The organism is Candidatus Methylomirabilota bacterium (genome assembly GCA_035315345.1).
Classification (GTDB): Bacteria; Methylomirabilota; Methylomirabilia; order Rokubacteriales; family CSP1-6; genus CAMLFJ01.
On sequence record DATFYA010000085.1, the window covers coordinates 1 to 57,671 of the forward strand.

Consider the following 57,671-nt stretch of genomic DNA (forward strand, 5'->3'; position numbering starts at 1 on the left):
GCCCCACCGCGGCGGTCATGCTGGGGGGCCTCATCATCTGGGGCCTGCAGCCGGGACCGATGTTGTTTCGGGAGAAGCCCGACTTCGTGTGGGGCCTGATCGCCAGCATGTACACCGGCAATGTCATCGGCGTCGCGATGGTCCTGGCGTTCGTGCCGTTCTTCGCGGCGATCCTGCGCATCCCGTTCCCGATCCTCACCCCGCTGATCGTGGCGGTCTGCGCGGTGGGATCCTATGCGGTGCACGACAGCATGATCGACATCTGGTATATGCTGCTGTTCGGCGTGATCGGCTACGTGTTCAAGAAGCTCGACTATCCCCTGGCCCCCCTCGTGCTGGCCCTCGTCCTCGGCGACCTCGCGGAGAACGCCCTGCGGCAGAGCCTCATCATGTCCCAGGGGTCGCTGCTCATTCTGTTCGAGCGGCCGATCTCGGGGGCGATCAGCGCCGTCGCGGTCCTCTTCTTCGCCCTGCCGCTGCTCCAGCGCTATCTCCGCCGCGCGCGGAAGCCGGAGATCGCGGCGGTCCACTCCCACGATGGATGAGGGTGGCGTGCGGTCGGTGACGTGCTGCTGATCCTGGACGCGCCCGGGTTCTGGGCCCGTCTCGCCGAGATCAGCTTCTTGAACATGCTGCTGTCGGGCGACAACGCGGTGGTGATCGCGCTCGCGGTCCGCGCGCTGCCCGGCCGTCAGCGCCTTCTCGGCCAGCTCGGCGGGACGGTCGGCGCGGTGGCGCTGCGGCTGGCTTTCGTGGGCGTCGTCAGCGTGCTGCTGCGGGTGCCGCTCCTGCGGCTTTGCGGCGGCCTGCTCCTGATCTGGATCGCGTTCAAGCTGGTCCGTCCGGTGGACGAGACCGCGGGCGGTACCCGGCACGGAGCCTCGTTCTGGGAGTCGATCTGGATCATCGTGGTCGCCGACATCACCATGAGCCTCGACAACGTCCTGGCGGTGGCCGCGGCGGCCCACGGCGACATGCTCCTGGTGGGGCTGGGCATCGGGATGTCGGTGCCGATCGTGGTGTGGGGCAGCGGGCTCCTGGCCGGCTTGATGAATCGTCGTCCGTGGATCATCTGGCTGGGCGGCGGCCTGCTGGGCTACGTGGCCGGCGACATGATCCTGGAGGACCCGCTGGTGATCGGCTGGCTCGGGGCATGGGCCGCGTCGCTGGAGTATGCTGTGCCGATGACGCTCGCGGCGGCCTTGACCGGCATCGGCCGGGGGCTGGCGCGGCGCGCGTCGTAGAATCTCGTCCACGGAGATCGCACCCGGCATGGCGTTCCTGATCGACCCGGAGTTCTGGGCACGGCTGCTGAGCATCGTGCTGATCGACCTCTCCCTCGCGGGCGACAACGCGCTGGTCATCGCGCTCGCGGTGCGCTCGCTGCCGGCCCGCGAGCAGTGGCTGGGGCGGATGTGGGGCACCGCGGCGGCGGTGGCGCTGCGGCTGACCTTCATCGCGATCGTGAGCGTGCTGCTGACGATCCCGCTGCTCCGCGTCGCCGGCGGACTCTTGCTGCTCTGGATCGCGGTGAAGCTGGTGAAGCCGGGCGGACGCGAGGAGGGCCAGGTGCGCCACGGCACTTCGCTCCGCCAGGCGATCTGGATCATCGTGGTGGCCGACGTGACCATGAGCCTCGACAACGTGCTGGCGGTGGCGGCCGCGGCCCACGGCGACCTGCTGCTGGTGGCCTTCGGCATCGCGCTGTCGCTGCCGATCGTGGTCTGGGGCAGCGGCTTCCTCGCGCGGCTCATGACGCATCAGCCCTGGATCATCTGGATCGGGGGCGGGGTGCTGGGCTACGTGGCGGGAGAGATGATCACCGACGACCCGCTCGTCCGGAGGTGGCTCGGCGACCACGCCGACCTCATCGACGATCCGCTCTCGGTGGCGCTGGCGATCGGCCTGAGCCTGCTGGGCTGGTGGCTGGCCCGCAGCACGTCGGGCCGTCCGGCCGCGCGAGAGGGGGCGTAGGGCGGTGAGCGACCCCGTTCGCGGCGGCGCGGTCGGCGGGCCGGCCCAGGCGCGCATGGACCTGGAGCCGGTCAAGTCCACCCGGATCTACGAGGAGATCGTCCGGCAGGTCAAGCAGCTCATCGGCGAAGGACGTCTCAAGTCGGGCGATCGGCTGCCCCCCGAGCGCGATCTGGCCGAGAAGTTCATGGTGAGCCGGACCTCCGTGCGCGAGGCCCTGCGCGCCCTGCAGAGCCGGGGGCTCATCGAGATCCGGGCCGGCGAGGGCGCGTTCGTGCGCGACGTCTCGGTCGAGACGCTGATCGAGCCCCTCGCGCTGGTCATCCTGCCCCACCGCGAGGCGGTGGGGGAGCTGTTCGAGGCCCGACGCCTGCTCGAGCCCGCTATCGCGGCCCTCGCCGCCCGCCGGGCGACCCGCGAGGAGATCTCCGAGATGGAGCGGATCCTCGAGGATCAGGCCAAGGAGGTGGCGGGCGGCCGGACCGGCATGCTGCAGGACACCGCGCTCCACGCGGCCATCGCCAACAGCGCCCACAACCGCGCCATCACCCGGATCGTCAACGCGCTGATGGATCTGCTCACCCAGAGCCGGGAGGAGTCACTGCACACGCCGGGCCGCCCGACGCGGTCGCACGAAGACCATCGGCGCATCCTGGCCGCCGTGCAGCAGCGGGACGAGGTGGCGGCCCACCGGGCGATGCTGGATCATCTGATCGCGGTCGAGACGCTGGTGACCGGGGCCAAGAGCGACGACCGCGACGCCGGGGCGGGGCGGAGACGGAAGGCGCGATCCTGACGCAGCGCTGAGAAATCCCGTGCGGTGGCCGTTCGTAAGTGCCCGTTGCAGCACGATTAAATCGTTGACATCCTCGCCTGAGCGCCCTACCATCACGTATTGACGCAGGCCCTTGAACGGGCCTGTGTCCTTTTTCTCTGCGACAGGCAGTGTCGCCCAGGGGGTCCTTGGATGCCGCGGACGAGCAGTCGAAAGAGCACAGGCCGCGCATCCCGCCCGCCCGCTCGCACCCCGAAGTACGTCTACGCGTTCGCCAACGGCCGGGCCGAGGGCTCGAGCGCCATGCGCGACCTGCTGGGCGGCAAGGGCTGCGAGCTGGCCGAGATGACGAACATGGGCGTGCCGGTGCCACCCGGCTTCACCATCAGCACCGAGGCGTGGGCGGACTACAACGCGGCCGGCAAGAAACATCCTGCCGGGCTGTGGGATCAGGTCATGGTCCACCTGTCCCGCCTGCAGACGGCGGCCGGCAACCGCCTCGGCGACCCCACGCGTCCGCTGCTGGTCTCGGTCCGATCCGGGGCGCGCGTCTCGATGCCCGGGATGATGGATACGGTCCTCAACCTCGGCCTCAACGACCAGACCGTGCTCGGGCTGGCCCAGCGCACCCGGAACGAGCGCTTCGCCTGGGACTGCTACCGGCGCTTCATCACGCTGTTCGGCGACGTGGTCCTGTCCATCGACCGTCGCGCCTTCGACACGCTGCTCGACGCGGCCAAGCAGCGCGCGGGGGCGAAGACCGACGCCGATCTGCCACCCGACGCGCTGAAGAGCCTCGTCGCCGAGTTCAAGAGCGTCGTCCAGCACAAGACCGGGCGCGCCTTCCCACAGGATCCCCTGGAGCAGCTGCGTCTGGCCATCAACGCGGTGTTCGATTCGTGGTGGGCCAAGAAGGCGGTCGACTACCGGCGCATCCACCGGCTGGCGGACGACTGGGGCACCGCGGTGACGGTGATGGCCATGGTCTTCGGCAATCTCGGGCCGACCTCCGGCACCGGGGTGTGCTTCTCGCGCGATCCGTCGAGCGGGGAGCGCCGGTTCTTCGGCGAGTTCCTGGTCAACGCCCAGGGCGAGGACGTGGTGGCCGGCATCCGCACCCCTGAGCCGCTCGACGCGCTCAAGACGCGCATGCCCGCGGTGTATCGCAAGCTCACCGCGATCAAGGACCGGCTCGAGGCCCACTACCGCAACATGCAGGACATCGAGTTCACGGTGCAGGAGGGTCGGCTCTACATCCTGCAGACGCGCTCGGGCAAGCGCACCGCCGCCGCCGCGGTGCGCATCGCGGTGGAGATGTTCCGGGAGAAGCGCATCGATCGCGACACCGCGCTCCTGCGGGTGGAGCCGGCCTCGCTGCACCAGCTGCTCGTGAAGACGGTGGATCCCCAGGCCCGGTACACCGCCATCGCGAGCGGGCTGCCCGCCACGCCCGCGGCCGCCGTCGGCAAGGTCGTCTTCGACCCCGAGACGGCGGTGGAGATGGCGCTGCGCGAAGAAGCGGTCATCCTGGTGCGCTCGGAGACCTCGCCCGAGGACGTGGCCGGCATGCACGCCGCCCAGGGCGTCCTCACTTCTCGCGGCGGTCTCACCTCGCACGCGGCGGTGGTGGCGCGGGGCTGGGGCAAGTGCTGTGTGGTCGGCGCCGGCGACGTGGTGGTGGACGAGGAGAACCACCTCTTCCGGGCCGGGCGCGCGGTCGTCCGGGAGGGGCAGGTCGTCACCCTCAACGGGGCCACCGGCGAGGTGATCGTGGGGGCGCAGCCCCTGGTCGATCCCAAGCTCTCCGACGAGTTCCGGGAGCTGCTCGGCTGGGCGCACGAGCGGGCGACGACCAGCGTGCGCGCGAACGCCGATACCCCGGCCGACGCGGCCAAGGCGCGTGAGTTCGGCGCGGTCGGCATCGGCCTCGTGCGCACCGAGCACATGTTCTTCGGCGACGAGCGCATTCCGATCGTGCGCGAGATGATCATGGCCGGCGACGTCCAGTCGCGGAAGAAGGCGGTGGACAAGCTCCTACCCTTCCAGCGCGAGGACTTCATCGGCATCCTCCGGGCGATGGCTCCGCATCCGGTGACGATCCGGCTGCTGGATCCCCCGTTGCACGAGTTCCTGCCCAAGTACAAAGAAGTGCTCGAAGAGTACACGCGACTGGACGCGCGCGGCTTCAATCCCGAGCGGCACGCCGAGCTCGGGGCCGTGAAGGCGCGCCTGGAAGCGCTGCTCGAGGCGAACCCGATGCTCGGCCATCGCGGATGCCGGCTCGGCATCACGTTCCCCGAGATCTACGACATGCAGGTACGGGCGATCATGGAGGCGGCCTGCGAGGTGGTCGGGGCCGGCCACCGGGTGGAGCCCGAGATCATGATTCCGCTCACCGGCACCGTGGCCGAGATGAAGCTGACTCGCGAGATGACCGATCGAGTGGCGCAGCAGGTCATCGCGGAGACCGGCAAGCGCGTGCCCTACTCGGTCGGCACCATGATCGAGGTGCCGCGGGCGGCCCTGATCGCCGACCGCATCGCGGAGTACGCCGAGTTCTTCTCGTTCGGCACCAACGACCTGACCCAGATGACGTTCGGGTACAGCCGGGACGACATCGGCAAGTTCCTGCCGTACTACCTCGAGAAGAAGCTGCTGCCGAGCGACCCCTTCGCGGTCCTGGACCAGGAGGGCGTCGGCGAGCTGGTTCGCATCGGCATCGAGCGAGGCCGGAAAGCGGTGCCGGGCCTGAAGGTCGGCATTTGCGGCGAGCACGGCGGGGAGCCCTCGTCGGTGGAGTTCTGCCACCGCGTCGGGATGACCTACGTCTCGTGCTCGCCCTACATGGTGCCGGTGGCGTGGCTCGCGGCGGCCCAGGCCGAGATCAAGTGGCCGGGCGAGGGGCCGCCGAAGGCGAGCCGTCCGAGTTCGGCGAGGCGCAGCCGCAGGCGAGCCGAGCGGATATGAGAAGAAGTCACGCTTGCAGCACCCAAAGGAGACAGAAGCGGTGAAGCTTTCAGGCGCTCAGATCGTGCTCGAGTGCATCAAGCGAGAGGGCGTGGATCTCATCTTCGGTCTGCCGGGCGGCGCGGTCCTGCCGATCTACGACGCCCTGTACGACTTCGAAGGACTGCGCCACGTCCTGGTACGCCAGGAAGCCGCGGCCGGGCACGCCGCGGAAGGCTACGCGCGGACGTCGGGCAAGGTGGGAGTCTGTCTGGTCACCTCCGGACCGGCCGCGACGAACCTCGTGACCGCCCTGCAGGACGCGCTGATGGACTCGATTCCGATCGTGGCCTTCACCGGCCAGGTGCCGACGCATCTCATCGGCAACGACGCCTTCCAGGAGGCCGACAACGTCGGCATCACCCGCTCGGCCACCAAGCACAACTTCCTGGTGAAGGACGGCAAGGATCTGGCGCCGATCATCAAGGAGGCCTTCTATCTGGCCTCCACCGGCCGGCCGGGTCCGGTCCACGTGGATCTGCCCAAGGACATCCTGGTCAAGGAGTGGACCTTCGAGTACCCGGAGCGCGTGCACCTGCGCTCCTACAACCCGACCTACGAGGGCCATCCCGGGCAGATCAAGAAGGCGGCCCGCTCGATGGTGCGGGCGAAGCGCCCGGTGCTCTACGTGGGCGGCGGGGCCATCTCCTCGGACGCCGCGCCCGAGCTGCGCGAGCTGGCCGACCTGACCCAGATCCCGGTGACCCAGACCCTGATGGGGCTGGGAGCGTTCCCGATGGCGGACCCGCTGTCGCTCGACATGCTGGGCATGCACGGGACCTATTACGCGAACATGGCGGTGCACCACGCGGATTGCCTGGTCGCGGTGGCCGCGCGCTTCGACGACCGGGTGACCGGGAAGGTCGACGCGTTCTCGCCGAACGCGGAGATCATCCACATCGACATCGATCCCTCGTCGATCTCCAAGAACATCAAGGTCGACATCCCGATCGTGGGCGACTGCAAGCGGGTCCTGCGCCGGCTGGTGGAGGCGGTGCGCGAGGAGATGAAGGACGGCGTGCCCGCCGCGGTGGCGGAGGGCCGGCGGCAGTGGGCGACCCAGATCGCGGAGTGGAAGCGCGACTTTCCCCTGCGCTACGACTGGGACGACGACGTCATCAAGCCCCAGTACGTGATCCAGGAGCTGTCGAACCTCACCAACGGCGAGGCGCACGTGGTCACCGGGGTCGGCCAGCACCAGATGTGGGCCGCCCAGTACTACCGCTTCAAGCACCCGCGGCGCTGGTGCACCTCGGGCGGGCTCGGCACCATGGGCTACGGGCTGCCCACCGCGATGGGCGTGCAGGCCGCGCATCCCGGCAAGCTGGTGGTGAACATCGACGGCGACGGCTCGTTCTCCATGAACAGCCAGGAGCTGGCCACCTGCTTCACCGAGAACCTGCCGGTCAAGACCGTCATCATCAACAACAGCGGGCACGGCATGGTGCGCCAGTGGCAGCGCATCATCTACAAGGAGCGCTTCTTCGCCATCGACCTGCCCGGCATTCCGGACTGGGTGAAGCTCGCGGAGGCCTACGGGTGCGTGGGTATCCGGGTGACCAAGCCGAGCGAGGTGGTGCCCGCGCTGGAGAAGATGCTGAGCACGCCGGCCCCGGTGGTGATGGACGTGTGCGTGGACAAGGACGAGTGCGTGTTCCCCATGGTGCCTGCCGGCGGCGCCAACAAGGACATGATCCTCGCCCTCCCCACTCGCGAAGTGAAGGAGAAAGCCGCCAAGTCCCAAACCGGATTTTGAGTCGGAGGAGGCCTCGACGACTCCGACGAGCGTCCGCCGCCTGGGGGAGTGCGGGGGCCATGTCGGGGCCCCCGCATAAGAAAGAGGGGCGGGTCCGGACGTCCGCCCCCAGCGGGCAGCCCGGCGCGAATGCAGATCGGGCGTGATCTGGCCGGAAAGGACGGGTTGAAGTGGCCGAAGCAGGGAACATCGAAAAGCATACGATTGCGGTTCTGGTCGAGAACAAGTTCGGGGTGCTCTCGCGCGTGGCGGGGCTGTTCTCGGCGCGCGGGTACAACATCGAGAGCTTGTCGGTGGGGGAGACGCTGGATCCCTCGGTCTCCCGCATGACCCTCGTGGTGCGCGGCGACGCCTTCATCATCGAGCAGGTCATCAAGCAGCTGCACAAGCTGATCGACGTCATCAAGGTCACCGATCTGAGCGAGGAGAATCACGTCGAGCGCGAGATGCTCCTGCTGAAGGTCAACGCGGAGCCGGCCAACCGGGCGGAGATCCTCCGCCTGGGCGACATCTTCCGGGCCAAGGTGGTGGACGTGACCCCCACGACGTACACGCTGGAGGTCACCGGCGAGGAGTCGAAGATCGAGGGCATCATCGAGCTGCTGCGGCCTTTCGGTATCCAGGAGATCGTCCGGACCGGGAAGGTCGCCATCGCCCGCGGCCCCAAGACCCGCCTGCGCAAGATCGAGGAGCGGCTGGGCAAGTCGCGCGAATCGCGGCCGGCCAGCGACGATCCCCGAGTGGTCGGATTCGCGGACTGATTCTCCGTCACTGATCTCAACGCAGCCAAGAAAGGCAAGAGGACCATGCCGGCCAAGATCTTCTACGACCAGGACGCAGACCTCGGTCTGCTGCGCGGCAAGACCGTCGCGATCATCGGCTATGGCAGCCAGGGCCACGCCCACGCGCTCAACCTCAAGGACTCCGGCCAGAACGTGGTGGTCGGGCTCTACAAGGGCTCGAAGAGCTGGACGCGCGCCGAGAAGGACGGCCTCCGGGTGACCACCGTCAACGACGCGGCGGCCGCCGGGGACATCGTGATGATCCTGCTGCCGGATCAGACCCAGCGGCAGGTGTTCGAGGAGTCGATCAAGGGCGTGCTCACCAAGGGCAAGATGCTGATGTTCGCCCACGGCTTCAACATCCACTTCAACCAGGTGGTGCCGCCGGCGGACGTGGACGTGTCGATGATCGCCCCCAAGGCGCCCGGCCACGTGATGCGCGATCTGTTCACCCAGGGCCCGGGGGTGCCGGGGCTGGTGGCGGTGAACCAGGACGTGTCCGGCAAGGCGCGTGATCTGGCGCTGGCCTACGGCAAGGGCGTCGGCTGCACCCGCGCCGGGGTCATCGAGACCACGTTCAAGGAGGAGACCGAGACCGACCTGTTCGGCGAGCAGACGACGCTGTGTGGCGGCGTCTCGCACCTGATCAAGGCGGCCTACGAGACCCTCGTCGAGGCCGGCTATCAGCCCGAGGTCGCCTACTTCGAGTGCATGCACGAGATGAAGCTGATCGTGGACCTCTTCTACCAGGGCGGGCTCGCCTACATGCGCTATTCGGTGTCGGACACCGCGGAGTACGGCGACTACACCCGTGGCCCGCGCATCATCGACGACCGCGCGAAGGCCGAGATGAAGAAGATCCTCGCCGAGATCCAGTCCGGCCAGTTCGCCCGCGAGTGGGTGCTCGAGAACCAGGCCCATCGCGCCGGTTTCCTCGCCATGCGCAAGCGCGACGCGGATCATCCCATCGAGGAAGTGGGCGGCCGCCTCCGCAAGATGATGGCCTGGATCAAGCCGCCGCGGGAGTGATTCCGCTCGGCGCGGAGTCGCGGTTGCGGATCCCGGTAGCCTCCGAGGGCTGGCCCTTCATCCTGCCGCTCGCGATGGCGGCGTGTATCATGGGTTGGATGGGCTGGTGGGCGGCCGCCGCGGTCTTCGGGGTGGCCGCCCTGGCCTGTCTGGGATTCTTCCGCGATCCCGATCGCACTCCGCCCGAGGTGCCGGGAGCCGTGCTGGCCCCCGCCGATGGCCGGGTGATGGCGGTGGTCGAGGCCACGGATCCGTGGGTCGGTCAGGCGGTGCGCGTCTCGATCTTCCTGTCGCCGCTCGACGTGCACGTCAACCGCTCGCCGATCGCGGGCCTGGTGAAGAACGTGGAGTACGCGCCCGGCCGCTTCGTGGCCGCGTACCGGCCGGAAGCATCCGAGGAGAACGAGCGGTGCACCGTCAGCCTCGAGGGAGAGACGCGGGTCGCGGTGAAGCAGATCGCGGGGGTGGTGGCGCGCCGGATCGTGTGCCGGGTGCAGCCCGGTGATCCGCTGAGAGCCGGCGAACGGTTCGGCTTGATCCGGTTCGGCTCGCGCACCGATCTGATCGTGCCGCGCGGCACGACCGTGAAGGTCGCGGTCGGAGATCGGGTGCGGGGAGGAGAGTCCGTGATGGGAGTGCTCGGATGAGACGCCGACATGGTAGCGACCCCTCCGGCCGCGGTCCGCGGCGACGGAAGTGGCACGAGCTGCGCGCGCAGCCCCGGCGCGGTATCTTCCTGCTGCCGAGCCTGCTGACCACCGGCAACCTGTTCTGCGGGTTCCTCGCCCTCGTCCTGGCCTCCCAGTCGCGCTTCGTCGAGGCGGCGATCTCGCTGTTCGTGGCGATGGTGCTGGACACGCTGGACGGCAAGGTGGCGCGCCTCACCAACACCACCAGCCAGTTCGGCGTGGAGTTCGACTCGCTCGCCGACGTGGTGTCGTTCGGCGTCGCGCCCGCGTTCATGCTGTACGTCTTCGCGCTGGCCCCGCTCGGCCGCGCCGCGTGGCTCGCCGCGTTCCTGTTCGCGATCTGCGGCGCTCTGCGTCTGGCCCGCTTCAACGTGCACTCCGGCGTGACCGACCGCCGCTACTTCGTCGGGCTGCCGATCCCGGCCGCCGCCGGCATGGTGGCCTCGGTGGTGCTGCTGCTGGGCGACGACGAGATCCCGCGCTGGCTCGGGGCGGCCATCGCGGTTGGCACCTACGCGGTCTCGATCCTGATGGTGACCACGTTCCGGTACTACTCCTTCAAGGAGATCGACTTCGCCCGGCGGCGGCCCGCGAGCGTCCTGGTGCTGGTGGTGCTGGGCGTCCTGATCGTGGCCACGCATCCGCAGTGGTTCCTGTTCCTGCTCTTCTCCACGTACGTGCTGAGCGGCCCCACGCGGCCCCTGTGGGCCCGGCGCCGCGAGGTGCTGGGCCTCGCCGCCGACCGCGAGACGGGCGAGGGGCACGAGCGCGAGCGGAGAGCCTGAGGAGACGTCATGGCGACGTACAAGATCGCGGTGCTGCCCGGCGACGGGATCGGGCAAGAGGTCACCCCCGAGGCCCAGAAGGTCCTGCAGGTCGTCGCGAAGGCCACCGGCATCGGCTTCGAGTTCGAGACCGCGTTGATCGGCGGCTCGGCGATCGACGCCACCGGCCACCCGTTGCCGCCGGCCACGCTGAGCCTCTGCCAGAGCGCGCAGGCGATCCTGTTCGGCGCGGTGGGCGGCCCCAAGTGGGACGGCCTGCCGCAGGAGCACCGCCCGGAGCGCGGGCTGCTCGGCATTCGCAAGGAGCTGGACCTCTTCGCCAACCTGCGCCCGGCCACGTGCTTCCCGATGCTGGTGGATGCCTCGCCGCTCAAGCGCTCGGTGGTCGAGGGCACCGACCTCATGGTGATTCGCGAGCTCACCGGCGGCCTCTACTTCGGCGAGCCGCGCGGCCGCGAGGACTTCGCGGACGGCGGGGCCCGGGCGGTGAACACCATGGCCTACACCACCCGGGAGATCGAGCGGGTGGCCCGCGCCGCCTTCGACGTGGCCATGAAGCGCAAGAAGCGCCTGGCCTCGGTGGACAAGGCCAACGTGCTGGTGGTCTCGCAGCTCTGGCGGGAGGTGGTGACGCGGGTGGCGAAGGACTATCCCCAGGTGGCGCTCGAGCACGTGCTCGTCGACAACTGCGCGATGGCGCTCGTCCACAAGCCCACCCACTTCGACACCATCGTCACCGAGAACACGTTCGGTGACATCCTGTCCGACGAGGCGGCCATCCTGGCCGGCTCCATGGGCATGCTGCCTTCGGCCAGCCTCGGCGGCAAGGGGGGGCGCATGGGCCTCTACGAGCCCGTCCACGGCACTGCGCCGGACATCGCCGGGCAAGGGGTGGCCAACCCGATCGCGGCCATCCTGTCGGCCTCCATGCTGTTGCGCTATTCGCTCGAGCGCGGAGCCGACGCGGACCGGGTGGACGCCGCGGTGCTGGCCGTGCTGGAGCAGGGCCACCGGACGCGTGACATCCACTCCGCGGGCACCAAGCTGGTGGGCACGGCAGAGATGGGCGACCTCATGGCACGACAGGTCGAGAAGTCATACTGATCGATCAGCTATTCGGGGGACACTGAGAGATGGCTTCAGGGCTGGTGGTAGGGGTGGTGGGTGTGACCGGCGCGGTCGGGCAGACCACGGTGAAGCTCCTCGAGGAGCGCAAGTTCCCGGTGCGCGAGCTGCGCGCCTTCGCCTCGGCCCGGTCGGTCGGCAAGACGGTCACCTTCAAGGGCGAGTCGATTCGCGTCGAGGCGGCGGGCCCGGACTCGTTCAAGGGCGTGGAGCTGGCGCTCTTCTCCGCCGGGTCCCAGCAGTCGAAGGAGCTGGCCCCGCACGCGGTGCGGGCGGGGGCGATCGTGATCGACAAGTCGAACGCGTTCCGCATGGATCCCCAGGTTCCCCTGGTGGTGCCCGAGATCAACCCCCACGCGGTCCGGGGCCATCGCGGCATCCTCGCGTGCCCGAACTGCACGACCATCGTCACCGTGATGCCGCTGAAGCCGCTGCACGACGCCGGCCGCCTGCGCCGGGTGGTGGCCACCAGCTATCAGGCGGTCTCCGGCGCGGGTGTGAACGGGGTCGAGGAGCTGCGGAGCCAGACCCTGGCCTGGGCCCGCGGCGAGGGGATCACGCCGCGATACTTCCAGCACCAGATCGCGTTCAACGTCATCCCGCACATCGACAAGTTCGCGGACAACGGCTACACCGGCGAGGAGATCAAGCTGGTGAACGAGGTGCGGAAGATCCTCGAGCTGCCGGACCTGCCGATCTCCCCCACCACGGTGCGGGTGCCCGTGTTCACCGCGCACTCGGTCGCGGTCAACGCCGAGACCGAGGCGCGGCTCGGTCGGGAGCGCGCCCGCGAGGTGCTCGCCGGCTTCCCCGGGCTCAAGCTGTGGGACGAGCCCGCCGACAACCGGTACCCGATGCCGGTCCTCGTCGAGGGGCAAGACGACTGCTACGTCGGACGGATCCGCGAGGACCTGTCCATGCCCAATGCGCTGAACTTCTGGGTGGTCGGCGATCAGCTCCGGAAGGGCGCCGCGCTCAACGGCATCCAGATCGCCGAGCTGCTGATCCGCTGATCGCCCGATGGGCGAGCCCGGGCGCGCCGTCCGGCTCACGCTCGCCTACGAGGGCACGGACCTCCACGGCTGGCAGATCCAGCCGGGGCGCGACACGGTCCAGGGGCTCGTCATGGGCGCGGCCGCGCGGGTGCTGGGCGAGCCGGTTCGGGTGACCGGCGCGAGCCGCACCGACGCCGGGGTGCACGCCCTCCGGCAGGTGGCCAGCCTTGCCACGTCGTCTCCGATGGCGCCGGCGGCCCTGCAGCGGGCGCTCAACGCCCTGCTGCCGCCGGCGGTGCGCGTGGTCGAGGCGGCCGAGGCGCCCGCGGGCTTCGATGCGCGGCGCTGGGCGCGGGGCAAGCGCTACGCCTATCTCATCGACCGCAGCGCGCCGGCCGACCCGTTCCGGCGACGCTACGCGTGGCACGTCCCGTTCCCGCTGGACGCGGGGGCGATGGCGGCCGCGGCGCGCGCCCTCCGGGGCAAGCACGACTTCTCCGCCTTCTGCGCGGCGGCGGGCCGCGATCGGACGCCGGTCTGCACGATCCGGTCGGTGCGCGTGGTGACGCGGCGTCGGCTGCTCGCGGTGTGCGTCGCCGGCGACAGCTTCCTTCACCACATGGTGCGCAACATCGTCGGCAGCCTGGTCGAGATCGGCCGGGGCGCGCAGGGTCCCGGCTGGATCGCGGAGCTGCTGCACGGGCGCGACCGCACCCGCGCGGGTCGCACCGCGCCCGCGCACGGCCTCGTGCTCGTGCGCGTGCTCTACGGCCCCGTGGACAGAGAGCCGCGCCCGAAGCCCCTTCCTTTATACTGAGGCCGCGCAGCCAGCGACATGCGGACCTACTTTCACGTCAAGGCCGGCCGGCTCCACGAAGTCAAGGAGGCGCTCCTCGTCGACGGGGCGAGGCCGTCGCGCGGGCGCCTGCTGCCCCGCGAAGACGGAGCACCTCGGTGAACGAGGTGCTGTTCGACGTCGCGCTCACCGCCTACATCCTGGCCGCGGCGGCCTCCATCGGCTCGCTGCTGGGCCGGCGCGATCAGCTCGGGTGGATCGCCCTGCTACTGATCCAGGCGGGCTGGGTGTGCCACACGGTGGCGGTGATCCTCCGCGGCGTCGAGCTGCGGCGGCTGCCGTTCATGACCATCCCCGAGGTGATCTCGCTCGTGATCTGGGCAGTGGTGCTCTTCGATCTCTGGGCGGAGCGGCGCGGGCGCGTCCGCGCGCTGTCCGCCTTCGTGCTGCCGGTGGTCCTGGTGCTGGGGCTCGGCCTGCCGTCCGGGCTTCGCGCGATCGCGTTCGACGCGCCGGTTCGGAGCGGGTGGATCGCGGTCCACGTGGCGCTGATCCTGATCGGCCTGGCCGCGCTGGTGCTCAACTTCGGCGGCGCGATCATGTACCTGCTCCAGGAGCGGCAGCTCAAGGCCAAGCGGGCCGGCACCGTCTATCGCCGACTGCCCGCGCTCGAGACGCTCGATCGACTCACGGTGGCCACCCTGACCGCGGGCTTCCCGTTCCTCACGGTGGGCCTCCTGCTGGGCGTGCTCTCGGCGCGCCGCGCGTGGGGCAGCGTGATCGCCTTCGATCCGCTCGCCCTGTTCTCGCTCTTCATGTGGATGGTCTACGCGGTGATCCTGGTCGGCCGCGGGTTGGGGCACTGGCGCGGGCGGCGCGCCGCCTACTTCTCGATCGCCGGCTTCTGCGTGCTGCTCGCCACCCTCGGTGCCGGCGCCTTCCTCACCGGCCGCCACGGATCCTGACCCCATGAGCGCTCCCGGCATCCTGTTCGTGGCGGGCATGAATCACCGGACCGCGCCGGTGGCCACGCGGGAGCAGCTCGCCCTCGAGGAAGAGAAGATCCGCGAGATCCTCTCCGACCTCACCGGCCGCGGGCTCCTCGACGAGGTGATGATCCTCTCCACCTGCAACCGGGTGGAGGTCTACGGCGTCGCCGCGGTGCCGGGTGAGGCGCGCTCGGCTGCGTTCGGGCGCCTCGGGACCCACCGCGGCGTGTCGTGGCGGGATCTGGAGCCGCTGCTCTACACGGTGACCGGCGACGAGGCCGCGCTCCACGCGTTCCGCGTCGCGGCCAGCCTCGATTCGATGGTGCTGGGCGAGCCCCAGATCCTCGGCCAGGTGAAGGACGCCTTCGCGCTGGCCCAGTCCGCCGGCACCGCGGGCCCGGTGCTCCACGCGCTCATGAGCCAGGCGTTCAGCGCGGCCAAACGGGTGCGGTCGGAGACGGAGGTCGGCCGGCTCGCCGTCTCGATCTCCTACGCGGCGGTGGAGCTGGCTCGCAAGATCTTCGAGGGCCTCGCGGGCAAGGCGGTCCTGCTGGTGGGCGCGGGCGAGATGAGCGAGCTGGCGGCCCGGCATCTCGTGGAGCACGGCGCGCTGCCGCTCTACGTGACCAACCGGACGTGGAGCCGGGCTCAGGAGCTGGCCCGCGGCCTCGGCGGCATCGCGGTGCCGTTCGATCAGCTGGAGGCCACGCTCGGCGTGGTGGACATCGTCGTCACGTCCACCGCGGCCCCGGAGCCGATCGTCACCGCGACGCACGCGCGGGCCGCGCGGCAGGCTCGCCGCGGCCGGCCGCTCTTCTTCATCGATATCGCGGTGCCGCGCAACGTGGAGGCCGCGGTCAATGACGTGGAGAACGTGTTCTGCTACGATATCGACGACCTGCGCTCGGTGGTCGAGGCCAACATCAAGGAGCGGCAGCGCGAGGCCCGGCGGGCCGAGTCTCTCCTGGAGCGCGAAGTCGTGAAGTTCGCGGAGCGGCTGCAGCACCTCGAGGTCGTGCCCACCATCGTGTCGTTGAGACAGAAGCTGGAGGCGATCCGACGCGCGGAGCTGGCCCGGGCGCTTGGCCGTCTGCCCGCGGCGGACGAGGAGACGCGCCGGGTGATGGAGAGCCTGAGCCAGTCGATCGTCAACAAGGTGCTGCACGCGCCGATGGTCAAGCTCAAGGACTCCTCCCGCGCCGGCCACGGCCGCCGCTGGACCGAGATGATCTCCGAGCTGTTCGGGCTGCGCGGTCCCGATCGTCCCGCTCCGGGCGAATGATCCTGCGGCTGGGCACGCGGGGCAGCCGCCTCGCGCTCGTGCAGTGCGAGGAGGTGGCGGCGGCGCTGCGGGTGCGCGGGGTCGAGACCGAGACGGTGGTCATCCGGACGTCCGGCGATCGCCTCGCCCAGGTCGCCCTCGCCGACTTCGGCGGCAAGGCGCTCTTCGTGAAGGAGATCGAGGAGGCGCTGCTCGCCGGCACCGTGGACGTGGGCGTGCACAGCCTGAAGGACATGCCCGCCGAATTGCCCGGCGGACTGGCGCTCGCCGCCTTTCCGGCCCGGGAGGACCCGCGGGACGCGCTACTGACCCGGACCGCCGGCGGCTGGTCGGCGCTGCCGACGGGCGCCTCGGTCGGCACCTCCAGCCCGCGCCGGCGCGCGATGGTCCTCGCTCGCCGGCCCGATCTGCGGGCCGACCCGATCCGCGGCAACGTCGAGACCCGGCTCGAGAAGCTCTCGGTGGGGGCCTATGACGGTATCGTCCTGGCCCTGGCCGGGCTGAGGCGCCTCGGCGTCTCCCCGCCGCATGTCCTGCCGCTCGACCTCGACGAGTTCGTGCCCGCGGTCGGACAGGGCGTGCTCGCCATCGAAGCCCGTGAAGCCGACCGGGAAGTGCTTGAACTTCTGGGTCGGCTGGACGACACTCGGAGCAGATCGGAGGCCCTGGCGGAGCGCGCCTTCTTGCGTCGCCTCGGCGCCGATTGCCACACGCCGGTGGCCGGCCACGCACGCATGGACCGCGATGAGCTGACCGTGACCGGGGTGGTCACGAGCCTGGACGGTGCCACCGTGCTGCGCGGAAGCGCGCGCGGATCGGCGTCGGGCGCCGAGCGGCTCGGCCAGGTGGTGGCGGAGGCTCTGCTGGCCAAGGGGGCGAGGACGCTGCTCGATGCGCGCGGCAACGGATGATCAAGTGACGGCCGAGGCGGGGGCACGTAAACCCCTGGCCGGCAAGGTGGTGCTGATCACCCGCGCCAGGGAGCAGGCCTCGGCCTTCGCCCAGCTCCTGGAGGCAGCCGGCGCGCACGTCCTCCTCGTTCCCACCATCGCGATCGAGCCGCCCGATTCGTGGGGGCCGCTCGACGCCGCGCTTCGGGGCGACTTCTCCTGGGTCGTATTCACCAGCGCCAACGGCGTGGCCATGGTACGCGGCCGCGTCGAGGCGACCGGTCACGGCCGTGCCCTGCTGGAGCGCGCCCACCTCGCCGCCATCGGTCCCGCGACCGCCGCGGCGCTCGCCGACTGGGGGCTGCGCGCGGAGGCCGTCCCCGAGGAGTTCGTCGCCGAGGCTCTCGTCGATCGGCTCCGCCCGATGATGACGGCCGGCCAGCGCATCCTGCTCCCGCGGGCCGCCGAGACGCGCGACGTGCTGACGCGCGAGCTGGCCGCGCTGGGCGCTGACGTGACCGAGGTCGCCGCCTACCGAACCCGCTTCGCGACCGAGCATGCGCCGGCGCTGCGGGAGGCGCTGGCCGGCGGCCGCGTGGACGTGGTCACGTTCACCAGCTCGTCCACGGTGCGGAGCTTCTGCGGGCTGTTCGGCGCCGCCGAGCTGCCGCGCCTGCTCGGCGGCGTCACGGTGGCGTGCATCGGTCCCATCACGCGGGCCACCGCGGAAGGGCGCGGGCTCGCGACGCAGATCGTGCCCGAGGAGTACACGATACCGGGCCTGGCCCGCGCCATCGTCGCCCACTTCGAGCCAGCAAGGAGCTAGCGCATGCCGTTCCCCCTCTACCGTCCCCGGCGGCTCCGCGAGTCGCCGCTGCTCCGCTCCATGGTGCGCGAGACCGCCCTGCGCGTCGACGACTTCGTCTATCCGCTCTTTGCGGTGCACGGACGAGGGGTCCGCGAGCCGATCAGCTCGATGCCCGGGCAGTGTCGGCTCTCGATCGACGAATTGCTGAAGGAGTGCAAGGACGCGGCGTCGATGGGCATCCCGGCGGTGCTGCTCTTCGGACTGCCGCGCGACAAGGACCCCCGCGGGACCGAGGCCTACGCCGAGGACGGCATCATCCAGCAGGCGGTGCGGGCGGTGAAGGACACCATCCCGGACCTGCTCGTGATCACCGACGTGTGCCTGTGCGAGTACACGAGCCACGGCCACTGCGGGGTGGTCGAGGACGGGCGGGTGAAGAACGATCCCACCCTCGAGCTGATCGCGCGCACCGCGGTGTCGCACGCCGAGGCGGGGGCCGACATGGTGGCGCCGTCGGACATGATGGACGGCCGCGTGGCCGCCATCCGCGAGGGACTGGACGAGGCGGGATTCCCCGAGACGCCGATCATGGCCTACTCGGCCAAGTACGCCTCCGCGTTCTACGGGCCGTTCCGCGAGGCGGCGGACTCCACCCCGCAGTTCGGCGACCGCCGCTCCTATCAGATGGATCCCGCCAACGCGGTCGAGGCGATGCGCGAGGTCGCGCTCGACGTGGACGAGGGCGCCGACATCGTGATGGTGAAGCCCGCGCTGCCGTATCTCGACATCATCGCGCGCGTGAAGGGTGAGTTCGGGCTGCCGGTGGCCGCCTATTCGGTCTCGGGCGAGTACGCGATGCTGAAGGCGGCCGGGCAGCTCGGCTGGCTCGACGAGGAGCGCGCGGTGCTGGAGGCGCTGACCGGCATCCGCCGCGCGGGCGCCGACATCATCATCACCTACTTCGCCAAGGACGCGGCCCGCCTGATCGAGCAGGGCCGCGCGTGAGGATCTCGGCCAAGGGCGAGTACGCCATCAAGGCGATGGTGGATCTCGCCCTGCACGAGGGCCGCGACCTGCAGCCGATCCAGGACATCGCGGCCCGGCAGGGCATCCCGCAGCGCTACCTGGAGCAGGTGCTGCTGCAGCTCAAGCGCTCCGGCTTCCTCTACGCCCGGCGCGGCTCGGCGGGCGGCTACCGGTTGAGCCGGCCCGCCGACAGCATCACGGTGGGGGCGGTGCTCCGCGCGGTCGATGGGCCGACGGCCGGCCCCGATGCCTCGCGCCGCAACGGCGGGCCGGCCGGAGAGGCGGCGGGCCTTGCCGAGTTGTGGCAGGAGATTGCCGACGCGGTGGCCTCGGTGGTGGACCGGACCACCCTGGAGGATCTCCGCCGGCGCGCCGAGGAGCGTCGCAGCGCGGCGCGGCCGATGTACCACATCTGAATCCGAGCAGGGGACACAGGACGATGACGACGACGCGGAAGACGGCCGCGCCGACCCGGCCACGGCTGGCCGGATCGGTGCTGGACCTGGTGGGCGGCACGCCGCTGGTGCGCCTGAACCGCATTCCCAAGCCGGGCGGCGCCGTCGTCCTGGCCAAGATGGAATCGCTCAACCCGGGCGGAAGCGTGAAGGACCGCATCGCGCTCTCGATGATCGAGGAGGCGGAGCGGCGCGGGCTGCTCAAGGCCGGGGCCACCATCGTGGAGCCGACCAGCGGCAACACCGGCATCGGGCTCGCGATGGTCTGCGCGGTGCGCGGCTACCGCCTCATCCTGACCATGCCCGACGACATGAGCGTGGAGCGGCAGCGCCTCCTCGCGCGCTACGGGGCCGAGATCCATTTGACTCCGGCCATCGAGGGCATGACCGGGGCGGTCTTCGCGGCGCAGGAGATCTGCCGCGAGCATCCCGACTACTTCATGCCGCTGCAGTTCGAGAATCCCGCGAATCCGGAGGCGCACCGGCGCACCACCGCGCAGGAGATCCTCGACGCGACCGAGGAGCGCGTGCACGCCTTCGTGGCCGCGGTGGGGACCGGCGGCACGGTGACCGGGGTCGGCGAGGTCCTGAAGGAGCGCGTGCCCGGCGTCCGGGTGGTCGGCGTCGAGCCGGCGCGCTCGCCGGTGCTCTCCGGAGGGCGCTTCCGGCCGCACGGCATCCAGGGCATCGGCGCGTCCTTCGTGCCCGGCATCCTGAACCGCTCCGTGCTGGACGACATCATACAGGTGCGCGACGAGGACGCCACGGCCATGGCGCGGCGTCTCGCCCGCGAGGAGGGGCTCCTCGTCGGCATCTCGTCGGGCGCCAACGTGTTCGCGGCGTGCCAGGTCGCCGAGACGATGGCGGCCGATCACGTCGTGGTCACCGTGCTGTGCGATACTGGCGAGCGCTATCTGAGCGTCACCTTCTAGGAGAGGCGGCCATGAGTGTCCAGGTCTACATCCCGACGCCGTTCCGCCGCGCGACCAGGAACGCGGACCGGGTCTCCGTGGAGGCGCCCGACGTCAAGGGCCTGCTCGACGAGCTCGAGGACCAGTTCGGCGGGCTGAAGGGTCTGGTGCGCAACGAGCAGGGCGAGGTCCACCACCACGTCAACATCTACGTCAACAACGAGGCGATCGAGGCGCTCCAGGGACTCGACACCGCGCTAAAGGACGGCGACGAGGTATCGATCATTCCAGCCCTCGCGGGCGGCGGGCCAGCCCTCGCGGGCGGCGGGCCGGCCCTCGCGGTGGGACGGGGCTGACCGCGCCCGGATGATCCTCACGTCCGACGAGCTGCAACGGGTGCGCGCTCAGGCGGTGACGGAGTACCCGGCGGAGTGCTGCGGCGTTCTCCTGGAGCGGACCTCACCCGAGCCGGACCGGCTCCTGATGCCCTGCCGCAACATCCAGGACGAGCTGCACGCCAAGGACCCGGTGCGCCACTCGCGCGATTCCCGCACCGCCTACTTCATCGATCCCAAGGACCTGCTGGCCATCGGCCGGCGCGAGGGGCAGGGCTACCGCGTCGCGATCATCTATCACTCCCACATCGACACCGGGGCCTACTTCTCGGCGACCGACCGGCAGAACGCGCTCATCAACGGCGAGCCCGCCTATCCCGACGCGGTCTACGTCGTGCTGTCGGTGGTGGACCGCCGCGTGGACGACGTGGCCGCGTTCGTCTGGGACAAGTCCGCGCGCGATTTCGCGCCGACCGACTTCACGCCCTCCTGATCGCGTGACCGGCTCCGACGATCTCTTCGAGCGCGCCCAGCGCCTCATGCCCGGGGGCGTCAACAGCCCGGTGCGGGCGTTCCGCGGCGTGGGCGGGGCCCCGTTCTTCGTGGCCCGCGGGGACGGGGCCCGCGTGTTCGACGTCGACGGCCGCTCCTACGTCGACTTTCTCGGCTCGTGGGGGCCGCTGATCCTCGGGCACGCGGCGCCGGCGGTGGTGGAAGCGCTGACCGAGGCGGTGCGCCGCGGCACCAGCTACGGCGCACCCACGCCGGGCGAGGTGGAGATGGCCGATCTCATCGGCCGCGCGGTGCCGAGCATGGAGATGGTGCGGCTGGTCTCGTCGGGCACCGAGGCCGGGATGAGCGCGATCCGGCTCGCCCGCGGCGCCACCGGGCGCGACTTCATCATCAAGTTCGACGGCTGCTACCACGGCCACGCCGACAGCCTGCTCGTGAAGGCGGGGTCCGGCGGCGCCACCTTCGGGGTGCCGGACAGTCTCGGCGTGCCGCCCGCGTTGGCCGCGCTCACCCTGACGGTCCCGTTCAACGATCTGGACGCGGTCCGACGCCAGCTCGAGGCGCATCCCGAGCAGGTGGCGGCGGTGATCGTGGAGCCGGTGGCCGGCAACATGGGCGTGGTCCCGCCCGCCCCCGGATTCCTCGCCGGCCTGCGCGACCTGACCGCGCGGCACGGCAGCCTGCTCATCTTCGACGAGGTGATCACCGGGTTCCGGGTCGCGTGGGGCGGCGCGCAGGCCCGTTACGGCGTGCGGCCGGACCTGACCTGCCTCGGCAAGATCATCGGCGGGGGACTGCCGGTGGGCGCCTACGGCGGCTCGCGCCGCATCATGGAGCGGGTGTCGCCGCTGGGCGGCGTCTACCAGGCGGGGACGCTCTCCGGGAACCCGCTCGCGGTGGCGGCCGGCCTCGCCACGCTCCGCGCGCTGCAGACGCCCGGCACGTACGAGCGGCTGGAAGCCCTCGGCGCGCGTGTCGAGCGCGACGTGGTCGAGGCGGCCCGCGCGGCGGGCGTTCCGGTGACCGTGAATCGCGTCGGCTCGATGCTGACCGTCTTCTTCACCGACGGCCCGGTGACCGACTATAGCTCCGCCAAGCGCGCCGACACCACTCGGTACGCGCGCTACTTCCACGCGATGCGAGAGGGCGGCGTGTTCCTGGCGCCCTCGCAGTTCGAGGCGGCCTTCGTCTCGCTCGCCCATCGCGACGAGGACCTGGCGGAGGCGGCCCGCGCCGGCCGCGAAGCGCTCCAGAAGGTCCGCTAGCCTCGCAGAGTATTGACACTTCGTTTTTTCACGTGATAGGGTTCACAAGGCTGGAGCCCGGACACGCGTCGAAGAACCACCGGTCTTCATCCACGGCACGCCTCAGAGCGGGAGAGCACGTCCAGCGGGGGGCTGCGTCACCTGCCAATGCGAGTTGGGCGGAGGAGTGGATGAGTGTGATGGATCGCCGGTCGTTCTTCAAGATCGTCGCCACCACCGGCGCCGCGGCGGCGACGGGCGGCTGCGGACCATCGGCAGGAACGCTCCTCCCCTACGTCGTCCCTCCCGACAACATCGTCCCCGGCGTACCGGCATATTTCTCGACGGTGTGCCGCGAGTGCCCAGCCGGATGCGGCCTCATCGCCAAGAACCGCGACGGCCGCGTGATCAAGCTCGAGGGCAACCCGGATCATCCGGTGAACACCGGCGCGCTCTGCATCCGCGGTCACGCTGGACTGCAGGCGCTCTACCATCCCGATCGGTTCCGCGGCGCGCTGGCGAAGGGCCAGCCGGTCGCCTGGGACGACGCCGAGAAGCAGGTGGCCGACAAGATCGCCGCCCTCGCCGGCGGCAAGCAGGGCGGGCGCATCGCGATCGTGAGCGGGCTCGAGACGGGAAGCCTCGGCCGGCTGATGGACGAGTGGGTGCGGCTGGTGGGCGCGCGTCCGCGTATCTCGTACGAGCCGCTCGCCTACGAGGCGGTGCGGGCGGCGAACCGCATCACGTTCGGACGGGACGCGATACCGGAGTACGCGATCGGCGAGGCTGCGTACCTGGTGTCCTTCGGCGCCGACTTCCTGGAGACGTGGCTGTCGCCGGTCGCCTACACCGCCGACTTCTCGCGCATGCACGCGTTCTACCAGGGGCGCACCGGCACCTTCGTGCACGTCGAGCCCCGGGCGTCGATGACCGCTGCCAACGCGGACGAATGGGTGCGGAACGCGCCGGGCACCGAGGGGCTGCTCGCCCTCGCCATGCTCAAGGTCGTCGTGGACGAAGGGCTCGCGACGGGCGGCGGCGATCCGAACACGCTGCGCTCGGCGACCCGCTCGGCGGACGTGGACGCGGCCGCGTCGGCCTCCGGCGTGCCCGCCGACACGATCCGACGGGTCGCGCGGGACCTGGCGCGCTCGAAGGCGGGCCTCGTCGTCGGTGGCGGGATGGCCGGCGCCGGCTCCAGCAGCACGGACACGCTGGTCGCGATCAACCTGCTCAACGTGGCGATCGGGGCGGTGGGCCCCCGCGTCCGCTTCGGCTCGGCCTCGGCCTTCGGGCGCGCGAATCCCTATTCCGACATGGTGGCGCTGACCCAGGCGATGGCGGGCGGGCAGATCGACGTGCTGGTGCTGGTCGACGTCAACCCGGTGTATGCGATGCCTGCGAAGTCGGGCTTCGCCGACGCGCTCGGCAAGGTGCCGCTGGTCGTGGCCCTCGCGAGCCGATCGAGCGAGACGACGGCGCGCGCCGCGGTGGTGCTGCCGACCCTGCATCCGCTCGAGTCGTGGGGCGACTATTCGCCGCAGGAGGGCGTGCTCGGGCTCCTGCAGCCCGCGATGGGGCCGGTGCTGATCGAGGGCAAGCCGGTCCAGGCGAAGAACCCCGGCGACATCCTCTTGAGCGTGGGCCGTCAAGCCCTGCGGCTCGAGGAGGGCAAGGGCCCGCTGCCCTGGCCGACCTTCCGCGATTTCCTCACGGAAGAGTGGCAGAAGATGGCGCGGGCCCAGGGCAGCGCCGAGCCGTTCCCGGCCTATTGGGAGGCGGCGCTCCGGCGGGGTGGAGTGTGGCGGAACGTCCCGCCGAGCCCGATGAGCTTGCGGCCGGAGGCCGGTCGGGTTTCGGCCGCGCCCGCGCGGCTGGACGGCAACGGCTCCCACGTGCTCCTCGTGTATCCGTCGAGCCGCTTCTACGACGGCCGTGGCGCGGACCGGGCATGGCTGCAGGAAGCGCCGGACCCGATGACCCAGGTGAGCTGGGACGCCTGGGTCGAGGTGCCAACCGAGACGGCGACCCGGATGGGGATCCGGCGCGGCGACCTGCTCACCCTGACCTCGCCGAACGGCGCGATCGAGCTGCCCGCCTATCCGACCGATCTCGTGCACCCCGGGGCGGTGGCGGTGCCCATGGGACAGGGGCGCAAGCTGTCGGGTGCCTATGCGGCCGGGACGCCGTCGACGGCGGCCAGCAACCCGCAGCCCAGCACGTTCCTGAACGTGGGAGCGAATCCCGTCGATCTCCTCGGGTCGACGCCCGATCCCGCGTCGGGTGGTCCCATCTACCTCGGCGTGAAGGTGTCGCTGGCGCAGACCGGAGGGCGGCGCGCCCTCGCGGTGCCGCAGGCCACGTTCGATCAGGACGAGCGCGAGCTCGCGCAGTACGTGGGCCTCACCGCCGCCCGCGAGCTGGACCTGCGCGGACGGGCCCCGGCCGACGCCAGTCATCCGAGCATGTATCCGCCGATGAAGTACGCCGAGTACAAGTGGGGCATGACGGTGGACGTGGACCGCTGCACCGGCTGCTCGGCGTGCGTGGTCGCCTGTCAGAGCGAGAACAACGTCCCGGTGGTGGGACGCGAGCAGGCGGCCTACGGGCGCATCCAGCACTGGCTGCGGCTGGAGCGCTGGCAGGAGGGCACCGCCGCGCAGCCGCTCAACATGTTCATGCCGATGTTCTGCCAGCACTGCGAGGTGGCGCCGTGCGAGCCGGTGTGCCCGGTCTACGCGGCCTACCACACCCGGGAGGGCCTGAACGGGCAGGTCTACAACCGGTGCGTGGGCACGCGGTACTGCGGCAACGCGTGCCCGTACCACGTCCGGCGCTTCAACTGGTTCAACTACACGTGGCCGGCCCCGCTCGACCAGCAGCTGAATCCGGACGTGACGGTGCGCGAGGCCGGTGTGATGGAGAAGTGCACGATGTGCCTGCAGCGCATCGTGGCCGCCAAGGCGCAGGCGCGCGATGACGGGCGGGCGGTGCGCGACGGCGACATGCAGACCGCCTGTCAGCAGACGTGCCCGACCCGCGCGATCACCTTCGGCAACCTGAAGGACGCCAACGCGGAGAGCGCCAAGCTGGCGCGGTCGCCCCGCGGCTACCACGTGCTCGGGGAGATCGGGACCCAGCCCAGCGTGACCTATCTCAAGAAGGTCGTGCGCACCGAGCCCGCCGGCGGCCACAAGGCCCCCGGAGGCCACGCGTGAGCGCTCCTCCGGCCGGCGCCGCGCAGCCCACGTGGGCCGACGTCAACCACGATGTCGACCGGACGCTGCTGACCGCGGGTAACACCTACTTCGCGTGGATGACGCTCATCGCGCTCATCCTCGCCGCCGGCGTGGCCGCGTGGGCCTGGCAGATCTGGGTCGGCTTGGGCGCGGCCGGTATCCGGACGCCGCAGATGTGGGCGCTCTACATCACCAACTTCGTGTTCTGGATCGGTATCGGCCACGCGGGCACGCTGATCTCCGCCATCCTGTATCTCTTCCGGGCGAAGTGGCGCACCTCGATCTACCGGGGCGCGGAGGCCATGACCGTCTTCGCGGTCATGACCGCGGGGCTGTTTCCGCTGATCCACGTCGGGCGCATGTGGTTCGCCTACTGGCTCATGCCCTATCCGAACCAGCGCTACCTCTGGCCGAACTTCAAGTCGCCCCTCATCTGGGACGTGTTCGCGATCTCGACCTATCTGACCATCAGCGTGGTCTTCTTCATCGTGGGCCTCGTGCCGGACATCGCGGCGATCCGCGACCGGTCCACCGGGCTCAAGCGGAAGGTCTTCGCGGTCTGCGCGCTCGGCTGGGAGGGGAGCGACTGGCAGTGGCGGCACTACCGTCGCGCCTACGGACTGCTCGCCGCGCTGGCGACCCCCCTCGTGCTCTCCGTGCACAGCGTGGTGTCGTTCGACTTCGCGATGGCCCTGATCCCCGGCTGGCACTCGAGCCTGTTCGCCCCGTTCTTCGTGGACGGAGCCATCTTCTCGGGCTTCGCCATGGTGCTGATCCTCATCATCCCCATGCGCGCCGTGTTCGGCTGGCACGCCTACATCACCGACCGGCATCTGGACGCGATGGCCAAGCTGACCCTGGTCACCAGCCTGGTGCTGACCTACTTCTATCTCTGCGAGTCGGGCACCGCGTGGTACAGCGGCGAGGTGTACGAGCGGGCGTCGCTCTTCGCGCGGGCCTTCAAGGCCTACACGTTCACCTTCTGGCTGCAGTACATCTGCAACTCGCTGATCCCCCTCGTGCTCTTCTGGCGGAAGGCGCGGACCAACCTGGTGATCCTGTACGTGGTGTCGATCTTCGTCCTCATCGGCATGTGGCTCGAGCGATTCAACATCATCGTCCCCGGTCTGGGCTATGACTTCTATCCGTACACGTGGGGCGTGTACCTGCCGCGCGTCGTGGACACCACGATCACGGTGGCCTCCTTCGCGTGGTTCTTCCTGCTGTTCCTGGGCTTCATCCGCGTGATGCCGTCGCTGTCGATCGTGGAGGTCAAGGAAGTCTTGCCCCATCCGCTCAAGCACGGCGCCCATGGAGGCCATCACTGAGATGGCGACCGCCAACGTGCTCGGGGTGTTCGCGCACGTCGACACCACGCTCCAGGCCATCCGGGACCTGCGGGCCAAGGGCTTCGGGGACCTGACCGTCTACACCCCGGTTCCGGTGGAGGAGATCGAGGAGGAGGTGGAGAGTGTCCGCCCCGTGTCCTCGGTCCGGCTCTTCACGCTGGTCGGCGGCCTCACCGGCACCGCGACCGGCTTCTTCCTGACGATCTGGACCTCGCTGAAGTGGGAGCTGCTCACCGGCGGGAAGGCGGTCGTGTCCATCCCGCCCTTCATCATCATCGCCTTCGAGCTGACCATCCTCCTGGGCGGGCTGGCCAGCGCCCTCGCCATCCTGGTCCTGGGACGCCTGCCGAAGCTGCGGCCGTCGGCCACCTACGATCCGCGCTTCACCCTGGATCGCTTCGGGGTCGCGGTGGCGTGCCCGGCCGACAAGGTGGACTCGGTGAGCTCGGTGCTGTCCGGCGCGGGCGCGGAAGAGGTCCGGCGATGATGAAGTGGGTGTTCGTGCTGTCGCTGCTGGTGGTGGGGGCCTTCGGCGGCTGGCTCGCGCTGAACGTGGTGCACTGGTGGCAGACCGACATGTTCCACACGCAGCGGGTGATGCCCGGCGAGGCGGCCTACTCGATGCCGACCGGCAGCCTTCCGCGCAACGGCGGCCAGATGTACTACTCGCCGGCGGATCGTGATGCCGCCGCGGCCCGGCGCAATCCGATCGCGGCCACCACCCAGTCGGTGAGCCGCGGCGGAGAGCTCTTCGCGATCTACTGCACGCCGTGCCACGGGGCCAGCGGCAAGGGTGACGGCCCCGTGTCCACGAAGTTCGTCCCGCCGGCCGACCTCACGAACCCGGAGCTGCAGAAGGTCCGCACCGATGGGTACTGGGAGAGCTACCTGAGCGTCGGCGGCGCGGTCATGCCCTCGTACGGCGAGGCCCTGACGCCCGACGAGCGGTGGGCGATCGTGAACTACGTGCGAACGCTGGCCAAGAAATGAGCGCGAACACGACCGTGTCGGCCGCTCCGGTCCCGCGCGTGCCCCAGCCGCTGCTGGTCCTGCTGGCCGCCCTCGGGATCGTCGCCTTCCTCTACGGCATCACCCAGGGCCAGCCGCTCCGGACCTGGATGATCTACCTGATCAACCTGCTGTTCTGGTCGAGCCTGGCCATCACCGGGCCCGCCATCGCCGGCATGATCCAGGTGACGGAGGGGCGCTGGTCGCCCACCATCAAGCGGATCGCGCTGACGACCGCCGGCTTCCTGCCGGTGTCGTTCGTGCTCTTCCTCGTGCTGTTCGCGGGGCGGGCGGTCCTGTACCCGTGGGTGAGCCATCCGCTGCCCAACAAGGCGGCCTGGCTGAACGTGCCGTTCATGTCGCTGCGCATCGGCATCGGCGTGCTGCTGCTGTACTGGGTGGCCATGCGCTACACCAAGGCGGTGTTCGCGGCCGACCAGGCCGGCATCCCGGCCGAGGTGGGCAACGACCGGCTGATGCGGCTCAGCACCATCATGCTGATCCTGTACGTGGTGGTGCTGTCGCTCTGGGGCTTCGACCTCATCATGTCGCTCGATCCCATCTGGTACAGCGGCCTGCTCGGCGGCTACTACGTGGTGAGCTCGATGTACACCGGCTTCGGCCTCGTGACCTACCTCACGCTGCGCTACAACCAGGCGGGCGTGACCGCGGTCGCCCCGAAGGCCATCCAGGACGTCACCAAGCTCACGTTCGCGCTGAGCATCGTGTGGATGTACTTCTTCTTCTCGCAGTACCTGATCATCTGGTACGGCAACGTGCCGAACGAGACCCGCTTCTTCGTGCTGGGCTTCCTGCAGCAGCCGTGGGGGCGCCTGGCCTGGGCCATCTTCATCGTCGGCTGGCTGATCCCGTTCTCGTATCTGCTCAAGCGCCTCACCGGGCGGCCTCCCACGCGGCACAAGGTCCTCACCGTGATCCTCTGGATGGGCTGGATCGCGATCTTCTTCGAGCGGGTGCTCGTCGTCTCGGTGTCCCTCAAGCAGACCGCGATCCCGCACGGCATCATCGAGGTCCTGGTCACGCTCGGCTTCTTCGCGCTGTTCATGCTGAGCCGCACCTGGTTCCTCGCTCGCTACAAGCCGGTCCTGAACCTGTCCCGGTAGGTCGGGCCGCGGGCGGAGCGGCCGCGCGGTAGAATACGCGGCGTGATCTCCGTCGAAGAGGCCCTCGACCGCATTCTCTCCCGCGTGGCGCCGCTGGGCGACGAGCGCGTCGCGCTCCCCCAGAGCCTCCACCGCGTGCTCGCCGAGGACATCGACAGTCCGCGCGACATGCCGCCCTGGCCGGCCTCCTCGATGGACGGCTACGCGCTTCGCAGCGACGACACCGGCGCGGCCGCCGCCAGGTCTCCCGCCCGCCTGGCGGTGGCCGGGCGCGTGCCGGCGGGCGCCATGGCCGAGCGCCCGCTCCGGGCCGGCGAGGCCTTCCGGATCTTCACGGGGGCGCCGCTACCCGAGGGCGCGGACTCGGTGATCCCCCAGGAGGACGTCACCGAGGAGGGCGGCGCGCTGCTGGTGCCCCGCCCCGTGAGCGCCGGCGACTTCGTGCGCCCGCGCGGTGAGGACATGACGCGGGGCGATCGGGTCCTCGAGCGGGGGCGCGTGCTCAGCGCCGCCGACATCGGCCTGCTCGCCACCGTCGGGCGGGCGCGGGTGAGCGTGATCCGTCGGCCGCGCGTCGGGATCCTGTCCACCGGCGACGAGCTGGTGGATCTGGGCGGGCGCATCGGTCCCGGTCAGATCCCGAACTCCAACAGCTACTCGCTCGTGGCCCAGGTGCTCGAGGCCTTTGCCGAGCCGGTGAGCCTCGGCATCGCGGGGGATCGCCTGGAGGATATCGAGGGTCGGCTGCGCTGGGGGCTCGGGTGCGATCTGGTGATGTCCTCCGCCGGCGTCTCGGTCGGCGAGCACGACTTCGTGAAGGACGCGCTGGCCCGTCTCGGCGCCGAGCAGCATCTCTGGCTGGTGGACATGCGTCCCGGAAAGCCGATCGCGTTCTCCACGATCCCGCAGGACGGCAAGGCCGCGCTGGCCCTCTTCGCGCTGCCGGGCAACCCGGTCTCCGCCATGGTGACCTTCGAGCTGTTCGTGCGCCCCGCCCTCCTCCGCATGGCCGGGCACTCGCGCCTGCAGCGGCCGACCATCACCGCGCACGCGCTCGCCGCGATCAAGAACGGCGACAGCCGCCGCGGCTATCTGCGCGTGACCCTCACGCCCGACGGCGACGGCTATGGCGCGCGCCTCACCGGCACGCAGAGCTCGGGCGTCCTCCGCTCGATGGTCGCCGCCGACGGCCTCGCCGTCGTCCCCGGCCGCACGACGATAGAGCCGGGCCAGCCCGTGAAGGTGATCGTCCTCCGGCAAGGCCTGTAGCACCTCAGCGCGCGGAGCGGGAGGGGCCGGCGGCGGGGCGGGGTGGTGGCTCGCGGACCACGAGGCGCGATCTCGTCTCGACGGGGTAGCAGTTCCCATTCTGGGAGGCGAGGCTCCTGGCGATCGTTGGCAGGAACGGGTCCGTCGAGCCACCACCCCGCCCCGCCGCCGGCCCCTCCCGTTCGCCCTTGGGCGGCGTCAGGATTTGCGGAGGAACATCCACCAGAGTGTGAGGCAGGCGCCGGCGCACATCGATTCGAAGGTCAGGAGCCTGCCGGCGGTGGGGCGGGGAGTGGCTCGCGGACCACGAGGCGCGATCTCGCCTCGACGGGGGTAGCAGTTCCCATTCTTGGAGGCGAGGTGATCGTCCTCCGGCAGGGTCTGTAACACTCCAGCGGGAAGGGCGGGAGGCGGGGCCGCGGGGCGGGGTGGTGGCTCGACGGACCCGTTCCTGCCAGCGATCGCCAGGAACCTCGCCTTCCAGATTGGGAACTGCTACCCGCGAGGAGACGAGATCGCGCCTCGTGGTCCGCGAGCCACCACCCCGCCCCGCGGCCCCGCCTCCCGCCCGTTCTCGCCGGCCGTGCGCTCAGGGCTTGCGGAGGAACATCCACCAGAGGGTGAGGCAGGCGCCCGCGCACATGGAGGCGAAGGTCAGGAGGCTGCCGACGGCGAGCGTCGCGGAGTTGGTGAGGCCCTGGTTGATGTTGCAGCCCTCGGCGACGAGCGCGGCCGCCCCCATGAGGAGTCCGCCGCCGAAGATCTTCGCGAGACTCGAGGCGGGGGGCCACTTCCAGGCGAACGTGCCGGTGGTCCAGGCCGCGATGAACGCGCCGACGGGCACGCCGAGGGCCATCAGCATGCTCCAGGTCACGCGGTTCGGGTAGCCGACCATCGGGTAGGTGAGGAGGTGGCCGGTGTTGGCTGCGAACGTGATGCCCACCGGGTGATCGCCGAGCGCAGATGCCCACCAGCCGACCACGATCATCACGCCCACCGCGGCGCCGGTGGCCGGCCACCGCCACGTGCCGTGCTCGGGCTCGCGGCGCCCGCGACGGAGCCAGATCGCGCCCAGCACGAGCAGCCCGGCGATCACGATCCACGGGGAGACGCCGGTGACGCCGGGCAGCGTGACCGCGCCGCCGTCTCCCAACGAGATGACCGGTCTCTGCAGCATCGTGCGGATCGGCGCGAGGACGCCGATACCCGCGGTGGTGGCGCCGATCGCGAAGCCCACGAGGACGACCAGTGCGCCGGCCGCGCCCTCGCCGATCCGGTACCAGGCGCTGCCCGGGCAATCGCCCGCCAGGATCATTCCGACCCCGAACAGCGCGCCGCCCACGATGTTGGAGACCCACCGCAGGGGCCGTAGCGGGATCTCGACCAGCCCGAGCGCCTCGATGATCTGAACGCCGACCATCGCCACCAGCGCGGCGAGGACATAGGCGCGCAGGATGTTGCCGTCGCGCATGAGGACGGCGTTGGAGAGGGCGCGAGTCAGGCAGAACCCGCCGCGCTGGGTGACATAGCCGAAGACGAGGCCGACGGACAGCGCCGAGACGAACAGCATCCAGGACAGGTCGTCCATCGCGCCGCTCATGCTAACGGAACCGCAAACGGCAGTCAAAGTCTCGTGAAAATTGACTTTTCGAGAAGCGAGGTGGTACGGTCTGGGCCATGTCGTCCCGCCCCACCGTTCTGGCCTGGCTCGGTATCCTCGCGGTGGCGACAGCCGGCTGCGGCTCCGCGGAGAAGGCGCGCCGGGAGGCCGAGATGGCCGCGCTCGTCAAGCAGGTGGAGGAGCTGCGCAAGGGCCAGGAGCAGACGAGCAAGGACGTGGCCCGCCTGGCCGGTGAGCTCAAGGCCCTGGACGCGCAGGCCGCGTTCCTGGTGGGCGAGACGAAGACCTCCGCGCAGGAGCGCGAGCAGATGAAGGGCGCCGTCCAGCAGCAGGACGAGGCGGTGCGCTCGCTGCGCTCGGCGCTGGAGGAGACCAACCAGAAGGTGGCCGCGCTCAGCGTGCCGCCGCCGGCCGCGCCCCCTCCGAAGCCGACGGCGCCGTCGGGCGGCCGCGACGTCACCCCCGAGAAGCTGTACGCCCAGGCGATGACGAGCTTTCGCGCGGAGGAACACGGGCAGGCGGTGCTCGAGTTCACCGAGCTCATCGACAGGTTTCCCAAGCACGCGCTCGCGGCGAGCTCGCAGTACTGGATCGGCGAGGCCTACTATCGGCAGCGCGACTTCAACCAGGCGCTGACCGAGTTCCAGAAGGTGCCCGATCTCTATCCCCAGAGCGCGCCCGCGGCCGAGTCGCTGCTGAAGGTCGGCCTGTGCTACCGCGCGCTCCACGACGTGCCGCGCGCCCGCGAGACGTGGCAGCAAGTGCTCAAGTCGTATCCGAAAAGTGACGCGGCGGCGCAGGCCCGCACGCTCATCTCCTCGCTCGGAGCTTCCGGTCGCCCGGCGCGGTGACCGGCTCCGGCCGTTTTGACCCATTCCGGTCGTCCGGTATACTGAACCGCACGTTGCAAATTTTCATCCAAAGACGTGAGGACGACGATACACGTGATGCGTGAGGCTCTCCACGACGACACGCTGCGCACGCTCGGGCGCGAGGACGCGGAGTATCCCGCGCTCCTGCGTCCGGTGCCGACCGCGCCCGCGTCGCTGCACGTGCGCGGTCGTCTCGTCGACGGCGACGCGCTCGCGGTCGCGCTGGTGGGCTCGCGCCGCGCCACGCCGTACGGGCTCGCGGTGGCCGAGACCATGGCGGCGGACCTCGCCGCGCGCGGCGTGACCGTCGTGAGCGGGCTCGCGCGCGGCGTGGACAGCGCCGCGCACCGCGGCGCGCTGCGGGTGGGCGGGCGCACCATCGCGGTGCTGGGCTCGGGCGTCGACTCCGTGTATCCGCCGGAGAATCGGCGGCTCGCCGACGAGATCGCGCGGCAGGGCGCGCTGCTGTCGCAGTTTCCGTCGGGCACCCCGCCGCTGCCGCAGAACTTCCCCACGCGCAACGCGGTGATCGCGGGGCTGTCCCTGGCGGTGGTGGTGATCGAAGCGGCCGAGCGCAGCGGCTCGCTCATCACCGCGCGGCTGGCCGCCGAGCTGGGTCGGGAGGTCCTCGCGGTGCCGGGGCGGGTGACTGCGCCGGAGAGCCGCGGGGCCAACCGGCTGATCCAGGACGGTGCCGCGCTCGCGCTCGGCTGGGAGGACGTGGTCGCGGCCCTTCCCGACCGCTGGAAGACCTGCGTTGACACGGCGGCGAGCATGACATCCGCGGCGACCGGGCCGAGCGAGACGGACGACGAGTCGAACCGGGTCATCCTGTCGCTGCTGGGGGAAGATCCGGTCGACATCGACCGCGTGATCGAGCGGAGCGGGCTCGGCGCGGCGCGGGTCTCGGCGACGCTGCTCGACCTCGAGCTGAGCGGTCGCGTGCGTCAGATCGAGGGCAAGCGGTTCGTCCGCGCGGTCCTCGGATAGGAGAAACGGTGGCCAAGCGAGGATTGGTGGTGGTGGAGTCGCCCACCAAGGTCAAGACGATCCAGAAGTATCTGGACGGCAAGTACGTCGTCAAGGCCTCGATGGGACACGTCCGCGATCTGCCCAAATCCAAGCTCGGGGTGGACGAGAAGAAGGGCTTCAAGCCCGAGTACAAGGTGCTTCCCGCCAAGAAGAAGGTCCTCGACGATCTGAAGAAGGCGGCCGAGAAGGCCGACTCGCTCTACATCGCGACCGACCCCGACCGGGAAGGCGAGGCCATCGGCTGGCACCTCGCCCACGAGCTCGGCATCAGCAAGTCCAAGACGCACCGGATCATGTTCAACGAGATCACGGAGCGCGCGGTGAAGGCCGCCTTCCTGCATCCGGGGAAGATCGACTCCAACAAGGTCAACGCCCAGCAGGCGAGGCGCGTGCTCGACCGGCTGGTCGGCTACAAGCTGTCGCCCCTGCTGTGGGAGAAGATCCGCCGCGGCCTCTCGGCCGGACGCGTGCAGTCGGTGGCGGTGCGCCTGATCACCGAGCGCGAGCGCGAGATCGCCGCGTTCGTGCCGGTGGAGTACTGGTCGCTTCACGCCCGGCTCAAGGGCAAGAACCCGCCCGACTTCACCGCCACCCTCAAGGAAGTGGAGGGCCAGAAGGCCGACCTGCCCAACGAGGCCGCCACCATGGCGGTGATGACCGGGCTGCACGGGGCGGCCTGGACCGTGAAGTCGGTGACCCGCGGCGAGCGGCGGCGGAATCCGGCGCCGCCCTTCATCACCTCGACGCTCCAGCAGGACGCGAGCCGCAAGCTCCACTTCAGCGCCAAGAAGACGATGATGCTGGCCCAGCAGCTCTACGAGGGCGTCGAGCTCGGCGAGGAGGGCGCGGTCGGCCTCATCACCTACATGCGCACCGACGCGGTGCGGGTGGCCGCCGAGGCCCAGGAGGAAGCGCGCCAGTGGGTGACCGGCCGGCTGGGTCGCGAGTACCTGCCCGACGCGCCGCCGGCCTACCGAGCCAAGAAGAGCGCGCAGGAGGCCCACGAGGCCATCCGTCCGAGCGCGGTGGAGCGCGAGCCCAAGGTAATGGCCCGCTTCCTCAATCGAGACCAGCTGGCGCTCTACCGCCTGATCTGGGAGCGCTTCCTGGCCAGCCAGATGCTGCCCGCGGTCTACGACACGGTGGCCGCCGACATCCAGGCCGGCGCCTGCCTCTTCCGGGCGCAGGGCTCGACGCTGAAGTTCGCCGGGTTCACCGCGGTCTACGTCGAATCGCGCGAGGCCACCGACGAGACGCCCGAGGAGGAAGCGGAGGCGGTGGTGCCTCCGCTCACGGTGGGAGAGATCCTGAAGCTGCTCGCTCTCGACCCCAAGCAGCACTTCACCCAGCCCCCGCCGCGCTACACCGAAGCCTCGCTGGTGAAGGTGCTGGAGGAGCGCGGCATCGGCCGCCCGTCCACCTACGCGCAGATCCTCGGCACGATCCAGGACCGCGGCTACGTGCGCCGCGAGCGCGGCACGCTCTTCCCGACCGATCTGGGGGTGCAGGTCACCGATATGCTGGTGCCGCACTTCCCCGAGGTCATGGACGTCGAGTTCACCGCGCAGCTCGAGGAGTCGCTCGACAAGATCGAGGAGGGCGACGCCGACTGGGTGGAGACGGTCGAGGCCTTCTACAAGCAGTTCTCGCGCGACCTGAAGGCGGCGGGCAAGAAGATGGAGAACGTCAAGGTCGGGGTGGACGCGGGGCAGGAGTGCCCGGACTGCGGCAAGCCGCTGCTCGAGAAATGGGGGCGCTTCGGCAAGTTCCTCGCGTGCTCGGCGTATCCCGATTGCAAGTTCACCAAGGACCTGGGTGGCGGGCGCGAGCGGCCCGCCGACGAGCCCACCGACGAGATCTGCCCGACCTGCAGCCGACCGATGGTGATCAAGCACGGTCGCTTCGGGAAGTTCATCGCCTGCTCGGGCTATCCCGAATGCAAGACCACCAAGCCGATCACCCTCGGGATCACGTGCCCGCAGCCCAGCTGCGGCGGTCAGCTGGTGGAGAAGCGGACCCGCAAGGGCAAGACCTTCTATGCCTGCACCAACTACCCCACCTGCACATTCGCGGTCTGGACGCGGCCGGTCCCGGAGCCGTGCCCCAAGTGTGCGGCGCCGTTCCTGACCGAGCGCATCGCGCGCGGCGGCAAGATCACCCGGCAGTGCATCCGGGAGGAGTGCGGCTACAAGCAGGAAGTGGCTCCCACGGTCGCGTGAGGAGTCGTCCGGATCCGTCGGCCATGGACGCGGCGGTCGGCTCGTTTCTCGAGTACCTGGGCGCCGAGCGCGGCGCCTCGCCTCACACCCTCCGCAGCTACGCGGCCGACCTGACCGAGTTCACCTCGTTCCTCGCCGCCGAGAGGATCGACGGGCTCGCCGGGGCCGATACCCGCGCGATCCGCGCCTTCCTCGCGCAGCTGCACCGGCGGCGTCTCGCCAAGGCCACCATCGCGCGCAAGCTGGCCGCGGTGCGCAGCTGCTTCCGTTTCTTCGCCCGGCGCGGTGTCCTCGAGGTCAATCCGGCGCGGCAGGTGCGGAGTCCCCGGCTCGGACGGCGGTTGCCGTCGGTCCTGCCCAAGGACGAGGCCGCCCAGCTGCTGGACGCCGCGCCCGAGCCCACCGCGGCCGGGGCGCGGGACCGCGCCCTGCTCGAGCTGCTCTACGCGAGCGGACTGCGCGTGGCCGAGGGCTGCGGCCTCGACCTCGACGACGTCGACGGGGCACGCCGCACCGTGCGGGTGCTGGGCAAGGGCGACAAGGAGCGCGTGGTGCCGGTGGGCGAGACCGCGCTGGAGGCCCTGGACGCCTACCTCGCCATGCGCGGGCGGCAGCGTGGGCCGCTCTTCCTCAACGCGCGGGGCGGACGGCTCACCCCGCGCAGCGCGCATCGCATCGTGAAGCGGCTGGCCCGGCGGGCCGGCATCACCCAGCGGGTGACGCCGCACACGCTCCGTCACAGCTTCGCCACCCACATGCTGGGCGAGGGCGCCGATCTGCGGCTGATCCAGGAGCTGCTCGGCCACCGCCGCCTCTCCACGACGCAGCGCTATACCCACGTGAGCCCGGAGCACCTCATGCGGGTGTACGATGCGGCGCATCCCCGAGCGACCTGACGAGGAGCGTTTGAGCGCCACGATGTCCGAAGACCCCGGGCGGATCCATCCGGCCGGCGCGATCCACGCGACCACCGTGGTCTGCGTGCGCCACCGCGGTCGAATCGCGGTGGCCGGCGACGGCCAGGTGACCTTCGGCCAGACCATCATGAAGGCGGGCGCCCGCAAGGTCCGCAAGATGCATCACGACCGTGTGCTCGCCGGCTTCGCGGGCGCGGCCGCCGACGCCTTCACTCTCTTCGCCCGGTTCGAGGCCAAGCTGGAAGAGCACCGCGGCAACCTGGCCCGGGCCGCGGTGGAGCTGGCGAAGGAATGGCGGATGGACCGCGTCCTGCGCCGGCTGGAGGCGCTGCTCGCGGTGGCCGACACCGAGTCGACCTTCATCGTGTCCGGCACCGGCGACGTGATCGAGCCCGACGACGGGCTCGTGGGCATCGGCTCGGGCGGACCCTTCGCCCTCGCGGCGGCGCGGGCCCTCTGCGCCCACTCCACGCTGGAGGCGCCCGAGATCGCCGAGCAGTCCCTCCGCATCGCGGCGGGCATCTGCGTCTACACCAACGACCAGATCACGGTGCTGACCCTCTGATGAGCGACATGACCGGACTCACCCCCGCCCAGATCACCGCGGAGCTGGACCGCTACATCGTGGGCCAGGGGCGGGCCAAGCGCGCGGTGGCGATCGCGCTGCGCAACCGGTGGCGGCGCCAGAACCTGCCCGCCGAGCTGCGCGACGAGGTGGCGCCGAAGAACATCATCATGATCGGCCCCACCGGGGTCGGGAAGACCGAGATCGCCCGGCGGCTCGCGAAGCTCGCGCAGGCGCCCTTCCTCAAGGTCGAGGCCTCGAAGTACACGGAGGTGGGCTACGTCGGCCGCGACGTGGAGTCCATGATCCGCGACCTCACCGAGCTCGCGGTGACCATGGTGAAGGCCGAGATGGCCGCGGCGGTGCGCGAGCGCGCGGAGGGGCTGGCCGAGGAGCGGCTGCTCGACCTGCTGCTGCCCCGGCGGCCCGGCGAATCGTTCGTCAGCGGCACGCTCGAGGAGGTTTCCCCCGACGCCTCCCGCGACGCCACCCGGGACAAGCTGCGCGGCCAGCTCCGCGCGGGCAAGCTCGACGAGCGGCCGATCGAGATGGACGTGCAGGCCAGCGCGGGGCCCATGTTCGAGGTGTTCCCGGGCCAGGGCATGGAGGAGATCGGGATCAACCTGAAGGACATGCTCTCCAACCTGATGCCCGGCCGCACGCGCCGGCGGCGGGTGAAGATCGGCGAGGCGCGCCGCCTCCTGGCCCAGGAGGAAGCCCAGAAGCTGGTGGACGTCGACGAGGCGGTCGGCCAGGCGATCCGCCGGGTGGAGAACTCGGGCATCGTGTTCCTCGACGAGCTGGACAAGGTCGCGGGACGGGAAGGCGGCCGGGGCCCGGACGTGTCACGGGAAGGTGTGCAGCGCGATCTCCTGCCCATCGTGGAGGGCTCGACGGTCACCACCAAATACGGCATGGTCCGGACCGATCACATCCTGTTCATCGCGGCCGGCGCCTTTCACGTGGCCAAGCCGGCCGACCTGATTCCCGAGCTGCAGGGCCGGTTCCCGATCCGGGTGGAGCTGGAGCCCTTGACGCGTCAGGATTTTATCCGCATTCTGAACGAGCCTCAGAACGCCCTGATCCGGCAGTACGTGGAGCTCTTGAAGACGGAGGGCGTGACCCTCCGCTTCACGGAGGACGCGGTGGAGGCCATCGCGGACATCGCGTCCACGGTGAACCAGCGGGCCGAGAACATCGGCGCCCGGCGGCTGTACACGGTGATGGAGCGGCTGCTCGAGGACGTGTCCTTCGACGCCCCCACGCTGGTCGGGCAGGAGCTGACCATCGACGCCGAGTACGTGCAGGCGCACCTGGCCGACGTGGTGAAGGACGAGGATCTCTCCCGCTACATCCTGTAGAGGACGAGCGCGGCCATGGCGAACCCGGAGCTGATTGAGCGGGCCGAGGTCCTGATCGAGGCGCTTCCCTACATCCGCGCCTTCCAGGGCAAGACCCTCGTGATCAAGTACGGGGGCGCGGCCATGGAACAGGCCGACCTCAAGGAGCAGTTCGCCAAGGACGTCCTGCTGCTGCGGCTGGTCGGCATCCGCCCGGTGATCGTGCACGGGGGCGGGCCGCAGATCGGCGCGCTCATGAAGCGGCTCGGCAAGGAGCCGCGCTTCGTGGGCGGCATGCGCGTCACCGACGAGGAGACGGTCCAGATCGTGGAGATGGTGCTGGTCGGCAAGATCAACAAGGAGATCGTCGGCCTGATCAACCTCCACGGGGGCCGCGCGGTGGGGCTCTCCGGCAAGGACGCGAGCCTCCTGCGGGCCCACAAGCGCCTGCACCGCATGCCCGACGGTACCTCGGCCGACATCGGCCTGGTCGGCGAGGTGGAGTCGGTGAATCCCGAGCCCATCCGTCTCCTCGAGGAGAACGGATTCATCCCGGTGATCGCGCCGATCGGAGTCGGCGCGGAGGGCGAGACCTACAACATCAACGCGGACCTGGTGGCGGGCGACGTGGCCGCGGCCCTGTTCGCGGAGAAGCTGATCCACCTCACCGACGTGACCGGCATCAACGGGGAGGACGGCCGGCTGGTCTCCACGCTGACCAAGCGCGAGGCGGAGCGGCTGATCAAGGCGGGCGTCATCGACGGCGGCATGCTGCCCAAGGTGGAATCGTCGCTGCGGGCGCTGACCGGGGGAGCCCAGAAGGCCCACATCATCGACGGCCGCGTCCCCCACGCGATCCTCCTCGAGGTGCTCACCAAGGAAGGAATCGGGACGGAGATAGTTTTGTGAGCCGCAGCCGAAGGCGAGGCGAACGCATTTGAAAGAGCAGTTTCCGGTCGCATCGCCGCAGCGAGGCGAACGCATTTGAAAGAGGGGCGAGAGCACATGACCGATACGAAGACCCTGATCGAGTGGGCGGACAAGCACCTGATGACCACCGCCAAGCGCAACCCGGTGGTGCTGGTACGCGGCGAAGGCGCGCGAGTCTGGGACAGCGACGGCAAGGAGTATCTCGATTTCACCGGCGGCATCGCGGTGACCGCGCTCGGCCATTCCCATCCCAAGGTGGTGGGGACCATGCGCGAGCAGGCGGCCACGCTGCTCCACGTGTCGAACCTGTTCTACATCCCGCAGCAGACCCAGCTCGCCAAGCTGCTCTGCGACCACTCCTTCGCGGATCGGGTGTTCTTCTCCAACTCGGGCGCGGAGGCCAACGAATCCGCGATCAAGCTCGCGCGCAAGTGGGCCAAGGAGCACGGGGCCAGCGACCGCGGCGACATCATCACGATGCGGGGCGGCTTTCACGGGCGGACCCTCGCCACCGTCACCGCCACCGCCCAGGAGAAGTACCACCACGGCTTCGAGCCGCTGCCCGGCGGGTTCAAGTACGTGCCCTTCAACGATCTCCGCGCGGTCGAGCGCGCCATCGACAGCCACACCGCCGCGGTGATGGTCGAGCCCATCCAGGGTGAGGGCGGCGTGAACATCCCGGACGACGGTTACCTGCCGGGCCTCCGCAAGCTCTGCGACGCGGCGGGCATCCTGCTGGTGCTCGACGAGATCCAGACCGGGATGGGCCGCACCGGGCGCCTGTGGGCCTACGAGCACTCGGGGGTGGAGCCGGACATCATGACGCTGGCCAAGGCCCTGGCCAACGGCGTCCCCATCGGGGCTACCCTCGCCACCGAGAGCGTGGCCTCTGCGTTCACCCCCGGCACCCATGGCTCGACTTTCGGCGGCAATCCGTTCGCCACCGCGGTCGGGCTGACCGTCTTCGCCACTCTCATGGAGGAGCGCCTGCCCGAGCGCGCGGCCAGCATGGGCCGTCTCCTGCGGGAGCAGCTGGAGGCGGTGCGGGCGCGGCACCCGAAGGCGGCGACGGCGGTGCGGGGACGGGGGCTGCTGGTGGGCATGGACCTGGTGCCGCCGGTCGGGGACGTCATCACCGCCTGCCGTCAGCGGGGCCTCCTGCTGCTGAGCGCGGGCGACAACACGCTGCGGCTCGCGCCCCCGCTGGTGGTGGACGAGGCCTCGATCAAGCGCGGGATGGAGATCATCGACCAGGCCCTCGCCGGCTTCGCACGGTGAAGCACTTCCTGTCGATCCGGGATCTGGCGCGCGAGGACCTGCCGCGCCTCTTCGCGCAGATCGCCCTGCTCAAGGCCAAGACGAAGGCGCGCGACCGAGCGACCCCGCTTGCCGGCCGTACCCTCGCCCTGATCTTCGAGAAGCCGTCGCTGCGCACGCGGGTCACCTTCGAGGTGGCAATGACCCAGCTCGGCGGCGCCGCGGTGTACCTGTCGGCGCAGGAGATCGGGATGGGCACGCGCGAGTCGGTGCCCGACGTGGCCCGCAACCTCTCGCGCTGGGTCGACGCGGTGGCCGCCCGCGTCTTCGCCCACCGTACGCTCGAGCAGCTCGCCGAGCACGCCTCGATCCCGGTGATCAGCGGGCTCTCCGACCTCGAGCATCCCTGTCAGGCCCTGGCCGACTTCTTCACGCTGTGGGAGCGCGGGATGGACCTGGCCAAGCTCCGCCTGGCCTGGGTGGGCGACGGCAACAACGTCTGCAACTCGCTCCTGCTGCTGGGCTCGATGCTCGGCACCACCGCGGTGGTGGCAACCCCGCCCGGCTACGAGCCGGACGCCCGGGTGCTGGAGACGTGCCGCGAGCTGGGCGGGCGCGTTCGGCTCACCACCGAGGCGCCCGAGGCCATCGAGGACGCCGACGTGATCTACACCGATACCTGGATCAGCATGGGGCAGGAGGGAGACCGCGAGCAGCGGCTCGAGGCCTTCCAGCGCTATCAGGTCAACGATCGCCTCCTCGGCTTCGCCCCCGGTGATGCTCTCGTCATGCATTGCCTGCCCGCCCACCGCGGGGAGGAGATCACCGACGCGGTCCTGGACGGCCCGCGCAGCCTGATCCTCGAGCAGGCCGAGAACCGCCTGCACGCGCAGAAGGCGATCATCCTGAGCCTGCTGGGTGGGGACCAATCGTGACCCGGATCGCCAAGAAGGTGGTGCTCGCGTATTCGGGAGGACTCGACACCTCGGTCATCCTCCGCTGGCTCATCGAGACGTACCGCTGCGAGGTCGTCGCCTACTGCGCCGACCTCGGCCAGGGCGAGGAGCTGATCCCGGTCAAGGAGAAGGCCCTCCGCACCGGCGCCTCGTCGGTGCACATCGTCGACCTGCGGGAGGAATTCGTCCGCGACTTCGTCTTCCCGATGCTGCGGGCCAACGCGATCTACGAGGGCGCCTACCTCATGGGCACCTCGATCGCACGGCCGCTGATCGCCAAGGCTCAAGTGGACGTCGCCGGCAAGGAAGGCGCGGACGCGGTGAGCCACGGGGCCACCGGCAAGGGCAACGACCAGGTCCGCTTCGAGCTGACCTACGCGGCCCTCGCACCGGAATTGACCGTGATCGCGCCCTGGCGCGAGTGGGATCTCAACTCGCGCACCGCGCTCATGGAGTTCGCCCGGCGTCACGACATCCCGGTGCCGGTGACCGCAGAGCGGCCGTACTCCACCGACCGGAACCTGTTCCACATCTCGTTCGAGGGTGGCATCCTCGAGGACCCGTGGAACGAGCCACCGCCCAAGATGTTCCTGCTCACCAACTCCCCGGAGTCCGCGCCCGACGTCCCGGTCTACGTCGAGATCGACTACGAGGCGGGCAACCCGGTGGCGGTGGACGGGCGACGGCTGTCGCCCGCCGCGCTGCTGGAGACGGTCAACCGCCTGGGCGGCGAGCACGGCATCGGCCGCGTCGACCTGGTGGAGAACCGCTTCGTGGGCATGAAGTCGCGCGGCGTGTACGAGACGCCGGGCGGCACGATCCTGCACACCGCGCATCGCGCGCTGGAATCCATCACCCTCGACCGCGAGGTGCTGCACCTGCGCGACTCCCTCGTCCCGCGCTACGCGGAGATGATCTACTACGGCTTCTGGTTCAGCCCGGAGCGCGAGGCGGTGCAGGGGCTGGTGGACCAGGTGCAACGCGATGTGACCGGCACGGCCCGGCTCAAGCTCTACAAGGGCACGGTCACGGTGGTGGGACGGAAGTCGCCGCGCTCGCTCTACCGCACCGACTTCGTCACCTTCGAGGCCGACCAGGTATACCGGCAACGCGACGCCGAGGGGTTCATCAACCTCAACGCGCTCCGGCTGAAGATCCGGGCCCTCCGCGACCGGGCGCGGTAGACGGCCGCTCCTCGATGCGGGTGCACGTGGCCCTGAGCCCGGCCGAGTTCCCCGAGGCGCCGCTGTCGGGGCGGACCGCGCTCGCCATCGACGTGCTGCGCGCGACCTCCGCCGCGGTGGCCGCGTGCGAGGCGGGGTGCCACCGCCTGGTCGCGGTGGCCGACGCGGAGGCGGCGGAGGCGTTCGCGGCGGCCGACGGCGCCGACACCGTCCGGGCCGGGGAGCGCGGGGGCGAGCCGCTGACCGGCTTCGATCTGGGCAACTCGCCCGCCGAGTTCACCGCCGAGTCGGTGGGCCGGCGCACCGTGGTGCTGACCACCACGAACGGCACCGCCGCGATGCTCGCCGCCTCCGGTGCCGCGGCCGCCGGGCTCGCCGCGCTCACCAACGTCAGCGCGGCGGCCCGCTGGGCTCTCGCCGAAGGCCGGGACGTCTCGATCCTGTGCGCCGGCGACAGCGGCGCGCTCTCGCTCGAGGACGTGGTGTGCGCGGGCCTCCTGGTGGCGCACCTGTCCGGATCGGGGGTAACCACGCTGTCGGAGGGCGCGGCGACCGCGCTGGCCCTCGGCCGGTACTACGGGGGGCGGCTCGACCGGCTCGCCGAGGCCTCGCCGTGGGCCCGCCGGCTCGCCCGGCAGGGCCGCGGCGCCGACGTGGCCGCGTGCCTGCGCGCCGACGTCAGCGACGTGGTGCCGGTATTCGCGGCGGGCGGGTTCGTGCCGCAACGGGTCGCGTCGAGCGGCCTGGCCGTGGCCCGTCCGGAGGGGGGCTCGTGAATCTGCCCATCGCGCTCACCCTGTTCCGCATCGTCCTGGTGCCCCTCATCATGGTGTTCCTGATCTCGTCCTCCCGGGTGAGCGTGCTCATCGCCGCGGTGATCTTCGTGGCCGCCTCGCTCACCGACTGGCTGGACGGCCGCATGGCGCGCCGCTGGAACCAGGTCACCCGCCTCGGGACCCTGCTCGATCCGGTCGCGGACAAGCTGCTGGTGGCCGCCGCGCTGGTGTCGCTGGTCCACGTGGAGATGCTCGCGGCGTGGATGGCGGTGGTGATCATCGGCCGCGAGCTGGCGGTCACCGGCCTGCGCGGAGTGGCGCTGTCCATGGGCACGGTGGTGCCCGCCTCCTCCCTCGGGAAGGCGAAGACGGTGTCGCAGTACGTGGCCATCACGGTGCTGATCCTCGAGAAGGGCGTCTCCCCGGACCTCGAGATCTTCCACCTGATCTCGCGCGGCGTGCTCTGGATCGCGCTGGCCTTGACCGTGATCTCGGGCGTCGACTACTTCTACCGGTTCTTCCTCCACACCAACCCCAAGGATCTCGTGAAGGACAAGGAACGATGGCCCTGACCGTGCTCGGCCTGGTGGCCGCATACCTGATCGGGGCGATCCCGATCGGCTTCCTGGTGGCCCGCGCCGCCGGCGGCACCGATATCCGCCGCTCGGGGAGCGGCAACATCGGCGCCACCAACGTGCTGCGCACCCTCGGTCGCGGTCCCGCCGTGCTGACGCTGGTCGGCGACATCGTCAAGGGCTACCTGGCGGTGGCCGCGGCGCGGGCCATCGGCACCGAGGCCTGGTCGGCGGCGGGGGGGGCGGTCGCCGCGGTGGCCGGCAACTGCTGGCCGCTGTTTCTCGCCTTCCGCGGGGGCAAGGGGATGGCCACCGGCCTGGGCGCCTTCCTTGCGGTGGTGCCCTGGGCGGTGGCCCCGGCCGCGGTGCTGTGGCTGGGGGTGACCTCGCTCTCGCGATACGTCTCGCTCGCATCGATCCTGAGCTGCTTGAGCCTGCCCCTGGCCGCCGCGCTCCTCGGCTACCCGCGCCACTCGGTGGTGGCGGCGGCGCTCGTGGCCCTGATCATCACGTGGCGCCATCGCGAGAACATCACCCGCCTGGCCAGCGGCACCGAGCATCGCCTGGGCGACCGCGCGCGCGCCGCGTGAGCATCCCCCGGGGCGATCAGGCCGGGCCGGCGCCGGTGGCCGTGCTCGGCGCCGGAAGCTGGGGCACTGCGCTCGCCATGCATCTGGCACGCGGCGGCGGCCCGGTGCGTCTCTGGGCGCGCGACCCGGAGCTCGCCGCGTCCATGCGGGCGAACCGCGAGAACTCGCGCTATCTGCCCGGCCTCGTGCTATCCGACGGCATCCGGGTGAGCGCGGATCCGACGGATGCACTTGCCGATGCTGCGATCGTCCTGCTCGTCGTGCCCTCTCACTTCGTGGACGGCATCCTGGATCGGGTGGGGTCGGCCATCCCGGCGGAGGCGGTGGTCGTGTCGGCCACGAAGGGCCTCGAGCCCCGCCAGGGTCTGCGCATCTCCGAGCTGGTCGCGCGACGGCTGCCGGGCCACGCGCTGGCGGTGCTGTCGGGTCCCTCGTTCGCTCGCGAGGTCGCCGAGGGGCGGCCGGCCGCCCTGGTGATCGCCTCCGACGACGAAGCAGTGGCCGCCGATCTGCAGCGTCGGCTCGCCGGCCCGGCGCTACGCTTGTATACCAACCGCGACGTCATCGGCGTGGAGCTGGCCGGCGCGCTGAAGAACGTGATGGCCATCGCCACCGGCCTGGTGGACGGGCTCGAGCTGGGGGAGAACGCGCGGGCCGCCCTGATCACCCGCGGGCTGGCCGAGATCGTCCGGCTCGGGGCGGCCCGCGGCGCCCAGCCGACCACGTTCGCCGGCCTCGCGGGCCTGGGCGACCTGGTGCTGACCTGCACGGGCTCGCAAAGCCGCAACCACGCGCTGGGGCGCGCGATCGCGCGGGGGCATTCGCTGCGGGCCGTCGAGGCGGGCACGCCGATGGTGGCCGAGGGCGTGCGCACCGTGTCGTCGGCGCTGCGGATGGCCCGCGAGGCCGGGATCGCCATGCCGATCTGCGAGGAGGTGGCCGCGGTGCTGTTCGACGGCAAGCCCGTGCCGGACGCGCTGGCGTCGCTGCTGGCCCGCGAGCCGCGGCCCGAAGAGGAGCGCGCGCGCCATGCCTGAGCTGCGGCGCGATCCGATCGTCGGCCGCTGGGTGATCATCTCCACCGAGCGCTCCCGTCGGCCTTCGGACTTTGCGCCGGCTCCGCGGCGACGGAAGGGGGGGCCCTGCGTGTTCTGCGGAGGCCAGGAGCACCGCACGCCCGACGAGGTGTGGGCGCTCCGCCCCGGGCGCGGGGAGGCCAACACGCCGGGCTGGCTGCTGCGCGTGGTCCCCAACAAGTTCCCCGCGCTGCGCATCGAGGGCGAGCTCGAGCCCTCTGCGGAGGGCATGTTCGACCGGATGAACGGGATCGGGGCCCACGAGGTGATCGTCGAGTCGCCCGACCACGACGCGGTCATCGAGCAGCTGCCGGTGCCGCACCTGGCCGAGGTGTTCCGGGCCTATCGCGACCGGATCAACGACCTGGCCAAGGACCCGCGGCTCGAGTACGTGATGGTGTTCAAGAACCACGGCGATCCCGCCGGGGCCTCACTGGAGCACACCCACTCCCAGCTCATCGCCACGCCGGTGGTCCCGCTGATGGTCGAGGAGGAGCTGGCCGGGGCCCTCCAGCACTTGAAGCTTCGGCAGCGGTGCATCTGGTGCGACATCATCCGCCAGGAGCGGCAGGCCCGGACGCGGATCGTATTCGAGCACGACGGCTTCGTGGCCCTCGCCCCCTTCGCCCCCCGCTTCCCGTTCGAGACCTGGGTGCTCCCGGCGGCCCACCGGTCCCGCTACGAGGAGACGCCGGCCGAGGCGCTCACCGGCCTGGCCACCGTGGTGGCCCGCGTGCTCGGCCGCATGCGGACGTTCCTGGATGACCCGCCGTACAACTTCATGCTCCACAGCGCGCCCCTCCGCCGGCCGGCCCTCGACCATTTCCACTGGCACCTCGAGATCATTCCGAAGCTCACGCGGGTCGCGGGTTTCGAATGGGGGACGGGCTTTTTCATCAACCCGACGCCGCCCGAGGAGGCAGCGAAATACCTGCGCGGAGAGACCCCGCAACCGCCCGTAAGTTGACACTACGCAAGGCTTTTGTTACAGTCCGAAGCTGGTTCTGTGACAGGTGAAATTCGCGGGAATAGCTCAGTGGTAGAGCACAACCTTGCCAAGGTTGGGGTCGCGGGTTCGAATCCCGTTTCCCGCTCCATATGACTGAAGGGCGGCGTAGCCAAGTGGCTAAGGCGGAGGTCTGCAAAACCTCTATTCAGCGGTTCGAATCCGCTCGCCGCCTCCAACTTGGCAGGCGGTCCAGCGATCGGATTGCCGGGGTGGCGGAACTGGGAGACGCGGCGGACTTAAAATCCGTTGGTCCGCAAGGGCCGTGGGGGTTCGATTCCCTCCCTCGGCACCAGAGGTGAAGCGCACTCAAGCACGGAGGCAAACAAGGTGGAGACCTTGAAGGTAGTCCGGAAGACCTTCACGATGTTGAGCGAGAAACGGACACAGGTCCTGGACATCACCAAGCAGATCCGGGACATCGTGCTGGGCGCCGACATCAAGGAGGGCATCATTCTGGTCAACTCCCTCCACACCACCTGCGCCCTGTTCGTGAACGAGTTCCAGGGAGCCCTCGTCGAGGACCTCAAGACGATGATGGATCGCCTGGTCGCCGACGATGCCGGCTACAAGCACGACGACCCGCGCTTCTCGGACTGCGAGCGGGGCAACGCGTCCTCCCACCTCCGTGCCGCCCTGCTGGGGAGAAGCGTGGCGGTCGGCATCAGCGGTGGCGAGCTGTCGCTCGGCCGCTTCCAGTCCATCCTCTTCGCCGAGCTCGACGGGCCGCGGACCCGGAGCATCGACATCCAGATCATGGGCGTCGGGCCAGCGGGGGGGAACTGAGGGCTTCTGCAGTCAGTCGTTTGAATCTTTAGGCTCTATCTTATGCGGGGGCCCGGAAATGGCCCCCGCACTCCCCCAGTCGGCGGACGTTCGTAGGCCCCCGCACTCCCCCAGTCCGCGGACGTTCGTAGGCCCCCGCACTCCCCCAGTCCGCGGACGTTCGTAGGTCCCAGCAATCCCCCGGGGCGCGGACTCTTCGCGGCGGTTTCGGTCTGCGGCTTCGGTTTGTGGTTTTGGCTCCTTCTCCCCGAGCGTCTTCCGCTGGTGCTCCGGCCGGTGGGGGCCGGTTGGGCGTGATAGACTGACGCGCAGTATGTCCTGGAAGCTCAAGAAGAAGGCCCAGACGCTCGTCGCCTCCGAAGAGGGTGTGATCCACAAGGAATGGGGCGGTCGTGTGTCGATCGCGCTGGTGTACCCGAATACCTATGCGGTCGGGATGTCCAACCTCGGCTTCCAGACCATCTACGACCATCTGAACGCGCTGCCGCAGGTGGTGTGCGAGCGGGTCTTCTTTCCGGATCCCGAGGATCTGGACGAGCACGTCCGGACCGGGACGCCCCCGTTCTCGCTGGAGTCGCAGCGTCCCTTGACCGACTTCGACCTCGTGGGCTTCTCCATCACCTACGAGGGTGACTACATCAACACGGTGCGTCTGCTCCGCATGGCCGGCCTGCCGGTGCGGGCGGCGGACCGGGGGCCCGGCGATCCGGTGGTGATGATGGGCGGGGTCTGTGCTTTCTCGAACCCGGAGCCCATGGCCGCCTTCATGGACTTCGTGGTGGTCGGGGAGGGGGAGGAGGTCGTCCGCGAGATCGTCGACGCCTGGAGCGCGAGCGGAGCCGACGGCGACCGCGACGGGCAACGGAGCCGCTTCATCGAGCGCGTGAAGCCGCTGGTCGGAGTGTACGTGCCCGACGCCTACCGGGTCGACTACGGTGCGGAGGACCTGATCGCGTCGGTCGAGGCGGTCGAAGCGGGTGTCCCGGCGCTGGTGCTCAAGCGCCGCCTGAAGGACGTCAATCGCTTCGAGACCCGCTCGGCGCTCAAGACGCCGCGGGCCGAGTACGGCCACATGGAATTGCTGGAGGTCGGCAAGGGATGCGGCCGTGGCTGCCGGTTCTGCCTCGAGGGCCAGGTGTACCGGCCGGTGAGGCACCGGAGCCTCGACGCCCTCCGCGAGTCGGTGGCGCGCATCGCGAAGGAGTCCAAGCGCATCGGGCTGGTGGGGGCCTGCGTCTCCGACTACCCGTGGATCGGGGAGCTGATGAAAGTGCTGGAGGAGAACGGGGTGGAGGTGTCGATCTCCTCGCTCCGCGCCGACAGCCTCACCGAGGACCTGGTCGCCTCGCTGCAGCGCGGCGGTCACCGGACCCTCACGATGGCGCCGGAGGCGGGCACCGAGCGGCTGCGCGCGGTGGTGCGCAAGGCGATCACCGACCAGCAGCTCTACGAGGCCTGCGAGCTGCTGCGGCGGTACGGGATCCCGAATCTCAAGTGCTACTTCATGATCGGGCTCCCCACCGAGACACGCGAGGACGTGGAGGCGATCCCGGACCTCGCGGCCCGTCTGCTGGAGCGCCTGCAAGTCCTGGGGCCGGACGGCCATCCCTTCGGCAAGCTGACCCTGTCGGTCTCGTCGTTCGTGCCCAAGCCGTGGACGCCGTTCCAGTGGGCGCCGTTCGACGATCCGCGCGCCCTCGAGGACAAGCTCGACCTGATCAAGCGCGCGGCGCGCCGGCTCGACACGATCCGGGTGGTGCACGAGAACCCGCGGGAGGCCGCGCTGCAGGCCCTGCTGGCGCGCGGCGATCGGCGGGTGGCCGACTTCATCGAGCTGGCCGCGGGCCTCGACGGTGACTGGCGGCGCGCGCTCCGGGAATGGGACCGCGACCCGAGCGCGTACACCCGGCGCCCGCGCGCGACGACCGAGATCCTGCCGTGGGATCACTTCGACGTCGGGGTCAAGAAGGCCGGCCTCCTGCGCGAGTGGGAGCGAGCCTGTCAGACCGCCGCGCCGGCGGCGGCCTCGGGATAGCCGCGATGGCGTCCGTGATGGTGGCCAGGGTCGCGGAGGTGCCGCCCGGTCAGGCCCGCGTGGTGCAGGCCGGGGTGAAGACACTCGCGCTGTTCAACGTGGATGGCGCCTTCCACGCCATCGACAACGCCTGCCCCCACCGCGGCGGGCCGCTGGGCGACGGCGACCTGGACGGACGGCTCGCCATCTGCCCGTGGCACGGCTGGCGCTGGGACGTGACCACCGGAGCCAACGCCAACAACCCCGCGGTGAAGATCGCGTGCTTCCCGACCCGGGTCGAGAACGGCGACGTCTACGTGGAGCTGCCGTGATCCGCGACACGTTCGATCGGCCCCTGCGCAACCTGCGGCTATCCGTGACGGATCGCTGCAACCTGCGCTGTCAGTACTGCATGCCGGAGGAGGAGTACGTCTGGCTGCCCCGGGACGACATGCTGAGCTTCGAGGAGATGGGGCAGCTGGTCGACGTCTTCGCCGAGCTGGGCGTGGACAAGGTGCGCCTCACCGGCGGCGAGCCGCTGCTTCGCCGTGATCTCGACCGCCTCGTGCGCCTGCTCGCGGGCAATCCGCGCCTCCGCGACCTGGCCATGACCACGAACGGGGTGCTGCTGGCCGAGCAGGCCGACGCCCTCCGGGCCGCCGGCCTGCAGCGGGTCACGGTGAGCCTCGACACCCTGCGCGAGGATCGCTTCAAGGCGCTGACCCGTCGCGACACGCACGCGCGCGTGCTCGCGAGCATCGAGGCCGTGTCGGGCTGGCCCGGGCTCAAGCTCGACACGGTGGTCATGCGCGGGATCAACGACGACGAGCTGGCCGACCTGGTGGAATACGCCGGCCGCGTCTCCGCCGAGGTGCGCTTCATCGAGTACATGGACGTGGGGGGCGCGACCCACTGGAGCATCCAGCGGGTCGTCTCGCGCGCCGAGATGCTGGCGAGCCTCGGGGCGCGCTACGGGACGATCGTGCCGATCCAGGAGGACTCGTCGGCGCCCGCCGACCGCTTCCGCCTGCCGGACGGGCGCGTGTTCGGCATCATCTCGTCCACGACCCAGCCGTTCTGCCGGAGCTGCGATCGCAGCCGGCTCACCGCCGACGGGCTCTGGTATCTCTGCCTGTACGCGGTGCGGGGGACGGATCTGCGGCAGCCGCTGCGCGCGGGCGCGTCGCGGGAAGACCTCCTGACCCTGATCCGGTCCACGTGGCAGGGCCGCCGGGACCGCGGAGCCGAAGCCCGGCTGGCCACGCCGGAGCGCCGTCCGCTGATCCAGATCGGCGAGCTCAAGCGCGATCCGCACCTGGAGATGCACACGCGGGGAGGCTAGGCATGGCGGACGTACCGGGGGTGGACGTGCGGGAGCGCGGAGCGGGCGGACAGGTCTCCGATCGACGCCTGTTCATGCAGCTCCAGGCCTGGAGCGGCTGCGCCGACGGCAAGCCCCTGGTCGCCGCGGTGGAGCGCAGCCGGATCGAGGGCGTGCTCTATCACGACCTGAACGACCCGGCCGGCGTGGCGCTCCTCGCCCTGCACGAGGACCCCGCGTTCTTCGCCACCGGGCTCCGCGAGGCGCTGCACGGCGAGCCGTTCGCCTCGCTCCGTCATCGGCCCGAGCTCACGATGCTCGGTCGCACCTACGCCTCGGGCTTCGAGCCCGACCTGGCCGACTGGCTGCTCGGGCGTCCGCGGCGCACCGTGCTCAATCCGGCGTGGCCCTGGGGCATCTGGTATCCCCTGCGCCGGTCCGGCGCCTTCGCCCGGCTCACCCCGCAGGAGCAGGGCGCGATCCTGAAGGAGCACGGCACGCAGGGGCGGGCCTATGGTGACGCCGACCTCGCGCACGACGTGCGCCTGGCCTGCCACGGCCTCGACACCAACGACAACGACTTCGTGATCGGGCTCATCGGCCGGGACCTGCACCCGCTCTCTCATCTCGTGCAGGCCATGCGGCGGACCGCGCAGACGTCTCAGTATCTCCAGAGCCTCGGCCCCTTCTTCGTGGGGCACGTGCTCTGGCAGAGCGCGCCGCGGTGAGCCCGGCGCTCGCTCGTCGCGTCCGTGGCCTGCGCCCGCTCGCGGCGGTCGTCTTGCTGGCCGCGGCGTGCGGGCTGGCGGGCTGCGCGCCGCTGCCGCCCGCCCGACAGGTGGCCGACATCGGCTTGATCGAGGGGCGCTGGCAGGGCCAGATCAAGTTCGGCTTCGGCGGCTACCAGCTCTTCTACCCGACGATCTATCCCGACGGACGGCTGGTCGCCTCCTGGGACGGGGTGACGCGGTACGGGCAGGTGACGGTGGGGCCCGGACCCACCCGCTTCAGCCTCTACATCTGGAGCGGGAGCCTCGACTACCTGGAGGGCGGTGGTGAGCGGGTGATCCTGATGAAGGAGGACTTCGGCTCCTGGGACGCGATCGTCCGTCCCCTCAAGTAGGGCGGCCGGCCTTCTGCCAGGCGGCCAGGTTGGCCTCGATCTGTCGCGCGTGGATCTCCAGATGCTCGGCGTAGATCCGCAGCCAGTCCTCGGCGGTATACCGGCCCGAGGCGGTGTGTCGCCCTTCGCGGCGCCAGGCTTCCTCGGGCAGCGTGCGGATCACCAGCGCGGTGGTGGCGCGGACCGCGCGTACGGTGGCGAGGGCTGGCGGAAGCGGCTGGCCGTGATAGTCGAGCGCCACCGCCCAGACGTTCTCGTCGTAGCCGAGCACCAGCGGGTCCGGCTCGCACACCACGTAGCGGATGCGCGCGGCGGCGTTGGTCTCGGAATCCGCGCAATGCCAGATCACCTCGTGGGCGGACCACTCGCCGGGCGCCGGCCGCCACTGCCTCGCCTCGGCGGGCACCGTGGCGATCGCTCGCTCGAGCCGCGCGGGCCCGTCGGCGTATCGCTGGATCAGCTGCGCTCGTTCGGATCGAGTGAGGGCCATCGGTGATCGCCTCCGTGATCGGTCATCGCGTCCGCTCCCTGGTCGTCGCCGCGGCGGTCCTCGTGACCCTCGTGCCCGCGGCGGTCGCCCAGGAGGCGCCGCCGGCCGGTCGCGTGGACGCGGCCGGGCTCAAGGCGCTGCTCAACACACTCGGCTATCAGCCCCGGGAGTCGCGCAACGAGGCCGGCGTGGAGTACGAGATCGTCCTTCGCGCGGCGGACACCCGCGCCATCACCACGCGGGTCACCCTGTCCAAGGACGGTGCGCTGGTGTGGCTGGTGGCCTGGCTCAAGCGAGTGCCGACGAACCGCACCATCAGCGGCAACGCGGTCCTGGGCATGCTGATCGAGAACGACGCCATCGGCCCGACCCACTTCTCCTACAACGAGGGCCGCCGCTGGTTCTTCCTCAACAAGCCGGTCGTCAACGTGGACCTCACCGCCGAGCGGCTGCGCGGCGAGTTCACGCACCTCGGCGCCACGGTGTCCCGTACCGAGGGCCTGTGGGATCCCGACCGCTGGAAGAAGTGAGCGCGTCTCAGGCCAGCGGGGCGGGGAGGTCGGATCGCCCCATGAGGTAGCGGTCCACGCCGCGGGCCGCGCTCCGGCCATCCGCGATGGCCCACACGATCAGCGACTGGCCCCGCTGCATGTCGCCCGCGGTGAACACCCCGGGCACCGTGGTCATCCAGTTCTCGTCGCGCTTGACGTTGCCGCGGTCGGTCAGCTCGACGCCCAGCTGCTGCAGCAGGCCCGGCCGCTCGGGCCCGACGAAGCCCATTGCGAGCAGCACCAGCTCGCAGGGAAGGACGAAGGTGGACCCGGGCACCTCGCGGAACGTCACGCGTCCGCCCTCGCGCACCGTCTCCACCCGCGTCACCTCGAGCGACTTCACCATGCCTCGCTCGTCACCCAGGAAGCGCGACGTCGAGACCGAATAGACCCGCTCGCCGCCTTCCGCGTGGGCCGAGGAGACGCGGTAGATGTTGGGCCACTGCGGCCACGGGTTGTCGGCGGCCCGCTCGTCGGGCGGGCGGGGCAGGATCTCGAGCTGATTGATCCCCAGCGCGGCCTGGCGATGAGCCGTGCCGAGGCAGTCGGCGCCGGTGTCGCCGCCCCCGATGATGACCACCCGCTTGCCGCGAGCGGTGATGAACTCGCCGTCGGCGATCCGGTCGCCCTCGCAGCGCCGGTTCTGCAGCGTGAGGTAGTCCATCGCGAAATGGATGCCGCCCAGCTGCCGGCCGGGAATCGGAAGATCGCGCGGGTCGGTGGCCCCGCCGCAGAGGACCAGGGCGTCGAACTCGCGCCGGAGATCCTCGACCGGCCGGTCCGCCCCGATGTGCGCGTTGGCCACGAAGCGCACGCCCTCGGCTTCCATCTGGGCGAGCCGGCGGGCCAGGACGCGCTTCTCCATCTTGAACTCGGGGATGCCGTAGCGCAGCAGCCCGCCGATCCGGTCGGCCCGCTCGAAGACGGTGACCGCGTGGCCCGCCCGCGCCAGCTGCTGGGCGGCGGCAAGCCCCGCGGGGCCGGATCCCACGATCGCCACCGTCTTGCCGGTACGGCGCGCGGCCGGCTCCGGGACGACCCAGCCCTCCGCGAAGGCTCGGTCGATGATCGACAGCTCGATCCCCTTGATGGTCACCGCGTCGTCGTTGATGCCGAGCACGCAGGAGCCCTCGCAGGGGGCCGGGCAGAGCGTCCCGGTGAACTCGGGGAAGTTGTTGGTCGCGTGCAGGCGGTCGATGGCCTCGCGCCAGCGGTCGCGGTAGACCAGATCGTTCCAGTCGGGGATGAGATTGCCGAGCGGACAGCCCTGGTGGCAGAACGGGATGCCGCAGTCCATGCAGCGCGCGCCCTGCTTGCGGAGGGCGTCGGTCGGCCACGGCAGCATGACCTGCTTCCAGTCGCGGATCCGCTCCTCGACGGGCCGATAGGGCTGCTTGTCCCGCTTGAACTCGATGAAGCCGGTGATCTTGCCCATTCGCGGGGCGCCTCAGTTGTGCGCGCTGGCCATGACCGCGTCGTCCACCGACATGCCGGTCTCCTGCGCCTTCTTGATCGCCGCCATCACCCGCTTGAAGTCCTGCGGGATCACCTTGACGAAATTCTGGCGGCTGCGCTCCCAGTCCACGAGCAGCCGCGCGGCCACCGGGCTCTGGGTGAACCGGATGTGCCGGGCCAGCAGGTCCTTCACCAGCTCGACGTCCTCGGTGTCGACGAGAGCCTCCAGATCCACCATGCCCAGGTTGCAGCGGCGGCGGAAGTCGCCCGCCTCGTCCAGCACGAACGCGAGGCCGCCCGACATGCCGGCCGCGAAGTTGCGCCCGGTGGACCCGATCACCACGACCCGACCGCCCGTCATGTACTCGCAGCCGTGGTCGCCCACGCCTTCCACCACCGCGAAGGCGCCGCTGTTGCGGACCGCGAAGCGCTCGCCGGCGACTCCGCGGAAATAGGCTTCGCCGCTGGTCGCGCCGTAGAGCACCACGTTGCCCACCAGGATGTTCTCCTCGGCCACGAAGGTCGATTCCCGGGGTGGGAAGACCACCAGCTTGCCACCCGAGAGGCCCTTGCCGATGTAATCGTTGGCGTCGCCCTCCAGGGTGAGGGTGACGCCGCGCGGGAGGAACGCGCCGAAGCTCTGGCCCGCCGAGCCCGAGAAGTGGATGCGGATGGTGTCGTCGGGCAGGCCGTCGGCCCCGTGGCGGGCGGTGATCTCGGAGCCGAGGATGGTGCCGACGGTGCGGTGGACGTTCTGGATGGGCAGCCGGATGTCGACCGGCTCCCGCCGCTCGAGCGCGGGCCGGCACAGCGGGAGCAGCGTGGTCATGTCCAGCGACCGGTCGAGGCCGTGGTCCTGCTCGACGATTCGTCGAACCGCCACCTCGGGACCGACGACGGGACGATGCATGATCGCGGAGAAGTCGAGGCCGCGCGCCTTCCAGTGATCCACCGCGGGGGTGACGTCGAGACGATCGACGCGGCCGATCATCTCGTCCATCGTGCGGAAGCCCAGCCGCGCCATGTGCTCGCGAACCTCCTCGGCGATGTAGCGGAAGAAGTTCTCCACGAACTCGGGGCGGCCGCTGAACTTCTCGCGCAGCTTCGGATCCTGGGTCGCGATGCCCACCGGGCAGGTGTTGAGATGGCAGACCCGCATCATGATGCAGCCCATCACCACCAGGGGCGCGGTGGAGAAGCCGAACTCCTCCGCGCCCATCAGGGCCCCGATCACCACGTCGCGGCCGGTCTTGATCTGGCCGTCGACCTGCACGATGATCCGGTCCCGCAGCTTGTTCATCACCAGCACCTGCTGGGTCTCCGCCAGGCCCAGCTCCCACGGCGTGCCGCCGTGCTTGATGGAGGTGAGCGGGGCCGCGCCGGTGCCCCCGTCGTGCCCGGAGATGAGCACCACGTCGGAGTGGGCCTTGGCGACCCCGGCGGCCACCGTGCCGACGCCGACCTCGGACACCAGCTTGACGCTGATGCGCGCCTTCGGGTTGCCGTTCTTGAGATCGTGGATGAGCTGGGCCAGGTCCTCGATCGAGTAGATGTCGTGGTGCGGGGGCGGGGAGATCAGCCCCACCCCCGGCGTGGAGTGACGGACCTTGGCGATCCACGGGTAGACCTTGTGGCCGGGGAGCTGGCCGCCCTCACCGGGCTTGGCCCCCTGGGCCATCTTGATCTGCAGGTCCTCCGCGTTGACCAGGTACTCGCTGGTGACCCCGAAGCGACCGGAGGCGATCTGCTTGATCGCGCTGCGCCGCCAGTCGCCGTTGGGCTCGCGCCGGTATCGGGCCGGGTCCTCGCCGCCCTCCCCGGTGTTGGACTTGCCGCCCAGCCGGTTCATCGCCACCGCGAGGGTCTGGTGCGCCTCGAGGCTGATCGAGCCGTAGGACATCGCGCCGGTCGCGAAGCGTCGCATGATGGCTTCGGCGGGCTCGACCTCGTCCAGGGGGATCGGCGTCGACGCGGGGCGCAGCACGAAGAGGCCGCGCAGGGTGGCCCGGTTGCGGTTCTGGTCGTCGACGAGCGCGGTGTACTCCTTGAAGATCCGGTACTGCCCGCTCCGGGTCGCGTGTTGCAGCTTGTACACCGTTTCCGGGTTGAAGAGGTGGTACTCGCCGTCGCGCCGCCACTGGTACTCGCCGCCCCACGCCAGCTCGCGGCCGCCCACCGGCCGCTCGGGGTAGGCACGCCGGTGCCGGGCCAGGGCTTCCTCGGCGATCACGTCCAGGCCGACGCCGCTGATGCGCGAGGCGGTCCACGTGAAGTAGCGGTCCACGAGGGAGCGCCCGAGCCCGATGGCCTCGAAGATCTGGGCGCCCCGGTAGGAATGGATCGTGGAGATCCCCATCTTGGAGATCACCTTGAGCACGCCCTTGTTCAGGGCCTTGATGTAGTTCTTGATGGCGGTCTTGTGATCGAGCCCGGGCAGCAGGCCCTGGCGGATCATGTCGTCGAGGCTCTCGAAGGCCAGGTACGGGTTGATGGCGCCCGCCCCGTAGCCCAGGAGCAGGGCCATGTGATGGACCTCGCGCGCCTCACCGGTCTCGATGACGAAGCCGACCTTGCAGCGGCTGCCCTCGCGGATGAGGTGGTGGTGCACGCCCGCGGTGGCCAGCAGCGCGGGGATCGGGGCGTGGGCGGCGTCCACTCCGCGATCCGAGAGGATGAGGAACGTGCAGCCCTCGGCGACCGCGCGGCTGACCTGGCGGCACAGCTCGTCCATCGCCCGCTCGAGACCGGCCGCGCCGTCGGCCACTGGGAAGAGCATGGACACCGTGCTCGTCTTGAAGCCGGGCAGGCTCACGTGGCGAATGCGGGCCAGCTCGTCGTTGGTGAGCAGCGGGGTCTTGAGC

General features: G+C 70.4%; 54 protein-coding genes, 3 tRNA genes and 1 pseudogene (1 of these 58 running past the window's edge). 54 read left to right on the forward strand and 4 right to left on the reverse strand.

Going from position 1 to position 57,671, the window contains the following annotated elements; translation table 11 throughout:
• The 29 genes and pseudogenes from VKN16_10550 to glp form a co-directional block, all read left to right on the forward strand.
• Positions 1-545, forward strand: a 545-nt coding sequence (locus VKN16_10550; protein HME94644.1) for a tripartite tricarboxylate transporter permease, incomplete at its 5' end; no start/stop codon positions are given.
• A 21-nt stretch (positions 546-566) separates the two neighbouring features.
• Positions 567-1,244, forward strand: a complete 678-nt coding sequence (locus VKN16_10555; protein ID HME94645.1) for a YjbE family putative metal transport protein — start codon at positions 567-569, stop codon at positions 1,242-1,244.
• 28 nt (positions 1,245-1,272) lie between these two features.
• Positions 1,273-1,974 (forward strand): TerC family protein, encoded by a 702-nt coding sequence (locus VKN16_10560; GenBank protein ID HME94646.1) that lies wholly within the window; start codon positions 1,273-1,275, stop codon positions 1,972-1,974.
• A gap of 4 nt (positions 1,975-1,978) precedes the next feature.
• Positions 1,979-2,770: a FadR/GntR family transcriptional regulator gene (locus VKN16_10565; protein ID HME94647.1), complete on the forward strand. Its 792-nt coding sequence runs from the start codon at positions 1,979-1,981 to the stop codon at positions 2,768-2,770.
• A 234-nt stretch (positions 2,771-3,004) separates the two neighbouring features.
• Positions 3,005-5,716: pseudogene (gene ppdK / locus VKN16_10570) on the forward strand (pyruvate, phosphate dikinase).
• A gap of 40 nt (positions 5,717-5,756) precedes the next feature.
• On the forward strand, positions 5,757-7,511 hold the full coding sequence (gene ilvB / locus VKN16_10575) for a biosynthetic-type acetolactate synthase large subunit (GenBank protein ID HME94648.1): 1,755 nt from the start codon (positions 5,757-5,759) through the stop codon (positions 7,509-7,511).
• Between the two features lie 170 nt (positions 7,512-7,681).
• Entirely contained in the window at positions 7,682-8,272 is a 591-nt protein-coding gene (gene ilvN / locus VKN16_10580; GenBank protein HME94649.1) for an acetolactate synthase small subunit, read from the forward strand.
• Positions 8,273-8,317: 45 nt separating this feature from the next.
• Positions 8,318-9,322, forward strand: a complete 1,005-nt coding sequence (gene ilvC, locus VKN16_10585; protein ID HME94650.1) for a ketol-acid reductoisomerase — start codon at positions 8,318-8,320, stop codon at positions 9,320-9,322.
• A complete protein-coding gene (locus tag VKN16_10590; protein HME94651.1) occupies positions 9,319-9,969 on the forward strand; it encodes a phosphatidylserine decarboxylase family protein in 651 nt (216 codons plus the stop codon). Before ilvC ends, VKN16_10590 begins: the two co-directional genes overlap by 4 nt.
• Positions 9,966-10,796: a CDP-diacylglycerol--serine O-phosphatidyltransferase gene (gene pssA / locus VKN16_10595; protein HME94652.1), complete on the forward strand. Its 831-nt coding sequence runs from the start codon at positions 9,966-9,968 to the stop codon at positions 10,794-10,796. Before VKN16_10590 ends, pssA begins: the two co-directional genes overlap by 4 nt.
• 9 nt (positions 10,797-10,805) lie before the next feature.
• Positions 10,806-11,900: a 3-isopropylmalate dehydrogenase gene (gene leuB, locus VKN16_10600; protein HME94653.1), complete on the forward strand. Its 1,095-nt coding sequence runs from the start codon at positions 10,806-10,808 to the stop codon at positions 11,898-11,900.
• 29 nt (positions 11,901-11,929) lie between these two features.
• Complete coding sequence (locus VKN16_10605) at positions 11,930-12,934, forward strand: aspartate-semialdehyde dehydrogenase (protein ID HME94654.1); 1,005 nt, start codon at positions 11,930-11,932, stop codon at positions 12,932-12,934.
• A gap of 7 nt (positions 12,935-12,941) precedes the next feature.
• Positions 12,942-13,733, forward strand: a complete 792-nt coding sequence (gene truA / locus VKN16_10610; GenBank protein HME94655.1) for a tRNA pseudouridine(38-40) synthase TruA — start codon at positions 12,942-12,944, stop codon at positions 13,731-13,733.
• Between the two features lie 137 nt (positions 13,734-13,870).
• Entirely contained in the window at positions 13,871-14,677 is an 807-nt protein-coding gene (gene ccsA / locus VKN16_10615) for a cytochrome c biogenesis protein CcsA (protein ID HME94656.1), read from the forward strand.
• Positions 14,678-14,681: 4 nt separating this feature from the next.
• Positions 14,682-15,983, forward strand: a complete 1,302-nt coding sequence (gene hemA / locus VKN16_10620) for a glutamyl-tRNA reductase (protein ID HME94657.1) — start codon at positions 14,682-14,684, stop codon at positions 15,981-15,983.
• Positions 15,980-16,894: a hydroxymethylbilane synthase gene (hemC, locus tag VKN16_10625; protein ID HME94658.1), complete on the forward strand. Its 915-nt coding sequence runs from the start codon at positions 15,980-15,982 to the stop codon at positions 16,892-16,894. Before hemA ends, hemC begins: the two co-directional genes overlap by 4 nt.
• Before the next feature lie 4 nt (positions 16,895-16,898).
• Positions 16,899-17,699, forward strand: coding sequence for a uroporphyrinogen-III synthase (locus VKN16_10630; GenBank protein ID HME94659.1), 801 nt, complete (start codon positions 16,899-16,901; stop codon positions 17,697-17,699).
• A gap of 3 nt (positions 17,700-17,702) precedes the next feature.
• Positions 17,703-18,686 (forward strand): porphobilinogen synthase, encoded by a 984-nt coding sequence (gene hemB / locus VKN16_10635; protein HME94660.1) that lies wholly within the window; start codon positions 17,703-17,705, stop codon positions 18,684-18,686.
• On the forward strand, positions 18,683-19,123 hold the full coding sequence (locus VKN16_10640; GenBank protein HME94661.1) for an Rrf2 family transcriptional regulator: 441 nt from the start codon (positions 18,683-18,685) through the stop codon (positions 19,121-19,123). Before hemB ends, VKN16_10640 begins: the two co-directional genes overlap by 4 nt.
• Before the next feature lie 23 nt (positions 19,124-19,146).
• The gene (gene cysK, locus VKN16_10645; protein HME94662.1) at positions 19,147-20,094 is read left to right on the forward strand and encodes a cysteine synthase A; all 948 of its coding nucleotides are present in this window, start codon (positions 19,147-19,149) and stop codon (positions 20,092-20,094) included.
• An 11-nt stretch (positions 20,095-20,105) separates the two neighbouring features.
• A complete protein-coding gene (locus VKN16_10650; protein HME94663.1) occupies positions 20,106-20,429 on the forward strand; it encodes a MoaD/ThiS family protein in 324 nt (107 codons plus the stop codon).
• Between the two features lie 10 nt (positions 20,430-20,439).
• Complete coding sequence (locus VKN16_10655) at positions 20,440-20,901, forward strand: M67 family metallopeptidase (GenBank protein ID HME94664.1); 462 nt, start codon at positions 20,440-20,442, stop codon at positions 20,899-20,901.
• A gap of 4 nt (positions 20,902-20,905) precedes the next feature.
• A complete protein-coding gene (gene hemL / locus VKN16_10660) occupies positions 20,906-22,186 on the forward strand; it encodes a glutamate-1-semialdehyde 2,1-aminomutase (protein HME94665.1) in 1,281 nt (426 codons plus the stop codon).
• Between the two features lie 179 nt (positions 22,187-22,365).
• Positions 22,366-25,383, forward strand: a complete 3,018-nt coding sequence (locus VKN16_10665) for a molybdopterin dinucleotide binding domain-containing protein (GenBank protein ID HME94666.1) — start codon at positions 22,366-22,368, stop codon at positions 25,381-25,383.
• Entirely contained in the window at positions 25,380-26,732 is a 1,353-nt protein-coding gene (gene nrfD / locus VKN16_10670) for an NrfD/PsrC family molybdoenzyme membrane anchor subunit (GenBank protein ID HME94667.1), read from the forward strand. Before VKN16_10665 ends, nrfD begins: the two co-directional genes overlap by 4 nt.
• A complete protein-coding gene (locus VKN16_10675; GenBank protein HME94668.1) occupies positions 26,716-27,240 on the forward strand; it encodes a DUF3341 domain-containing protein in 525 nt (174 codons plus the stop codon). Before nrfD ends, VKN16_10675 begins: the two co-directional genes overlap by 17 nt.
• Positions 27,237-27,743: a cytochrome c gene (locus tag VKN16_10680; GenBank protein ID HME94669.1), complete on the forward strand. Its 507-nt coding sequence runs from the start codon at positions 27,237-27,239 to the stop codon at positions 27,741-27,743. Before VKN16_10675 ends, VKN16_10680 begins: the two co-directional genes overlap by 4 nt.
• Positions 27,740-28,885, forward strand: a complete 1,146-nt coding sequence (locus tag VKN16_10685; GenBank protein HME94670.1) for a hypothetical protein — start codon at positions 27,740-27,742, stop codon at positions 28,883-28,885. The genes VKN16_10680 and VKN16_10685 overlap by 4 nt, the downstream gene beginning before the upstream one ends.
• Before the next feature lie 42 nt (positions 28,886-28,927).
• A complete protein-coding gene (glp, locus tag VKN16_10690; GenBank protein HME94671.1) occupies positions 28,928-30,154 on the forward strand; it encodes a gephyrin-like molybdotransferase Glp in 1,227 nt (408 codons plus the stop codon).
• A gap of 589 nt (positions 30,155-30,743) precedes the next feature.
• Here the strand turns inward: glp and VKN16_10695 are convergent.
• Positions 30,744-31,742 carry a YeeE/YedE family protein gene (locus VKN16_10695; GenBank protein HME94672.1) on the reverse strand — a complete coding sequence of 333 codons (999 nt, stop codon included), beginning with the start codon at positions 31,740-31,742 and terminating at the stop codon, positions 30,744-30,746.
• Between the two features lie 89 nt (positions 31,743-31,831).
• Here VKN16_10695 and ybgF point away from each other — a divergent pair, with 89 nt between their 5' ends.
• From ybgF to VKN16_10815, 24 genes are all read left to right on the forward strand, one after another.
• A complete protein-coding gene (gene ybgF, locus VKN16_10700; protein ID HME94673.1) occupies positions 31,832-32,626 on the forward strand; it encodes a tol-pal system protein YbgF in 795 nt (264 codons plus the stop codon).
• A 96-nt stretch (positions 32,627-32,722) separates the two neighbouring features.
• On the forward strand, positions 32,723-33,637 hold the full coding sequence (dprA, locus tag VKN16_10705; GenBank protein ID HME94674.1) for a DNA-processing protein DprA: 915 nt from the start codon (positions 32,723-32,725) through the stop codon (positions 33,635-33,637).
• Between the two features lie 8 nt (positions 33,638-33,645).
• Complete coding sequence (gene topA / locus VKN16_10710; protein ID HME94675.1) at positions 33,646-35,898, forward strand: type I DNA topoisomerase; 2,253 nt, start codon at positions 33,646-33,648, stop codon at positions 35,896-35,898.
• Between the two features lie 23 nt (positions 35,899-35,921).
• Complete coding sequence (gene xerC / locus VKN16_10715) at positions 35,922-36,794, forward strand: tyrosine recombinase XerC (GenBank protein ID HME94676.1); 873 nt, start codon at positions 35,922-35,924, stop codon at positions 36,792-36,794.
• A gap of 22 nt (positions 36,795-36,816) precedes the next feature.
• Positions 36,817-37,380, forward strand: a complete 564-nt coding sequence (gene hslV / locus VKN16_10720) for an ATP-dependent protease subunit HslV (GenBank protein HME94677.1) — start codon at positions 36,817-36,819, stop codon at positions 37,378-37,380.
• A gap of 8 nt (positions 37,381-37,388) precedes the next feature.
• Positions 37,389-38,741: an ATP-dependent protease ATPase subunit HslU gene (gene hslU, locus VKN16_10725; protein ID HME94678.1), complete on the forward strand. Its 1,353-nt coding sequence runs from the start codon at positions 37,389-37,391 to the stop codon at positions 38,739-38,741.
• A gap of 15 nt (positions 38,742-38,756) precedes the next feature.
• On the forward strand, positions 38,757-39,629 hold the full coding sequence (argB, locus tag VKN16_10730; GenBank protein ID HME94679.1) for an acetylglutamate kinase: 873 nt from the start codon (positions 38,757-38,759) through the stop codon (positions 39,627-39,629).
• Between the two features lie 96 nt (positions 39,630-39,725).
• The gene (locus VKN16_10735) at positions 39,726-40,928 is read left to right on the forward strand and encodes an aspartate aminotransferase family protein (GenBank protein ID HME94680.1); all 1,203 of its coding nucleotides are present in this window, start codon (positions 39,726-39,728) and stop codon (positions 40,926-40,928) included.
• Positions 40,925-41,842: an ornithine carbamoyltransferase gene (argF, locus tag VKN16_10740; protein HME94681.1), complete on the forward strand. Its 918-nt coding sequence runs from the start codon at positions 40,925-40,927 to the stop codon at positions 41,840-41,842. Before VKN16_10735 ends, argF begins: the two co-directional genes overlap by 4 nt.
• On the forward strand, positions 41,839-43,047 hold the full coding sequence (locus VKN16_10745) for an argininosuccinate synthase (GenBank protein HME94682.1): 1,209 nt from the start codon (positions 41,839-41,841) through the stop codon (positions 43,045-43,047). The genes argF and VKN16_10745 overlap by 4 nt, the downstream gene beginning before the upstream one ends.
• 14 nt (positions 43,048-43,061) lie before the next feature.
• Complete coding sequence (locus VKN16_10750) at positions 43,062-43,823, forward strand: 2-phosphosulfolactate phosphatase (protein ID HME94683.1); 762 nt, start codon at positions 43,062-43,064, stop codon at positions 43,821-43,823.
• The gene (gene pgsA, locus VKN16_10755; protein ID HME94684.1) at positions 43,820-44,395 is read left to right on the forward strand and encodes a CDP-diacylglycerol--glycerol-3-phosphate 3-phosphatidyltransferase; all 576 of its coding nucleotides are present in this window, start codon (positions 43,820-43,822) and stop codon (positions 44,393-44,395) included. Before VKN16_10750 ends, pgsA begins: the two co-directional genes overlap by 4 nt.
• Positions 44,386-44,988: a glycerol-3-phosphate 1-O-acyltransferase PlsY gene (plsY, locus tag VKN16_10760; protein HME94685.1), complete on the forward strand. Its 603-nt coding sequence runs from the start codon at positions 44,386-44,388 to the stop codon at positions 44,986-44,988. Before pgsA ends, plsY begins: the two co-directional genes overlap by 10 nt.
• Positions 44,985-46,025 (forward strand): NAD(P)H-dependent glycerol-3-phosphate dehydrogenase, encoded by a 1,041-nt coding sequence (locus tag VKN16_10765; protein HME94686.1) that lies wholly within the window; start codon positions 44,985-44,987, stop codon positions 46,023-46,025. Before plsY ends, VKN16_10765 begins: the two co-directional genes overlap by 4 nt.
• The gene (gene galT, locus VKN16_10770; GenBank protein HME94687.1) at positions 46,018-47,031 is read left to right on the forward strand and encodes a galactose-1-phosphate uridylyltransferase; all 1,014 of its coding nucleotides are present in this window, start codon (positions 46,018-46,020) and stop codon (positions 47,029-47,031) included. Before VKN16_10765 ends, galT begins: the two co-directional genes overlap by 8 nt.
• A gap of 55 nt (positions 47,032-47,086) precedes the next feature.
• Positions 47,087-47,161: transfer RNA gene (locus VKN16_10775), tRNA-Gly, on the forward strand.
• Between the two features lie 11 nt (positions 47,162-47,172).
• A tRNA-Cys gene (locus VKN16_10780) sits at positions 47,173-47,248 on the forward strand.
• Between the two features lie 28 nt (positions 47,249-47,276).
• Positions 47,277-47,365 (forward strand) — tRNA-Leu (locus VKN16_10785).
• A gap of 35 nt (positions 47,366-47,400) precedes the next feature.
• Complete coding sequence (locus tag VKN16_10790; GenBank protein ID HME94688.1) at positions 47,401-47,856, forward strand: secondary thiamine-phosphate synthase enzyme YjbQ; 456 nt, start codon at positions 47,401-47,403, stop codon at positions 47,854-47,856.
• 313 nt (positions 47,857-48,169) lie between these two features.
• Positions 48,170-49,891 carry a radical SAM protein gene (locus VKN16_10795; protein HME94689.1) on the forward strand — a complete coding sequence of 574 codons (1,722 nt, stop codon included), beginning with the start codon at positions 48,170-48,172 and terminating at the stop codon, positions 49,889-49,891.
• 5 nt (positions 49,892-49,896) lie between these two features.
• A complete protein-coding gene (locus tag VKN16_10800) occupies positions 49,897-50,202 on the forward strand; it encodes a Rieske 2Fe-2S domain-containing protein (protein ID HME94690.1) in 306 nt (101 codons plus the stop codon).
• Entirely contained in the window at positions 50,199-51,212 is a 1,014-nt protein-coding gene (gene moaA, locus VKN16_10805; protein HME94691.1) for a GTP 3',8-cyclase MoaA, read from the forward strand. The genes VKN16_10800 and moaA overlap by 4 nt, the downstream gene beginning before the upstream one ends.
• A gap of 2 nt (positions 51,213-51,214) precedes the next feature.
• On the forward strand, positions 51,215-51,919 hold the full coding sequence (locus VKN16_10810; protein HME94692.1) for a chlorite dismutase family protein: 705 nt from the start codon (positions 51,215-51,217) through the stop codon (positions 51,917-51,919).
• On the forward strand, positions 51,916-52,314 hold the full coding sequence (locus VKN16_10815) for a hypothetical protein (protein ID HME94693.1): 399 nt from the start codon (positions 51,916-51,918) through the stop codon (positions 52,312-52,314). Before VKN16_10810 ends, VKN16_10815 begins: the two co-directional genes overlap by 4 nt.
• Here VKN16_10815 and VKN16_10820 read toward each other — a convergent pair.
• On the reverse strand, positions 52,307-52,804 hold the full coding sequence (locus VKN16_10820; GenBank protein ID HME94694.1) for a DinB family protein: 498 nt from the start codon (positions 52,802-52,804) through the stop codon (positions 52,307-52,309). The two genes, VKN16_10815 and VKN16_10820, sit on opposite strands and share 8 nt — an antisense overlap.
• 2 nt (positions 52,805-52,806) lie before the next feature.
• On the opposite strand from VKN16_10820, the gene VKN16_10825 reads away from it, so the two are divergent.
• Positions 52,807-53,334 carry a hypothetical protein gene (locus tag VKN16_10825; GenBank protein ID HME94695.1) on the forward strand — a complete coding sequence of 176 codons (528 nt, stop codon included), beginning with the start codon at positions 52,807-52,809 and terminating at the stop codon, positions 53,332-53,334.
• Between the two features lie 7 nt (positions 53,335-53,341).
• On the opposite strand, the gene VKN16_10830 is transcribed toward VKN16_10825, so the two are convergent.
• Both VKN16_10830 and gltB read right to left on the reverse strand, forming a co-directional pair.
• Complete coding sequence (locus tag VKN16_10830) at positions 53,342-54,790, reverse strand: glutamate synthase subunit beta (GenBank protein ID HME94696.1); 1,449 nt, start codon at positions 54,788-54,790, stop codon at positions 53,342-53,344.
• Between the two features lie 12 nt (positions 54,791-54,802).
• A protein-coding gene (gene gltB / locus VKN16_10835; protein ID HME94697.1) for a glutamate synthase large subunit crosses the window boundary here: on the reverse strand, positions 54,803-57,671 show its 3' portion. It continues 1,712 nt past the right edge of the window; only the last 2,869 of its 4,581 coding nucleotides appear in the window; its start codon lies beyond the right edge, outside the window — the gene reads right to left on this strand; it ends in the stop codon at positions 54,803-54,805.

Excerpts from the sequence above, each read along its gene's own strand:
- VKN16_10560 (HME94646.1), top strand. The coding sequence starts at position 1,273 with ATGGCGTTCCTGATCGACCCGGAGTTCTGGGCACGGCTGCTGAGCATC.
- ilvC (HME94650.1), top strand. The coding sequence starts at position 8,318 with ATGCCGGCCAAGATCTTCTACGACCAGGACGCAGACCTCGGTCTGCTG.
- pssA (HME94652.1), top strand. The coding sequence starts at position 9,966 with ATGAGACGCCGACATGGTAGCGACCCCTCCGGCCGCGGTCCGCGGCGA.
- leuB (HME94653.1), top strand. The coding sequence starts at position 10,806 with ATGGCGACGTACAAGATCGCGGTGCTGCCCGGCGACGGGATCGGGCAA.
- VKN16_10605 (HME94654.1), top strand. The coding sequence starts at position 11,930 with ATGGCTTCAGGGCTGGTGGTAGGGGTGGTGGGTGTGACCGGCGCGGTC.
- truA (HME94655.1), top strand. The coding sequence starts at position 12,942 with ATGGGCGAGCCCGGGCGCGCCGTCCGGCTCACGCTCGCCTACGAGGGC.
- hemA (HME94657.1), top strand. The coding sequence starts at position 14,682 with ATGAGCGCTCCCGGCATCCTGTTCGTGGCGGGCATGAATCACCGGACC.
- hemC (HME94658.1), top strand. The coding sequence starts at position 15,980 with ATGATCCTGCGGCTGGGCACGCGGGGCAGCCGCCTCGCGCTCGTGCAG.
- hemB (HME94660.1), top strand. The coding sequence starts at position 17,703 with ATGCCGTTCCCCCTCTACCGTCCCCGGCGGCTCCGCGAGTCGCCGCTG.
- cysK (HME94662.1), top strand. The coding sequence starts at position 19,147 with ATGACGACGACGCGGAAGACGGCCGCGCCGACCCGGCCACGGCTGGCC.
- VKN16_10650 (HME94663.1), top strand. The coding sequence starts at position 20,106 with ATGAGTGTCCAGGTCTACATCCCGACGCCGTTCCGCCGCGCGACCAGG.
- VKN16_10655 (HME94664.1), top strand. The coding sequence starts at position 20,440 with ATGATCCTCACGTCCGACGAGCTGCAACGGGTGCGCGCTCAGGCGGTG.
- VKN16_10665 (HME94666.1), top strand. The coding sequence starts at position 22,366 with ATGGATCGCCGGTCGTTCTTCAAGATCGTCGCCACCACCGGCGCCGCG.
- VKN16_10675 (HME94668.1), top strand. The coding sequence starts at position 26,716 with ATGGAGGCCATCACTGAGATGGCGACCGCCAACGTGCTCGGGGTGTTC.
- VKN16_10680 (HME94669.1), top strand. The coding sequence starts at position 27,237 with ATGATGAAGTGGGTGTTCGTGCTGTCGCTGCTGGTGGTGGGGGCCTTC.
- VKN16_10685 (HME94670.1), top strand. The coding sequence starts at position 27,740 with ATGAGCGCGAACACGACCGTGTCGGCCGCTCCGGTCCCGCGCGTGCCC.
- VKN16_10695 (HME94672.1), bottom strand. The coding sequence starts at position 31,742 with ATGGACGACCTGTCCTGGATGCTGTTCGTCTCGGCGCTGTCCGTCGGC.
- ybgF (HME94673.1), top strand. The coding sequence starts at position 31,832 with ATGTCGTCCCGCCCCACCGTTCTGGCCTGGCTCGGTATCCTCGCGGTG.
- dprA (HME94674.1), top strand. The coding sequence starts at position 32,723 with ATGCGTGAGGCTCTCCACGACGACACGCTGCGCACGCTCGGGCGCGAG.
- xerC (HME94676.1), top strand. The coding sequence starts at position 35,922 with ATGGACGCGGCGGTCGGCTCGTTTCTCGAGTACCTGGGCGCCGAGCGC.
- hslV (HME94677.1), top strand. The coding sequence starts at position 36,817 with ATGTCCGAAGACCCCGGGCGGATCCATCCGGCCGGCGCGATCCACGCG.
- hslU (HME94678.1), top strand. The coding sequence starts at position 37,389 with ATGACCGGACTCACCCCCGCCCAGATCACCGCGGAGCTGGACCGCTAC.
- argB (HME94679.1), top strand. The coding sequence starts at position 38,757 with ATGGCGAACCCGGAGCTGATTGAGCGGGCCGAGGTCCTGATCGAGGCG.
- VKN16_10735 (HME94680.1), top strand. The coding sequence starts at position 39,726 with ATGACCGATACGAAGACCCTGATCGAGTGGGCGGACAAGCACCTGATG.
- VKN16_10750 (HME94683.1), top strand. The coding sequence starts at position 43,062 with ATGCGGGTGCACGTGGCCCTGAGCCCGGCCGAGTTCCCCGAGGCGCCG.
- plsY (HME94685.1), top strand. The coding sequence starts at position 44,386 with ATGGCCCTGACCGTGCTCGGCCTGGTGGCCGCATACCTGATCGGGGCG.
- galT (HME94687.1), top strand. The coding sequence starts at position 46,018 with ATGCCTGAGCTGCGGCGCGATCCGATCGTCGGCCGCTGGGTGATCATC.
- VKN16_10795 (HME94689.1), top strand. The coding sequence starts at position 48,170 with ATGTCCTGGAAGCTCAAGAAGAAGGCCCAGACGCTCGTCGCCTCCGAA.
- VKN16_10800 (HME94690.1), top strand. The coding sequence starts at position 49,897 with ATGGCGTCCGTGATGGTGGCCAGGGTCGCGGAGGTGCCGCCCGGTCAG.
- VKN16_10810 (HME94692.1), top strand. The coding sequence starts at position 51,215 with ATGGCGGACGTACCGGGGGTGGACGTGCGGGAGCGCGGAGCGGGCGGA.
- VKN16_10820 (HME94694.1), bottom strand. The coding sequence starts at position 52,804 with ATGGCCCTCACTCGATCCGAACGAGCGCAGCTGATCCAGCGATACGCC.
- VKN16_10830 (HME94696.1), bottom strand. The coding sequence starts at position 54,790 with ATGGGCAAGATCACCGGCTTCATCGAGTTCAAGCGGGACAAGCAGCCC.